General features: G+C 72.5%; 53 protein-coding genes (2 of these 53 only partly in view). 32 read left to right on the forward strand and 21 right to left on the reverse strand.

All coding sequences use genetic code 11. From position 1 onward, the window contains the following. Positions 1-55: the 3' portion of a DUF4193 domain-containing protein gene (locus QWJ41_RS05130; RefSeq protein ID WP_179616771.1), read on the forward strand. Its footprint begins 236 nt before the window's first position; only the last 55 of its 291 coding nucleotides appear in the window; its start codon lies beyond the left edge, outside the window; it ends in the stop codon at positions 53-55. A gap of 71 nt (positions 56-126) precedes the next feature. Here the strand turns inward: QWJ41_RS05130 and QWJ41_RS05135 are convergent, their stop codons facing one another. Together QWJ41_RS05135 and QWJ41_RS05140 are read right to left on the reverse strand one after the other, a co-directional pair. Next, positions 127-420: a DUF4235 domain-containing protein gene (locus QWJ41_RS05135; protein WP_302706166.1), complete on the reverse strand. Its 294-nt coding sequence runs from the start codon at positions 418-420 to the stop codon at positions 127-129. Between the two features lie 10 nt (positions 421-430). After that, positions 431-916 carry a DUF3093 domain-containing protein gene (locus QWJ41_RS05140; RefSeq protein WP_302706167.1) on the reverse strand — a complete coding sequence of 162 codons (486 nt, stop codon included), beginning with the start codon at positions 914-916 and terminating at the stop codon, positions 431-433. Positions 917-1,024: 108 nt separating this feature from the next. Between QWJ41_RS05140 and dut the strand changes: the two genes are divergently transcribed. The 4 genes from dut to QWJ41_RS05160 are packed head-to-tail and all read left to right on the forward strand — an operon-like array spanning position 1,025 to position 3,303. Next, a complete protein-coding gene (gene dut, locus QWJ41_RS05145; protein WP_302706356.1) occupies positions 1,025-1,468 on the forward strand; it encodes a dUTP diphosphatase in 444 nt (147 codons plus the stop codon). 48 nt (positions 1,469-1,516) lie between these two features. Then, a complete protein-coding gene (locus QWJ41_RS05150) occupies positions 1,517-2,221 on the forward strand; it encodes a DUF3710 domain-containing protein (RefSeq protein ID WP_302706169.1) in 705 nt (234 codons plus the stop codon). Between the two features lie 6 nt (positions 2,222-2,227). Beyond that, positions 2,228-2,590, forward strand: coding sequence for an OB-fold nucleic acid binding domain-containing protein (locus QWJ41_RS05155; RefSeq protein WP_302706170.1), 363 nt, complete (start codon positions 2,228-2,230; stop codon positions 2,588-2,590). Continuing rightward, a complete protein-coding gene (locus QWJ41_RS05160; RefSeq protein ID WP_302706172.1) occupies positions 2,587-3,303 on the forward strand; it encodes a DUF3159 domain-containing protein in 717 nt (238 codons plus the stop codon). The genes QWJ41_RS05155 and QWJ41_RS05160 overlap by 4 nt, the downstream gene beginning before the upstream one ends. A gap of 41 nt (positions 3,304-3,344) precedes the next feature. On the opposite strand, the gene QWJ41_RS05165 is transcribed toward QWJ41_RS05160, so the two are convergent. Next, positions 3,345-4,016: a potassium channel family protein gene (locus tag QWJ41_RS05165; RefSeq protein WP_302706174.1), complete on the reverse strand. Its 672-nt coding sequence runs from the start codon at positions 4,014-4,016 to the stop codon at positions 3,345-3,347. Beyond that, positions 4,016-4,663 (reverse strand): potassium channel family protein, encoded by a 648-nt coding sequence (locus QWJ41_RS05170; RefSeq protein WP_439117308.1) that lies wholly within the window; start codon positions 4,661-4,663, stop codon positions 4,016-4,018. Before QWJ41_RS05170 ends, QWJ41_RS05165 begins: the two co-directional genes overlap by 1 nt. A 73-nt stretch (positions 4,664-4,736) precedes the next feature. On the opposite strand from QWJ41_RS05170, the gene QWJ41_RS05175 reads away from it, so the two are divergent. The 18 genes from QWJ41_RS05175 (at position 4,737) to QWJ41_RS05260 (ending at position 25,396) form a co-directional block, all read left to right on the forward strand. Further along, positions 4,737-6,779 carry an APC family permease gene (locus QWJ41_RS05175; protein ID WP_302706177.1) on the forward strand — a complete coding sequence of 681 codons (2,043 nt, stop codon included), beginning with the start codon at positions 4,737-4,739 and terminating at the stop codon, positions 6,777-6,779. Continuing rightward, the gene (locus QWJ41_RS05180; RefSeq protein ID WP_302706179.1) at positions 6,776-7,951 is read left to right on the forward strand and encodes a class I SAM-dependent RNA methyltransferase; all 1,176 of its coding nucleotides are present in this window, start codon (positions 6,776-6,778) and stop codon (positions 7,949-7,951) included. Before QWJ41_RS05175 ends, QWJ41_RS05180 begins: the two co-directional genes overlap by 4 nt. Positions 7,952-8,196: 245 nt before the next feature. Then, a complete protein-coding gene (locus tag QWJ41_RS05185; protein ID WP_302706181.1) occupies positions 8,197-8,979 on the forward strand; it encodes an ankyrin repeat domain-containing protein in 783 nt (260 codons plus the stop codon). A gap of 129 nt (positions 8,980-9,108) precedes the next feature. Continuing rightward, the gene (locus QWJ41_RS05190; protein ID WP_302706358.1) at positions 9,109-11,982 is read left to right on the forward strand and encodes an aconitate hydratase; all 2,874 of its coding nucleotides are present in this window, start codon (positions 9,109-9,111) and stop codon (positions 11,980-11,982) included. 35 nt (positions 11,983-12,017) lie between these two features. Then, positions 12,018-12,710: a sulfite exporter TauE/SafE family protein gene (locus QWJ41_RS05195; RefSeq protein WP_302706183.1), complete on the forward strand. Its 693-nt coding sequence runs from the start codon at positions 12,018-12,020 to the stop codon at positions 12,708-12,710. Between the two features lie 65 nt (positions 12,711-12,775). After that, positions 12,776-14,098, forward strand: coding sequence for a hypothetical protein (locus QWJ41_RS05200; RefSeq protein ID WP_302706184.1), 1,323 nt, complete (start codon positions 12,776-12,778; stop codon positions 14,096-14,098). Further along, entirely contained in the window at positions 14,085-14,627 is a 543-nt protein-coding gene (locus QWJ41_RS05205; protein ID WP_302706185.1) for a SigE family RNA polymerase sigma factor, read from the forward strand. The genes QWJ41_RS05200 and QWJ41_RS05205 overlap by 14 nt, the downstream gene beginning before the upstream one ends. Positions 14,628-14,637: 10 nt before the next feature. Further along, positions 14,638-15,975, forward strand: a complete 1,338-nt coding sequence (locus QWJ41_RS05210) for a hypothetical protein (protein WP_302706187.1) — start codon at positions 14,638-14,640, stop codon at positions 15,973-15,975. Next, positions 15,962-16,480 carry a SigE family RNA polymerase sigma factor gene (locus QWJ41_RS05215; protein ID WP_302706189.1) on the forward strand — a complete coding sequence of 173 codons (519 nt, stop codon included), beginning with the start codon at positions 15,962-15,964 and terminating at the stop codon, positions 16,478-16,480. The genes QWJ41_RS05210 and QWJ41_RS05215 overlap by 14 nt, the downstream gene beginning before the upstream one ends. 17 nt (positions 16,481-16,497) lie before the next feature. Further along, a complete protein-coding gene (locus QWJ41_RS05220; protein WP_193670925.1) occupies positions 16,498-16,797 on the forward strand; it encodes an MTH1187 family thiamine-binding protein in 300 nt (99 codons plus the stop codon). Next, positions 16,794-17,393 (forward strand): thioredoxin-like domain-containing protein, encoded by a 600-nt coding sequence (locus tag QWJ41_RS05225; RefSeq protein ID WP_302706191.1) that lies wholly within the window; start codon positions 16,794-16,796, stop codon positions 17,391-17,393. Before QWJ41_RS05220 ends, QWJ41_RS05225 begins: the two co-directional genes overlap by 4 nt. Next, positions 17,390-19,315 (forward strand): M3 family metallopeptidase, encoded by a 1,926-nt coding sequence (locus QWJ41_RS05230; protein ID WP_302706193.1) that lies wholly within the window; start codon positions 17,390-17,392, stop codon positions 19,313-19,315. Before QWJ41_RS05225 ends, QWJ41_RS05230 begins: the two co-directional genes overlap by 4 nt. A 6-nt stretch (positions 19,316-19,321) precedes the next feature. Continuing rightward, positions 19,322-19,729, forward strand: coding sequence for a YjbQ family protein (locus QWJ41_RS05235; protein ID WP_302706195.1), 408 nt, complete (start codon positions 19,322-19,324; stop codon positions 19,727-19,729). A 634-nt stretch (positions 19,730-20,363) separates the two neighbouring features. Beyond that, on the forward strand, positions 20,364-20,735 hold the full coding sequence (locus tag QWJ41_RS05240; RefSeq protein ID WP_302706197.1) for a hypothetical protein: 372 nt from the start codon (positions 20,364-20,366) through the stop codon (positions 20,733-20,735). Positions 20,736-20,759: 24 nt separating this feature from the next. Continuing rightward, entirely contained in the window at positions 20,760-21,185 is a 426-nt protein-coding gene (locus QWJ41_RS05245; RefSeq protein ID WP_302706199.1) for an NUDIX domain-containing protein, read from the forward strand. Beyond that, positions 21,182-22,126 carry an SMP-30/gluconolactonase/LRE family protein gene (locus QWJ41_RS05250; RefSeq protein WP_302706200.1) on the forward strand — a complete coding sequence of 315 codons (945 nt, stop codon included), beginning with the start codon at positions 21,182-21,184 and terminating at the stop codon, positions 22,124-22,126. Before QWJ41_RS05245 ends, QWJ41_RS05250 begins: the two co-directional genes overlap by 4 nt. A gap of 53 nt (positions 22,127-22,179) precedes the next feature. Next, on the forward strand, positions 22,180-24,084 hold the full coding sequence (dxs, locus tag QWJ41_RS05255; protein WP_302706202.1) for a 1-deoxy-D-xylulose-5-phosphate synthase: 1,905 nt from the start codon (positions 22,180-22,182) through the stop codon (positions 24,082-24,084). After that, the gene (locus QWJ41_RS05260) at positions 24,068-25,396 is read left to right on the forward strand and encodes a hypothetical protein (protein WP_302706204.1); all 1,329 of its coding nucleotides are present in this window, start codon (positions 24,068-24,070) and stop codon (positions 25,394-25,396) included. Before dxs ends, QWJ41_RS05260 begins: the two co-directional genes overlap by 17 nt. On the opposite strand, the gene QWJ41_RS05265 is transcribed toward QWJ41_RS05260, so the two are convergent. Further along, on the reverse strand, positions 25,393-27,462 hold the full coding sequence (locus QWJ41_RS05265; protein WP_302706205.1) for a 3-hydroxyacyl-CoA dehydrogenase NAD-binding domain-containing protein: 2,070 nt from the start codon (positions 27,460-27,462) through the stop codon (positions 25,393-25,395). The genes QWJ41_RS05260 and QWJ41_RS05265 overlap by 4 nt on opposite strands. Further along, the gene (locus QWJ41_RS05270; protein ID WP_302706206.1) at positions 27,462-28,661 is read right to left on the reverse strand and encodes a thiolase family protein; all 1,200 of its coding nucleotides are present in this window, start codon (positions 28,659-28,661) and stop codon (positions 27,462-27,464) included. The genes QWJ41_RS05265 and QWJ41_RS05270 overlap by 1 nt, the downstream gene beginning before the upstream one ends. Before the next feature lie 174 nt (positions 28,662-28,835). Here QWJ41_RS05270 and QWJ41_RS05275 point away from each other — a divergent pair, with 174 nt between their 5' ends. The 4 genes from QWJ41_RS05275 (at position 28,836) to QWJ41_RS05290 (ending at position 32,840) form a co-directional block, all read left to right on the forward strand. Continuing rightward, positions 28,836-29,795, forward strand: coding sequence for a proteasome assembly chaperone family protein (locus QWJ41_RS05275; protein ID WP_302706208.1), 960 nt, complete (start codon positions 28,836-28,838; stop codon positions 29,793-29,795). 1 nt (position 29,796) lies between these two features. Next, on the forward strand, positions 29,797-30,654 hold the full coding sequence (locus QWJ41_RS05280; protein WP_302706210.1) for an acyl-CoA thioesterase: 858 nt from the start codon (positions 29,797-29,799) through the stop codon (positions 30,652-30,654). A gap of 26 nt (positions 30,655-30,680) precedes the next feature. Beyond that, a complete protein-coding gene (locus QWJ41_RS05285; protein WP_302706360.1) occupies positions 30,681-31,508 on the forward strand; it encodes an acyl-CoA thioesterase in 828 nt (275 codons plus the stop codon). 87 nt (positions 31,509-31,595) lie between these two features. Then, positions 31,596-32,840, forward strand: coding sequence for a peptidoglycan DD-metalloendopeptidase family protein (locus tag QWJ41_RS05290; protein WP_302706212.1), 1,245 nt, complete (start codon positions 31,596-31,598; stop codon positions 32,838-32,840). Here QWJ41_RS05290 and QWJ41_RS05295 read toward each other — a convergent pair whose 3' ends face one another. Both QWJ41_RS05295 and QWJ41_RS05300 read right to left on the reverse strand, forming a co-directional pair. Next, on the reverse strand, positions 32,841-33,746 hold the full coding sequence (locus QWJ41_RS05295; RefSeq protein ID WP_302706213.1) for a MaoC/PaaZ C-terminal domain-containing protein: 906 nt from the start codon (positions 33,744-33,746) through the stop codon (positions 32,841-32,843). 1 nt (position 33,747) lies between these two features. Further along, a complete protein-coding gene (locus QWJ41_RS05300; protein ID WP_302706215.1) occupies positions 33,748-35,082 on the reverse strand; it encodes a 3-oxoacyl-ACP reductase in 1,335 nt (444 codons plus the stop codon). Between the two features lie 152 nt (positions 35,083-35,234). Here QWJ41_RS05300 and QWJ41_RS05305 point away from each other — a divergent pair, with 152 nt between their 5' ends. Then, positions 35,235-36,518 (forward strand): acetyl-CoA C-acetyltransferase, encoded by a 1,284-nt coding sequence (locus QWJ41_RS05305; protein WP_302706217.1) that lies wholly within the window; start codon positions 35,235-35,237, stop codon positions 36,516-36,518. A 3-nt stretch (positions 36,519-36,521) separates the two neighbouring features. On the opposite strand, the gene QWJ41_RS05310 is transcribed toward QWJ41_RS05305, so the two are convergent. Next, positions 36,522-37,208 carry a TetR/AcrR family transcriptional regulator gene (locus QWJ41_RS05310; RefSeq protein ID WP_302706219.1) on the reverse strand — a complete coding sequence of 229 codons (687 nt, stop codon included), beginning with the start codon at positions 37,206-37,208 and terminating at the stop codon, positions 36,522-36,524. Positions 37,209-37,268: 60 nt separating this feature from the next. Then, positions 37,269-38,582 carry an HNH endonuclease signature motif containing protein gene (locus QWJ41_RS05315; RefSeq protein WP_302706221.1) on the reverse strand — a complete coding sequence of 438 codons (1,314 nt, stop codon included), beginning with the start codon at positions 38,580-38,582 and terminating at the stop codon, positions 37,269-37,271. A 1,197-nt stretch (positions 38,583-39,779) separates the two neighbouring features. On the opposite strand from QWJ41_RS05315, the gene QWJ41_RS05320 reads away from it, so the two are divergent. Next, positions 39,780-41,063 carry an NRAMP family divalent metal transporter gene (locus QWJ41_RS05320; protein ID WP_302706223.1) on the forward strand — a complete coding sequence of 428 codons (1,284 nt, stop codon included), beginning with the start codon at positions 39,780-39,782 and terminating at the stop codon, positions 41,061-41,063. Positions 41,064-41,066: 3 nt separating this feature from the next. Here QWJ41_RS05320 and QWJ41_RS05325 read toward each other — a convergent pair whose 3' ends face one another. Further along, complete coding sequence (locus QWJ41_RS05325; protein ID WP_302706225.1) at positions 41,067-42,584, reverse strand: ATP-dependent DNA ligase; 1,518 nt, start codon at positions 42,582-42,584, stop codon at positions 41,067-41,069. A 35-nt stretch (positions 42,585-42,619) separates the two neighbouring features. Then, positions 42,620-43,399 (reverse strand): enoyl-CoA hydratase/isomerase family protein, encoded by a 780-nt coding sequence (locus QWJ41_RS05330; protein WP_302706227.1) that lies wholly within the window; start codon positions 43,397-43,399, stop codon positions 42,620-42,622. A gap of 52 nt (positions 43,400-43,451) precedes the next feature. On the opposite strand from QWJ41_RS05330, the gene QWJ41_RS05335 reads away from it, so the two are divergent. Beyond that, on the forward strand, positions 43,452-44,390 hold the full coding sequence (locus QWJ41_RS05335; RefSeq protein ID WP_302706229.1) for a DNA-3-methyladenine glycosylase family protein: 939 nt from the start codon (positions 43,452-43,454) through the stop codon (positions 44,388-44,390). Positions 44,391-44,457: 67 nt separating this feature from the next. Continuing rightward, the gene (locus QWJ41_RS05340; RefSeq protein WP_302706231.1) at positions 44,458-45,294 is read left to right on the forward strand and encodes an SCP2 sterol-binding domain-containing protein; all 837 of its coding nucleotides are present in this window, start codon (positions 44,458-44,460) and stop codon (positions 45,292-45,294) included. Positions 45,295-45,299: 5 nt separating this feature from the next. On the opposite strand, the gene QWJ41_RS05345 is transcribed toward QWJ41_RS05340, so the two are convergent. The 8 genes from QWJ41_RS05345 to QWJ41_RS05380 all read right to left on the reverse strand — a co-directional run bounded on the left by QWJ41_RS05345 (position 45,300) and on the right by QWJ41_RS05380 (position 54,300). Beyond that, positions 45,300-46,562 carry a phospholipase D-like domain-containing protein gene (locus tag QWJ41_RS05345; RefSeq protein ID WP_336623277.1) on the reverse strand — a complete coding sequence of 421 codons (1,263 nt, stop codon included), beginning with the start codon at positions 46,560-46,562 and terminating at the stop codon, positions 45,300-45,302. A 44-nt stretch (positions 46,563-46,606) separates the two neighbouring features. After that, positions 46,607-47,137, reverse strand: a complete 531-nt coding sequence (locus QWJ41_RS05350; protein ID WP_302706233.1) for a hypothetical protein — start codon at positions 47,135-47,137, stop codon at positions 46,607-46,609. Next, complete coding sequence (locus tag QWJ41_RS05355; protein WP_302706235.1) at positions 47,134-48,894, reverse strand: right-handed parallel beta-helix repeat-containing protein; 1,761 nt, start codon at positions 48,892-48,894, stop codon at positions 47,134-47,136. The genes QWJ41_RS05350 and QWJ41_RS05355 overlap by 4 nt, the downstream gene beginning before the upstream one ends. An 86-nt stretch (positions 48,895-48,980) precedes the next feature. Beyond that, positions 48,981-50,351: a glycoside hydrolase family 26 protein gene (locus QWJ41_RS05360; RefSeq protein WP_302706237.1), complete on the reverse strand. Its 1,371-nt coding sequence runs from the start codon at positions 50,349-50,351 to the stop codon at positions 48,981-48,983. Continuing rightward, positions 50,339-50,788, reverse strand: coding sequence for an ATP-binding protein (locus tag QWJ41_RS05365; RefSeq protein WP_302706238.1), 450 nt, complete (start codon positions 50,786-50,788; stop codon positions 50,339-50,341). Before QWJ41_RS05365 ends, QWJ41_RS05360 begins: the two co-directional genes overlap by 13 nt. After that, entirely contained in the window at positions 50,781-51,116 is a 336-nt protein-coding gene (locus tag QWJ41_RS05370) for an STAS domain-containing protein (protein ID WP_302706240.1), read from the reverse strand. Before QWJ41_RS05370 ends, QWJ41_RS05365 begins: the two co-directional genes overlap by 8 nt. Continuing rightward, positions 51,113-53,110, reverse strand: coding sequence for a glycosyltransferase family 2 protein (locus tag QWJ41_RS05375; protein WP_302706242.1), 1,998 nt, complete (start codon positions 53,108-53,110; stop codon positions 51,113-51,115). The genes QWJ41_RS05370 and QWJ41_RS05375 overlap by 4 nt, the downstream gene beginning before the upstream one ends. Further along, on the reverse strand, positions 53,107-54,300 hold the full coding sequence (locus tag QWJ41_RS05380; protein ID WP_302706244.1) for a PP2C family protein-serine/threonine phosphatase: 1,194 nt from the start codon (positions 54,298-54,300) through the stop codon (positions 53,107-53,109). Before QWJ41_RS05380 ends, QWJ41_RS05375 begins: the two co-directional genes overlap by 4 nt. Positions 54,301-54,497: 197 nt before the next feature. Between QWJ41_RS05380 and uvrB the strand changes: the two genes are divergently transcribed. Next, positions 54,498-56,636, forward strand: coding sequence for an excinuclease ABC subunit UvrB (gene uvrB / locus QWJ41_RS05385; RefSeq protein WP_302706245.1), 2,139 nt, complete (start codon positions 54,498-54,500; stop codon positions 56,634-56,636). A 30-nt stretch (positions 56,637-56,666) separates the two neighbouring features. On the opposite strand, the gene QWJ41_RS05390 is transcribed toward uvrB, so the two are convergent. After that, positions 56,667-57,274 carry the 3' portion of an ion channel gene (locus QWJ41_RS05390; protein WP_302706246.1) on the reverse strand. It continues 94 nt past the right edge of the window, so 608 of the gene's 702 nt are visible here — the last part of the coding sequence; its start codon lies beyond the right edge, outside the window — the gene reads right to left on this strand; its stop codon occupies positions 56,667-56,669.

Consider the following 57,274-nt stretch of genomic DNA (forward strand, 5'->3'; position numbering starts at 1 on the left):
CCACCGCTCGCAGCTCGCCGACGAGAAGAAGATGATCTGCCGCGACTGCGTCTGAGCAGCCGCACCACGCCACGAAGGCCCGGCCCCCCTGCGGGGACCGGGCCTTCGGCGTTCTACTGGTGTCCGCTACTGGCCGTCCTTCTGCAGCGGCGGCGGCAGGTGGCCGGTCGAGCGCGTGTAGTACTCCGCGGCCCGGCGCTGGGCCAGCATCCGCGCCAGCGAGGCGACGGCGCCCGTGGCCAGCGCCCAGGTCACCGCCTCCCAGACGTCGACGTCGGGGTCGGCCGGGTTGGCGGGGGGCTTGCGCCGCGCCGCCGTCTTCCAGGACGCCTCGAGCGCCTTGCGGGCCGCGACCGCTGCGCCCACCGAGGAGCCGAGCGACATGAGGGACCAGATCTTGGAGCCACCACCGGATGCCATGGGCGCGACCCTACCCAGTGCTGCCGGAGGGCGGGGCCACCCGGGGGGAGACCGTGCGCAGCACCTCGGCGAGGTCGTCGGGGCGGCGGCTGCTCAGCAGCCAGTAGGGCGTGGGGTCGGCGGGGTCAGTGACCTCGACGCGCACCGCGCGCTTGCGGTAGGGACGCAGCAGCAGGTAGGCGCGGGCGTCGGCCTCGACCCCCGCGGCACGGCGTGCGCCCTCGGCGTCGAGCGCCTGCACCGCGCCCAGGTGCCGCACCTCGATGCGGGCCCGGCCGGCGCGCAGCACGCCGTCGGCCACGCTGATCACGGGGGAGCCGTAGCCCAGCATCAGCGCGGCCAGCAGCGCCACGGCCACACCGGTGATCGCCCAGGCCAGCGCCTCGGGCACGGCCACGATGACCGCCAGCCACAGGCTGGCGACCAGCATCGTGCCCTGCACCCACCAGCGCAGCGGCACCGAGAGTCGCTCGCGGTAGGTCGGGGTCGCGTCCACGGCCCGATTCTCCCACCCGGGCGCCGAGGGCGATGACCTAGGGTCCCGTGCGTGAGCGACCCCGCACCCGTACCCGCACCCGCCGGCCAGGCCCCCGACCCGCACGAGCTGCCCGTCCAGGTGGTCCGCCTCGACGCCGACCTGCCGCTGCCGGCGTACGCGCACCCCGGCGACGCCGGCGCCGACCTGCTCACCACCGTCGACGTGCGCCTGGAGCCGGGGGAGCGGGCCCTGGTGCCGACCGGCATCGCGCTGGCGCTCCCGAGCGGGTACGTCGCGCTGGTGCACCCCCGCTCGGGCCTGGCCGCGCGCCACGGCGTCTCGATCGTCAACACCCCCGGCACCGTCGACGCGGGCTACCGCGGCGAGGTCAAGGTGCTGCTGGTCAACCTCGACCCCCGCGAGCCGGTCGAGCTGCGCCGCGGCGACCGGGTCGCCCAGCTGGTGCTGCAGCGGGTCGAACGGGCGCGCTTCGTGGAGGTCGAGGCGCTGCCTTCGTCGCCCCGGGGCGACGGGGGCTACGGTTCTACAGGTGGGTTCGCCTCGACCTGAGGCGCCCCCACCCGCCACACCACCGACCATCCTCGAGGAGCCCCGCACGTGAAGTTCCGCCGCAAGTCCGACGCCACCGAGTCCGCCGGGGCAGCCGAGGCTGCGCAGGAGACGCCGGCGGCGCCCCCGGAGGGCCCCTTCGACGCGGCCGAGCTCCCCGAGCTGCCCGAGGGCCAGCAGCGCATCGACCTGGGCTCCCTGCTCGTGGTGGTACCCGAGGGCCTCGAGCTGCGGCTGCAGGTCGACGAGGCCACCGAGGAGATCCAGGCCGTGCTGCTCGCCGGCCCCGACGGCGCCATCGAGCTGCGCGCCTTCGCCGCCCCCCGTGGCGGCGACCTGTGGGGCGACGTGCGCCCGCAGATCGCGGCCGACATGGTCCAGCGCGGCGGCACGGCCACCGAGCAGGAGGGCCGCTACGGCACCGAGCTGCTCTGCGAGCTGACCCGCACCATGCCCGACGGGCGCACCGGCAAGCAGCTCTCGCGCATCCTGGGCGTCAACGGCAACCGCTGGATGCTGCGCGCCACCCTGATCGGCGCGCCCGCCCGCGGCAGCGACGTGGCCGAGCCGTGGCTCAGCGCCCTGACCCAGGTCGGGGTCGAGCGCGGCGAGGGCGCGATGCCCGTCGGCGAGGCGCTCGACCTGGTGCTGCCCGAGGGCGCGCGCCGCGTCGGCCCCGCGGTGCCCCCGGGCACCAAGGACGACCGCGGCCGCGCCACCGACCACCCGCACTTCGGCCACGACCACGACTGAGGACCGATGCCCGACAAGAGCCGCCTGCGGCGCAGCATCAGCCGGTGGGCCAACAGCTCCGACCAGGAGGCGCGCGACCTGCGCCGCACCTACACCGAGCCGGGCAACGACTGCATCGCCGACGTGACCGACCGCTCGCGGGTGCGCCTGCGCGGCACCCTGCGCACCGTCACGCTGCGCCCGCGCGGCGGCGTGCCGGCGCTGGAGGCCGAGCTCTTCGACGGCACCGGCTCGATCACGGTCGTGTGGCTGGGCCGGCGCCGCATCGCCGGCATCAACCCCGGCGTCGCGATCTCCGTGGAGGGCCGCATCGGCACCCAGGACGGCGTCCGTGTCATCTACAACCCCCGATACGAGCTGATCCCGTGAGCAACGCCGCCACCCCCGACGTCGAGACCGTCGAGTCGGTCGTGCGCAGCCAGCTGGCCAAGGCGCTCGGCGGGCGCCGCGGCATGGTCGAGGCGGCCGTGCCGACCCTGCTCTTCACCGTGGTCTGGCTCAGCACCAAGCAGCTGCAGGTCGCCCTGGTCGTCAGCGTCGCCGCCGCCGTGCTGGCGCTGGGCGTGCGGCTGGTGCAGCGCTCGACGGTCCAGTTCGCCCTCAACGCGCTGTTCGGCATCGGGATCGGCTGGTTCTTCGTCACCATGGCCGCCCGGCGCGGCGGCAGCGAGGACGAGCAGGCGCTGGCCTACTTCCTGCCCGGCATCCTCTACAACGGCGGGTACGCCGTCGTTCTGTCGCTGACCGTGCTGGTCGGCTGGCCGCTGGTCGGCTTCATGGTCGGCAGCGTCACCGGCGACGCCACCGCCTGGCACTCCGACAAGCAGGTGGTGCGCCTGACCAGCACCCTGACCTGGCTGCTGGCCGCGCCCTGCGTGCTGCGCGTGGTCGTGCAGGGCCCGATCTGGCTGGGCGCGTGGTCCGACGCGATCGCCGCGGAGACCGCGATCGCGATCCTCGGCGTGCTCAAGATCGTGCTGGGCTGGCCCCTGCAGCTCGCCGCGTTGGCGGCGATGATGTGGGTGCTGGGGCGCAACCACACCCCCGTCGAGCGCGAGCGGACGGCCGACCAGCAGGCCTAGCCGACCTGGCCGACCTGGCCGACCTGGCCGACCTGATGGGGCTAGCCGCCGTGGGTGGAGGGCGCGAGCAGCCGCTCGAGCTCGTCCTCCTTCTCGGCCGGCACCACCAGCAGCAGCTCGTCGCCCGACTCCACCGGCTGCTCGGCGCTGGGCACGTAGACCTGCCCGTCGCGCAGGATGGTGACCAGCGCGCAGTTGTCGGGCAGCGGGATCAGGCCGCTGGGCTTGCCGACGTACGGCGAGTCGGCCGGCAGCGTCATCTCGACGAGGTTGGCCTTGCCCTGGCGGAACGTGAAGAGCCGCACCAGGTCACCGACCGTGACGGCCTCCTCGACCAGCGCCGACATGATGCGCGGGGTCGAGACGTTGACGTCGACGCCCCAGGCCTCGCTGAAGAGCCACTCGTTGTTGGGGTGGTTGACGCGACCGACGGTGCGCGGCACCCCGAACTCGGTCTTGGCCAGCAGCGAGGCGACCAGGTTGGCCTTGTCGTCACCGGTGGCCGAGATCAGCACGTCGCAGCGCTCGAGGCGCGCCTCCTGCAGCGAGGACATCTCGCAGCAGTCGGCCAGCAGCCACTCGGCGCCGGGGACGCGCTCGGGCTTGATCGAGCCGGCGTTCTTGTCGATCAGCAGGACCTCGTGGCCGTTGGTGATCAGCTCACGGGCGATGGAGCGGCCCACGGCGCCGGCTCCGGCGATGGCGACGCGCATCAGTTCTCCTCCGGGCCGTTGTCGAGCCGCTCGTAGGTGTGGGCGGCGTTCTCCTCGCGGATCACCAGGTGCAGCATGTCGCCCTCCTGGAGCACGGTCTCGCGCACCGGCAGCATGCCCTCGCCGAGCCGGTCGATCCACGCGATGCGGCTGCGGGTCTGGATCTGCAGGTCGATGGTGCGGCTGCCGATCCAGATCTCCGGCACCGTGATGTGGTCGACGCGGATGGTGCCGCTGGGGTCGCGGAAGTCGGGCTCCGCCCCGGCGGGCAGGATCCGGCGCAGCACCTGGTCGGCGGTCCACTTCACGGTGGCCACCGTGGTGATGCCCAGGCGCTGGTAGACCTCGGCACGGCCCGGGTCGTAGATGCGGGCCACGACCTGCTGGATGCCGAAGGTCTCGCGCGCCACGCGGGCGGCGATGATGTTGGAGTTGTCGCCGCTCGAGACGGCCGCGAACGCGTCGGCACGCCGGATGCCGGCCTTCTCCAGGACCTCCTGGTCGAACCCGATCCCGGCGATCTTGTCGCCGTTGAAGGCGGGCCCCAGGCGTCGGAACGCATCGGGCTCGCTGTCGATGATCGACACCGTGTGGTTCCGGTCCTCGAGGCTGTTGGCCAGGGTCGAACCCACCCGGCCACAACCCATGATCACAACGTGCACGGGGCCACGGTAGCCGCAACGCCGGTCCGGCGGCGCCGGTGCCGTAGCCTTCCGGCTCGTGAGTGTCGGAGACGTCTCCAAACGCATCCTGCTGGGGCGCAAGCTGCGCAGCTCCCAGCTGGGCGAGACGCTGCTCCCCAAGCGCATCGCGCTGCCGGTATTCGCCTCCGACGCGCTCTCCTCGGTGGCCTACGCCCCCGACGAGGTCTTCATCATGCTCTCGCTGGCCGGCGCGTCGGCCTACGTGTGGTCGTGGAAGGTCGCCCTGGCCATCGCCATCGTGATGGCCGCGGTGATCGCCTCCTACCGCCAGACCGTGCACGCCTACCCCTCCGGCGGTGGCGACTACGAGGTGGCCAAGGTCAACCTCGGCATGACCGCCGGCACCACCGTGGCCAGCGCCCTGCTCGTCGACTACGTGCTCACCGTGGCCGTCTCCATCTCCGCGGGAGCCCAGTACGCCGCCTCCGCCGTGCCGGCGCTCAGCGGCCACGAGGCCAGCTTCGCCGCCGGGCTGGTGGTGCTGCTGATGGCGATGAACCTGCGCGGCATCCGCGAGTCGGGCTCGTTCTTCGCGCTGCCGACGTACGCCTTCATGGTGGCGATGGCGGCGATGGTGGGCTGGGGCCTGTGGCAGTGGTGGAACGGCGACCTGCGGCCGGCGGAGAGCGCCGACATCACGATCACCCCGGCCGAGGGCTTCGAGGGGCCGTTGACGACGCTCGGGCTGATGATCCTGCTGGCGCGGGCGTTCTCCTCCGGTGCCGCGGCGCTGACCGGTGTCGAGGCGGTCGCCAACGGGGTGCCGGCCTTCCGGCGGCCCAAGAGCCGCAACGCGGCCACCACCCTGGCGCTGCTCGGGGCGATCGCGATCGCGATGATGGTCAGCGTCATCGTGCTGGCGCGTGAGATCGGGGTGCGCCTGGTCGACCCCGACGAGTTCGACCGGCTCTCGCGCGGTGGCCAGCCGCTGCCGGCCGACTACGACCAGCACACCGTGATCTCGCAGATCGCCGAGTCGGTCTTCACCGGCTTCCCGCCCGGCTTCTACCTCACCGTCACGGTCACCGGCGTGATCCTGGTGCTGGCCGCCAACACCGCCTTCAACGGCTTCCCGGTGCTGGGCTCGATCCTGGCCCAGGACGGGCTGGCGCCGCGGGCGCTGGGCTCGCGCGGCGACCGGCTGGCCTACTCCAACGGCATCGTGTTCCTCGCCGGCATGGCGATCGCCCTGATCTGGGTCTTCGACGCCGAGCCGACCCGGCTGATCCAGCTCTACATCGTCGGCGTCTTCGTCTCCTTCAACCTCTCCCAGCTGGGCATGATCAGGCACTGGACCCGCGAGCTGCAGGGCGAGCACGACCCGGCGGTGCGCCGTCGGATGCAGCGCTCGCGGGTCATCAACGCCACCGGCCTGTCCTTCACCGCGGTCGTGCTGGTCATCGTGCTGATCACCAAGTTCTTCGCCGGCGCCTGGATCACCATCCTGGCGATGGGCACCTTCTACGTGCTGATGCGCGCCATCCACCAGCACTACGCCCAGGTCGCCGACGAGCTGGCCGCCGACGAGGAGGACCGCGTGCTGCCCACCCGGGTGCACGCCATCGTGCTGGTCTCCAAGCTGCACAAGCCCACGCTGCGTGCCCTCGCCTTCGCCCAGGCGACCCGGCCCAACACCCTCGAGGGCGTCTACGTCGCCACCGACGCGCAGGCCACCGCGCGCCTGATGGAGGAGTGGGACGAGCGCCGCATGGACGTGCCGCTCAAGGTCCTGCACTCGCCCTACCGCGAGCTGGTGCGCCCGGTCGTCGAGTACGCCACCGCCATCCGCCGGGCCAACCCGCGCGGCGTCGTGGCCGTCTACATCCCCGAGTACGTCGTGGGCCGGTGGTGGGAGCAGCTGCTGCACAACCAGACCGCGCTGCGGCTCAAGGGCCGGCTGCTGTTCACCCCCGGTGTCATGGTCACCTCGGTGCCTTTCCAGCTGCGCTCCTCCCAGATCGCCCGCGAGCGCGACGAGCGGGACGACTTCCGGGTCCGGCCCGGTGACTTGCGCAGCGGGCGCGTCGACCCGCGTGGCAAGCGGGGGCGGGACCGGTGAGCCGGCACCCCCGGGCGCGGCGCCAGCGCGGTCGCTCCCGCGTCGGCGAGCGCTTCGAGGTCGAGGTCGGACCGGTCGCCCACGGCGGGCACTGCGTGGCCCGCGTGCCCACCAGCAGCGCCCCCGACGCGCCCCTGCGCGTGGTGTTCGTGCGCCACGCCGTGCCGGGCGAGCGGGTGGTCCTGCAGGTCACCGAGGGCACCGACGGCGACAAGTTCTGGCGCGCCGACGCCGTCGAGGTGCTCGAGGCCTCGCCGGAGCGGGTCACCCCGCCGTGCCCCTTCGCGGGGCCGGGGCTGTGCGGCGGCTGCGACTTCCAGCACGTCTCGCTGCCGCACCAGCGCGCGCTCAAGACCGCCGTGGTGCGGGAGCAGCTCTCGCGCCTGGCCAAGATCGACAGCGACGTCGAGGTCGAGGCGGTCGCCGGCGACCTGCCCGAGCAGCTCGCCGGTCTGCGGTGGCGCACCCGTGTCAACTACGTCGACCTGGGCGACGGGCGGCGCGGGATGCGCAAGCACCGCTCGCGGGCGACCGTCGAGGTCGACGACTGCCGCATCGCCCACCCCGACGCCCGCGAGCCCGCTCCCGGATCGGTCGAGGAGCAGGTCGCCATCGGCGCGGGGGAGCACCGGTTCGCCGTGGCTGCCGACGGCTTCTGGCAGGTGCACCCCGGGGCGCCGGCAACCCTGGTGACGACGGTCCTGGAGATGCTCGAGCCGCAGGCGGGGGAGCGGGTCCTCGACCTGTACGCCGGCGTGGGACTCTTCGCGCGCTTCCTCGCCGACGCGGTCGGGCCAGAGGGGCAGGTCGTGGCGGTCGAGGGCGACCGCACCGCCAGCCTGCACGCGCGCACCAACCTGGCCGGCGCGACCGCCCGCGTCGAGACCGCCTGCGGCGACGTGGCCGAGGTGCTGGCATCGGCGTACGACGAGCCCTTCGACCTGGTCGTGCTCGACCCGCCCCGCGAGGGCGCCAAGCGGGCCGTCGTCGACGCCGTGGTCGCGCGCGACCCGCGCCGGATCGCCTACGTGGCCTGCGACCCCGCGGCCCTCGCCCGCGACCTGGCCCTGCTGGCCGAGCGGGGCTACGAGCTGCGAGCGCTGCGCGCCTTCGACCTGTTCCCCATGACGCACCACGTCGAGTGCGTGGCGCTGCTGGAGAAGCAAGCCTGACCCGATGGGTCTTCTCGCCGGCCCGACAGAGAGGCAGACTCGACCTCGTGCGGCACGTCAGTCGGAGGCTCCTGGCCCCCGCCGCCCTTTTGCTGGTCGTCCTGGTCGGCTGCGGGGGTGGCGACCTCCCGGACGGGCGCGCTCCGCTCCCGGGGCCGGGTCCCGAGCCGACGACCGCGGAACGGTCGCCCGAGCCCGAGCCCGAGCCTGAACCCGAGCCCGAACCGGGACCGAAGGAGCAGCGGATGCTCGACCACGAGCTCCGCGAAGCGGCCTGGGCCGACGACGTGGCGCGGGCCCGCCGACTGGTGGGGCGTGGGGCGGACGTGAACGCCAAGGACGAGACCCAGCAGTCGGCGTACCTGATCTCGACCAGTGAGGGACACCTCGAGCTCCTGCGCCTCATGCTGCGGTCGGGCGCCAGGGTCGACGACAAGGACAGCTGGAACGGGACCGGGTTGATCCGCGCCGCCGAGCGCGGCCACTGGCTCGTCGTCGGCGAGCTGCTGCAGGCCGGGATCGACCGCGACCACATCAACCGCATCGGCTACCAGGCCGTCCACGAGGCCGTGTGGCTCGGCGCGGACACACCGGCGTACGCCGCCACGCTCCGGGTGCTCGCCGCAGGAGGTGTGCGGTTGTCCGACATCTCGCCGTCGGCGGGCCTGACCCCGCTCGAGATGGCCCGCGAGCGTGGCTTCGGCCGCCTGGAGGCGGTGCTGGAGACCGTGGCCGGAGCCGCGCCCCCGACGAGGCCGGACCGGGCGCTGCTGCGCGCCGCGGAGCGTGGCGACGCCGAGGCGGTGGCCGTGGCGCTGCGGTCCGGAGCCGACATCGAGGCCCGGGACGAGCGGGGTCGCACCGCCCTGCTGGTCACGGCCGCGCGTGACGCCGTCGAGGCTGCGCAGGTCCTGGTCGCGTCGGGCGCCGACCCCGTGGTCGCCGACCGCGACGGGGTCACCCCGCTCGAGCACGCGCGCGAGCGCGGGTCCCGCGCCTTCGTGGGTCTGCTCCGTGACGCGGACTGACCCTTGAGGATCGAGCGCGTGGCGCTGCTGGAGAAGACCCCTTGATGTCGTGTATCTTGACGTCAAGAGATGTGGCCGACGGGTAAGGGTGGCCTTCCTTTGCTGGCTCCCCGGCCCGGCGGCAAGATGATGCGCAAGCAGCGCCCGTCATCGCAGACGCGACAGAGGAGATGTTGGTCAGTGGCAAGCAAGGACAGCTTCGGTGCCAAGGGCACCCTCGACGTGGACGGCACGTCGTACGAGATCTTCCGCCTCGACGCGGTCAAGGGTGACGGCCTCGACGTCGACAGCCTCCCCTTCAGCCTGAAGGTGCTCCTCGAGAACCTCCTGCGCACCGAGGACGGCTCCGACATCACCGCCGAGGACATCAAGGCGATCGCCGGCTGGGACGCCGACGCCGACCCCTCGCAGGAGATCCAGTTCACGCCGGCGCGCGTGATCATGCAGGACTTCACCGGCGTGCCCTGCGTCGTCGACCTCGCCACCATGCGTGAGGCGATGGCCGACCTGGGTGGCGACCCGACCAAGATCAACCCGCTCGCGCCCGCCGAGATGGTCATCGACCACTCGGTGATCGCCGACGTCTTCGGCACCCCCGAGGCCTTCGAGCGCAACGTCGAGATCGAGTACGAGCGCAACCGCGAGCGCTACCAGTTCCTGCGGTGGGGCCAGGGCGCCTTCGACGACTTCAAGGTCGTCCCGCCGGGCACCGGCATCGTGCACCAGGTCAACATCGAGCACCTGGCCCGCACGGTCTTCACCCGCGAGGTCGACGGCGAGCTGCTGGCCTACCCCGACACCTGCGTCGGCACCGACTCCCACACCACCATGGTCAACGGCATCGGCGTCGTCGGCTGGGGCGTGGGCGGCATCGAGGCCGAGGCCGCGATGCTCGGCCAGCCGGTCTCCATGCTGATCCCGCGCGTGGTCGGCTTCAAGCTCAACGGCGACCTGCCCGAGGGCGCGACCGCCACCGACCTGGTGCTCACCATCACCGAGATGCTGCGCGAGCACGGTGTGGTCGGCAAGTTCGTGGAGTTCTACGGCCCCGGCGTCTCCGCGCTGCCGCTGGCCAACCGCGCCACCATCGGCAACATGAGCCCCGAGTTCGGCTCGACCATCGCGGTCTTCCCGATCGACGAGGAGACCACCAAGTACCTCGAGCTCACCGGCCGCAGCCCCGAGCAGCTCGCGCTGGTCGAGGCCTACGCCAAGGAGCAGGGCCTCTGGCACGACCCCGAGGCCGAGCCGCGCTACTCCGAGAAGCTCGAGCTCGACCTGGCCACCGTCGTCCCGTCGCTGGCCGGGCCCAAGCGCCCCCAGGACCGGGTCTCCCTGTCGGAGGCCAAGCAGGGCTTCCGCGGCGCGCTGGCCGACTACGTCGACCACGAGCACCAGGACACCAACGGCTACGACGAGTCGCTCGAGGAGACCTTCCCGGCCTCCGACCCGGCCACCTCCAACGGTGGCGGCGAGTCCGCGAAGCCCAAGAACTACCTCTCGGCGGCCCCCGCCGACGGCGGTCGTCCGAGCAACCCGGTCCACGTCACCCTCGAGGACGGCACCGAGTTCGAGCTCGACCACGGCGCCGTCGCGATCGCGGCGATCACCTCGTGCACCAACACCTCCAACCCGTCGGTGATGATCGGTGCGGCCCTGCTGGCCAAGAAGGCCGTCGAGAAGGGCCTGCAGCGCAAGCCCTGGGTCAAGACCACGCTGGCCCCCGGCTCGAAGGTCGTCTCGGACTACTACGAGAAGGCCGGCCTCACGCCGTACCTCGACAAGCTCGGCTTCAACCTCGTCGGCTACGGCTGCACCACCTGCATCGGCAACTCGGGCCCGCTCATCCCCGAGGTCTCCGCCGCGGTCAACGAGAAGGACCTCGCGGTCGTCTCGGTGCTCTCGGGCAACCGCAACTTCGAGGGCCGGATCAACCCCGACGTGAAGATGAACTACCTGGCCTCGCCGCCGCTGGTGGTCGCCTACGCGCTGGCCGGCTCGATGGACCTCGACCTGTTCAACGACCCGCTGGGCCAGGACACCGAGGGCAACGACGTCTTCATGAAGGACATCTGGCCCACCGCCGCCGAGATCGAAGAGGTCGTCGGCTCGGCCATCACCTCCGAGATGTTCGACGACGGCTACTCCGACGTCTTCGCCGGCGACGAGCAGTGGCGCTCGCTGCCCACCCCCGAGGGCAAGACCTTCGAGTGGGACCCCGAGTCCACCTACGTCCGCAAGCCTCCCTACTTCGACGGGATGCCCGACGAGCCGGAGGCGGTCACCGACATCGAGGGCGCGCGCGTGCTCCTCAAGCTCGGCGACTCGGTCACCACCGACCACATCTCGCCGGCCGGTGCGATCAAGAAGGACAGCCCGGCGGGCAAGTACCTCGCCGAGCACGGCGTCGAGCAGCGCGACTTCAACTCCTACGGCTCGCGCCGCGGCAACCACGAGGTGATGATCCGCGGGACCTTCGCGAACATCCGCCTGCGCAACCAGCTGGCACCGGGCACCGAGGGTGGCTTCACCAAGGACTTCTCCGGCGACGCCGATGGTGAGCAGAGCGTGACCTCGGTCTTCGAGGCCTCCGAGAAGTACATCGCGGCCGGCACCCCGCTGGTCGTGCTCGCGGGCAAGGAGTACGGCTCCGGCTCCTCGCGCGACTGGGCCGCCAAGGGCACCGCGCTGCTGGGTGTCAAGGCCGTCATCGCCGAGTCCTACGAGCGCATCCACCGCTCGAACCTCATCGGCATGGGCGTGCTGCCCCTGCAGTTCCCCGAGGGCGAGTCGGCCGAGTCGCTGGGCCTGACCGGTGAGGAGACCTTCTCCATCACCGGCGTCACCGAGCTCAACGACGGCACCACGCCCCGCACGGTCAAGGTGAAGGCAGGCGACGTCGAGTTCGACGGCGTCGTGCGCATCGACACCCCGGGCGAGGCGAACTACTACCGCAACGGCGGCATCATGCAGTACGTCCTGCGCAACCTGCGCCGGGGCTGATCCTGCTCGGACTGACCGCACCTGCGCTGCTCACGGTGGCCCTGGCCCTCCTGGCCGGGGCCACCGTGCAGTCGTTGGTGGGCCTGGGGCTCGGGCTCGTCAGCGCGCCGGTGATCACCCTCGTCGAGCCGCGGCTGATGCCCGAGCTGATGCTCTGGCTGGCCTTCGCGCTGCCCTTCGTCACCCTGGCCTCCGAGCGCGAGGACATCGACTGGCACGGGCTGGGCTGGTCGCTGCCCTCGCGGGTGCTCGGCACCGCGGTCGGGGTGGTCGCGGTGACCCTTCTCGAGCCCCGGCTGCTCGGGGTCGCGGTCGGTGCGATGGTGCTGGTCGCCGTCGCCCTGACCTGGCGCACCGTCGTCGTCCCGCTGACCCGCACCTCGCTGGTGGTGGCCGGGGCCGTCTCCGGGGTGACCGGCACCGCCACCTCCATCGGCGGACCGCCGCTGGCGCTGCTCTACCAGCACCAGCCGCCCCGCACGATCCGTACGACGCTGGCGGTCTACTTCCTGGTCGGCGCGGCCCTCTCGCTGGCCGGGCTCGGCCTGGCCGGCCAGCTCGACGTCCGATCGTTCCTGCTCGCCGTGACTCTGGCCCCGGTGCTCGCGGTGGGTGCCGTGCTGGGCCGTGTCCTGCGGCCCCGCCTGCCGGAGGCCCGTGTGCGCGCCGTCGTGCTCGTCGTCTGCGCCTCCTCCGCCCTGGTCCTGCTGGTCCGCAGCCTCGCCTGACCCGGCGACCCCTCCAGGTGGGTCGCTCGTTGCGTAGGTGAGGGTGAGGACCCCGAGGAGGACCGATGAGCACGTTGCACGACCGGCTGGCAGACCTGGCCCAGGACGCCCCGCCCGCCCTGCCCGACCCCGGGCTGTGGGACGTCGCCCGGCGCTACCACCGGCGCCGGCGCGTCGGCACCGGAGTCGCGGTGGCGGCCACGGTCCTGGCGCTCGGGCTGGTCGGCGGCCTGGGCTGGGTGAAGGCCGATGACGGCATCCAGCCCGCCGGCCCCGGCGCGGCGCCTGCGCTCGCCGACCGGATCTGGGAGCCGAGCCCCTGGCTGCCGGGCACCGACGACGAGGGTCCGCTGGGTCAGCTGGCAGTGCTGCTGCCGGCCGACCGAGGCGGCTGGACCGGCGCGGAGGACGGCGTGGTCGGGATCTCTGCGGACACGGGCGAGTACCGGTTCCTCGACCTGCCCGAGGACGCGCTCCGGGACCACGCACTGGCTCCGGACGGTGCGCACGTGGCGTACTGGACCACGGGCGCGCCGGAGGGGACGCCGCAGACGGCCGGCGGTCAGCAGCTGCCCGTCACCGGGGTCGCGGTCCACGACACCGTCACGGGTCGTACGGTGCAGCACGATGTCGAGACCGAGCACGGGATCGTCCCCGATGCACTCGTCTGGGCGGACGACGAGACGCTGGTGCTGTCCTACGGCCAGGAGTACGTCGGCGACGACGCCCCGGCGAAGAAGCAGGGCGGTTCCAGCTTCCCCGAGGGGCTGATGAGCTGGCGGCCCGGCGTCGAGGAGGAGCCCGTGCTGACGGAGGTCAAGGCCGGCGGCGTCGAGACGAGCAACGGCCGCGGGGCCCTGCTGGTCGAGCGGAGCGACGGCATGGTGCGCTGGGACGTCGAGACGGGGTCCGTGGCCCGGCTGCCCCTGCCGGGGCGCTCGATGGCCGAGGTGACCGCTCTGGACCAGGCGGGGCGGGCAGCGGCGTACCCGCGAGGGAACCGACACCCCAACGGCATCAGCGTCGTCCGTCTGGGCGGGCCGCAGGACTCGGTGCAGAGCACCCCCGTTCCAGGAGCCGACACCTTCGCCGTGCTGGCCTGGTTCGACGACGAGCACGTGCTCGCCGAGCGGTACGCCCCGGACGAGCGGCACACCGAGCTGCAGCGCGTCGACGTGACGACGGGGGAGTCGGAGACGGTGGTCGACCTCCCGGGACCCGGGAACTTCGCCGGTCAGCTGGCCCTCGGTCTGCTCGACGAGCCCTTCGCGTCTCGCCCGGCGCCTCCGGAGCCGCTCGACCCACGACTGCTCGTCGGGCTCTCGGCGGGCGTCGTGCTCGTCGGGGGTGCCGCGCTGGTGCGTTGGAGGCGTCGTGCCCGACCGTGACACCGAGCTGCGTGCCCAGTTCGAGGAGTACGTCGCCGCTCGTCGGCAGGCGCTGCTGCGCACGGCGTACCTGCTGACGGGCCAGCACGCCGACGCCGAGGACCTCGTGCAGCTCGCGCTGGTCAAGGCGATGCCGCACTGGGCCAAGATCGCCCACGACCCCGAGCCCTACGTGCGCAAGGTCCTGGCCCGGGAGTCGGTGAGTCGCTGGCGGGGTCGGCGCTGGCGGGAGGTGACGAGCGACCGGCTGCCGGAGCGGGAGCAGGTCGGCGCCGACCAGACGGACCGAGCCGCGGTCCGCACCGCCCTCCTGGCGCTGGCCCCGCGGCAGCGCGCAGTGGTGGTGCTGCGCTACTTCGACGACCTCACCGAGGTGCAGACCGCGCAGGCGCTGGGGATCGCGGTAGGCACCGTGAAGTCGCAGTCACGCGACGCGATGACCCGGCTGCGTGGGCTGCTCGAGGTCGATCCGGTGAAGGTGCCAACCTCCGGGGCCGCTCACGGCGTAGGAGAGGGTGAGACCCCCTGAGGAGGACCCCGTGAGCGAGACCACCGACCTGCACCGTCGCCTCGACGAGCTGGCCGAGCTGGGGCTGCGCGACGCTGCGCCGGCCCTCGCCGACCAGGCGTGGACCCGGGGGCGCGCCTGGCAGCGCCGTCGTCGGCAGATGACCGCCCTGGTGGCCGGTGCCGCTGCCCTCGTGGTGCTGGTGGTGGGCGTCGGCGCCCAGCAGCTCGCCTCGCTCGACACCGCTCCGGCACCGGCCACTCCCGGCGAGGCCGGCCCGCGCCTGCCCGACCGCCTGTACGACGCGTCCGGGTGGTTGCCGGGCACGGAGGGGGAGCCCCCCGGCGTCCTGTCGGCGGTCGTGGACGGCTACCGCGACGCGGTCTGGGGCGCCGGCGAGCCGGCGCTGCTCGGCATCTCGTCGCAGACCGGCGCGTACCGCTTCCTCGACCTGCCTGGCCGGGCCCGGACGGAGGAGCCGCAGACCGAGTCGGTGGCGCTGTCACCGGACGGGCGCCGGCTGGCCTACTGGCTGGAGGGCGAGCCCGACGGCGAGCCCAACCGGGCCGTCGGGTCGGTCGTGGTCGGGGTGGCCGTCCAGGACCTCGTCAGCGGTGAGGTGGTGCGCCACCGCCTGCCCACCGAGCACGGCCTCTCGACGGAGGATCTCTCCTGGGCCGACGGCACGCTGTGGTTCTCGTGGTTCCAGCTCGCCGGTGTCCGGGGCTTCGCCGGTGTCGACGGCACCACCGCGAGCTGGCAGGTCGGGGTCGCGGAGCCGAGGACGTGGGAGGGGCTGCCGGTGCAGCACCTCTACGCCACGACCAGCACCGGCCAGACGCTGGTGTCGGGCCTGGGGGACCGCGTGCAGCTGCTGACACCCGAGGCGCGTCGGATGGTCGACCTCGACACCCGCTCCGAGGGGCCGGCGTCCCTGAGCCCGTCGGGGGAGCGGCTGGCGGTGACCCTCGACCCCGACGGTGCCAACGTCAGCGACACCGGACCCCGCCAGGTCGCGGTCGGCGAGGTCGGAGCCGACGGCCAGGTCGAGCTGCGTGCGGTCAGCACCGCCGAGGCGCTGGAGGTGGTGGGGTGGCGCGACGAGGACCACGTGGTGGTCCGCTCCCGGCGCGACGGTGTCCCCTCGGTGGTCTACCAGTCGATCGACGTCGACACCGGTGAGGTGGAGCCGATCGTGCAGGGCGACCAGGTCGTCGCCGTCGCCCAGCAGGCGTGGTCTGGCGACATCTTCGCCGCGCCGGAGCCGCCGTCCCCGATGGACCCGCGCCTGCAGTGGTCGTTGCTGGTCGGTGTGCCGCTCGCCGCCCTCCTGGGCCTGCTCGTCTGGAGGCGTCGTGACCGGCCTTGACCAGGCTCCCGCATCCTTCACCGAGTACGTCGTGGCGCGCCGGGCGGCGCTGCTGCGCACGGCGTACCTGCTCACCGGCGACGTGCACGACGCCGAGGACCTGGTGCAGGTGGCGCTGGCGAAGGTGGTGCCCCGCTGGTCGCGCATCGCCGGCGACCCCGAGCCCTACGTGCGCAAGGTGCTGGTGCACGAGAACGTCAGCCGGTGGCGCCGGCGCCGCTGGCGCGAGACGTCGGTGGAGGTCGATCCCGAGGTAGCGGCAGCAGCGGGCGGGCCGGAGCGCGAGGACGTGTGGGTGCTGCGCGACGCCCTGTCGACGCTGACGCCCAAGCAGCGCGCCGTCGTCGTGCTGCGCTACCTCGACGACCTGAGCGAGCAGCAGACGGCCGACGCGCTCGGCGTCTCCAGGGGCACCGTGAAGTCGCAGACCCACGCGGCGCTGGCGCGGCTGCGCGAGCGGCTGCCCGACCTGCACCCGGAGTGGTCGGAGGCCGTGCGGCGCTGACGGCTACCGTTCGCCCCATGATCGTGGCCTTCAGCATCTCGCCCACCGCCGCCGACGAGACCGGCAGCGTCTCGGAGGCGGTCGCCGCCGCCGTACGCGTCGTCAAGGAGTCCGGCCTGCCCTACGAGCTGAACTCGATGTTCACCAACGTCGAGGGTGAGTGGGACGAGGTGATGGCGGTCGTCAAGCGCGCCGTCGACGTCGTCGCCGAGGTCTCCCCGCGGGTCGGGCTGGTGCTCAAGGCCGACATCCGCCCCGGCTGGGACGGCCAGCTCAGCGCCAAGGTCGAGCGGGTCGAGCGGCTCCTCGACCAGTGAGCGAGGTCGCGCCGCAGCCGCGTGACCGTGCCCCGCTGGTGGCGCTCCTGGTCACGCTGCTGCTCGCCGCGCTGATCGTCACGGCCGCGGCGGTCGTGCCGCGCCTGCTCGCGGAGCCCGTCGACCGCACGCTCGACCAGGTGCGGGTCTACGACGACCTGCCCACCACCCACGTCGACGGCGACGTCGACTACGAGCAGGACCCGCCGGTCGGCGGCCAGCACGCCGACCGGTGGCTCGACTGCGGCGTCTACGAGACCCAGGTGCGCGCCGAGAACGTGGTGCACGACCTCGAGCACGGCACCGTCCTGGTGACCTACCGCCCGGGCACCTCGCCCGCCGACGTCGAGCGGCTCGAGGCGCTGCTGCCCGACAACGGCATCCTCTCGCCCTGGGACGGTCTGGACGCCCCCGTGGTGGTCACGGTGTGGGGCCGCCAGCTCGCGCTCACCGGCGCCGACGACCCGCGGCTGCCACTCTTCATCGACACCTTCGGGGCCGGGGAGACCGCCCCCGAGCCGTTCGCCAGCTGCGCCGGCGGGGTGCCCGACGCCGACGGTTCGCAGGGGGAGGGGATGGGTAGCCTGCCGACGTGACCCCCACCCCGCTCGTCCTGCCGCCCGCCGACGACACCGCCGGCTGGTCGTCGTTCCTGACCGAGCGGACCGCCGTGCCGCTCGCCGAGGCGGCTCGCACCGCCGACGCGCTGCGGGCCATGGAGCCCGGCACGGCGCAGGCCCTGGCCCTGTGGAACGACCTGCACGTCTCGCTGGCCAACGCCTTCGCAGCCTCCTCGCTGCTCAGCCAGGTGCACCCCGACGGGGACCTGCGTGACGCGGCCGAGGCCGCCGAGCAGGAGGCGAACCGCTTCCGCACCGCGCTGATGCTCGACCCCGAGGTCTTCGCGCGGCTCGAGGCGGTGCCCCGCGACGGTCTCGACGACGCAGCCTGGCGGGTGCTCGACGACGCGCTGCGCTCCTTCCGCCGTGCCGGCGTCGACCGCGACGACGAGACCCGCGAGCGGCTGCGGGTGCTGGGCGAGCGCGAGGACGACCTGGCGCAGGCCTTCGGCCGCCACATCCGCGACGGCGCCCGCACCACCCGGGTGCCCGCCAGCGCCCTGGAGGGCCTGCCCGCCGACTACGTCGAGGCGCACCCGGTCGACGACGACGGCACCGTCGCCATCACCACCGACTACCCCGACACGCACCCGTTCCTGACCTTCTCCACCGACGCCGAGGCCCGCCGCACCGTGATGGGCGCCTTCCTCGACCTGGCCTGGCCCGAGAACGACGAGGTGCTGCAGGAGCTGCTCGCGGTGCGTGACGAGCGCGCCCGCCTGCTCGGGTACGACGGCTGGCCGGCCTTCGACGCCGAGGTCAAGATGATCGGCACCGGCGCGGCCATCGCCGACTTCATCGACCAGATCACCCACGACGCCACCGTCGCGGCCGAGCGCGACGCCGCGGTGCTGCTCGACCGGGCCCGCCTCGACGATCCCGGGCTGGAGCGCCTCGACGTCTCCGGCGCGCGGTTCTACACCGAGGCCGTGCGCCGCGAGCGCTACGAGGTCGACGCCCAGGAGGTCCGTCGCTACTTCGACTTCACCCGCGTGCGCCAGGGCCTCCTCGACGTCACCGGCCGGCTCTTCGGGCTCACCTGGACCCCCGTCGACGACGCGCCGACCTGGCACGCCGAGGTGGCGGCGTACGACGTCGCGCTGGAGGGGGCCGGCGAGCCGCTCGGGCGGATCTACCTCGACCTGCACCCCCGCCCGGGCAAGTACAACCACGCCGCCCAGTTCGACCTCGTCAGCGGCGTGGCCGGGCGCCAGCTGCCCGAGGGCGTGCTGGTCTGCAACTTCGGGCGCGGCCTGATGGAGCACTCCGAGGTGGTGACGCTCTTCCACGAGTTCGGCCACCTGCTCCACCACGTGCTCGCCGGCCGCCACGAGTGGGTGCGCTTCTCCGGCGTGGCCACCGAGTGGGACTTCGTCGAGGCGCCCAGCCAGATGCTGGAGGAGTGGGCGTGGGACGCCGGTGTGCTCGCCGGCTTCGCCACCGACGAGGAGGGGCACGCGATCCCGGCCGCGCTGGTCGAGCGGATGCGCGCCGCCGAGGAGTTCGGCAAGGGCGTCCACGCCCGCACCCAGATGTACTACGCCTCGGTCTCCTACCGCTTCCACGCCGAGCTGCCCGCCGACCTGACCGCCCGCTCGCTCGAGCTCTCCGAGCAGTACGCCGTGTGGGCGGCGCTGCCCGGCTCGCACTTCCACTGCGGCTTCGGCCACCTGGGCGGCTACACCTCGGCGTACTACACCTACATGTGGAGCCTGGTGATCGCGAAGGACCTCTTCTCGGCCTTCGACCCCGGCGACCTGTTCGCACCCGAGGTGGCGCTGCGCTACCGCGACCGGGTGCTGGCGGCCGGCGGCAGCAAGGACGCCGCCGACCTGGTCGAGGACTTCCTCGGCCGTCCCTACGAGCCGAAGGCCTTCACGGCCTGGTTGGAGAGGTGAGACGAGATGGACTCCGAGACCCGCAGCATCCACACCGGCGGCCGCGACGTGGTCGTCGACCTGACGCGTGAGGCCGAGCAGTGGTGCGCCGGCCGCGGCGACGGGCTGCTGCACGTCTTCGTGCCGCACGCCACCGCCGGCATCGCCATCCTCGAGATCGGCGCCGGCAGCGACGACGACCTGATCGCCGCCCTCGGCGACCTGCTGCCCGCCGACGACCGCTGGCAGCACCAGCACGGCACCCCCGGCCACGGCCGCTCCCACGTGATGCCGGCCCTGGTACCGCCGTACGCCACGGTGCCGGTGCTCGACGGCCAGCTCGCGCTCGGCACCTGGCAGAGCATCTGCCTGGTCGACCTCAACGTCGACAACCCCGACCGCAAGGTCCGATTCAGCTTCCTCACCTCCGCCTGATCCCACCCACCGTTGGTCGAGCAGGGACGAGCGCCAGCGAGGAGCGTCGTCGAGACCCGGGTGAGTGACGGGCTTGCCGTACGCCATGGGGTCACGGGGTCTCGGCGTCGCTCGAGCCTTCGGCCCTCGCTGCTCGACCAACGGCGCGGCCCCGTCGTTGGTCGAGCAGTGACGAGCGCCAGCGAGGAACGTCGTCGAGACCGGGTGACTTGCGTGGTCGCCGTACGCCATGGAGTCACGGGGTCTCGGCGTCGCTCGAGCCTTCGGCCCTTGCTGCTCGACCTACGGCGCGGCCCTTCGTTGGTCGAGCAGTGACGAGCGCCAGCGAGGAGCGTCGTCGAGACCCGGTGAGGTGCCCACGCGCCGTACGCCATGGAGTCACGGGGTCTCGGCGTCGCTCGAGCCTTCGGCCCTCGCTGCTCGACCTACGGCGCGGCCCCGTCGTTGGTCGAGCAGTGACGAGCGCCAGCGAGGAACGTCGCCGAGACCCGGTGAGGTGCCCACTCGCCGTACGCCGGGTGGTTGCGGGGTCTCGGCGTCGCTCGAGCCTTCGGCCCTCGCTGCTCGACCAACGGCGGTGGCCTCGCTGCTCGGTTCACTGGTGGTCGAACGTGCGTTCGAGTAGGGTGGGGGCATGCCCACCCACGTCGCCCCGCCAGGCTGGCCGGTCGAGGTGCGTCCTCCGGACGCGCCCGACTGGGAGGCCACGGCGGCCAGCTGGTTGCTCGACCTGTGCCCGCCCGACTTCCGCGGCTACCCGGGGCTGCGCAAGCACGTCGTGGTGCTGGCCCGCTTCGCGGTGCTGCACGTCGAGGCCGGCCAGGCCGCGGCGCGCCGCGGCCTGAGCGAGGCCCGCTCCGAGCTGCGCGACGTGGCCACCCCCGACGTGGTCGAGGCCGCGGTGCAGACCTGGATGATCGAGGACGCCCGGCTCGCCGGCGTACGCCGCGCGGTCGGGCTGGTCGAGGAGGCCCTGCGAGGTCGGCGCTTCATCGCGCGCCTGTGAGCGCTCGCCCCTAGGGTGGTGCGCGTGCACCGGTTCTCGAGCGTGGCCCTGGTCGACCGCCGGGGCTGGCTGCTGATGCAGGAGCGCGACGAGCACCCGGTCATCGACCCTGAGAAGTGGGGTCTGCCGGGTGGGTCGATCGAGCCGGGGGAGACCCCGGAGCAGGCGGCCCACCGCGAGCTGGCCGAGGAGACCGGGGTCGAGCTGACCTCGGGCCTCGAGGCCGCGGGGGAGTGGACCTTCCACAGCCCCGCCTGCGGCGGCGACGACACGGTGCACCTCTTCGCGGCGGCCGTCGACCTGGTCGACGCCGACATCGTCTGCGGCGAGGGCCGCCAGATGGTCTTCGTCGCCCCACGGGAGGTCCTGGAGAAGGACCTGACCGTCTCGGGGCGGCTGCTGCTGCCGCTCTTCCTGACCTCGCCCCTCTACGACAGGCTGTGCCAGTGACGACCTCCTCGACCTCCGCCCGACCCGAGATCCACCCGCTGCCCGGCCACGGTGCCGAGGACGTGCTGGTGCTGACCGACGGACCGCACGAGGGCTCGGTGCTCTCCGGCACCGAGGACGGCGCGATCTTCCGGCTCTCCCACGACGGGCGCCGCATCGACCGGGTCGCCCACACCGGCGGGCGGCCGCTGGGCCTCGAGCTGCACCCCGACGGCCGGCTGCTGGTCTGCGACGCCCGCCGCGGGCTGCTGCGCGTCGACCTGGCCACCGGCGACGTCGAGCAGGTGGTCCACGAGGTCGGCGGGCGCGAGATGGTCTTCTGCAACAACGCCGCGATCGCCTCCGACGGCACCGTGTGGTTCAGCGACTCCTCGACGCGCTTCTCGATCGAGCAGTGGAAGGACGACTTCGTCCAGGACACCCGCACCGGCCGTCTGCTGCGCCTCGACCCCAGCGGCGAGGTCAGCGTGGTGCTCGACGGGCTGGCCTTCGCCAACGGCGTCGCGCTGGCCGCCGACGAGTCCTTCGTGGTGGTCGCCGAGACCGGCGGGCGCACCCTGGTGCGGCACTGGATCACCGGCGAGCGGGCCGGCACCCGTGACCTGCTGGTCGACGACCTGCCCGGCTACCCCGACAACATCGCCCGCGGCAGCGACGGGCTGATCTGGGTCGCCATCGCCAGCCCCCGCGACCCCGTCGTCGAGCGGCTGCAGCAGGGCCCGCCCTGGCTGCGCCGCCAGGTGACGCGGATCCCGCAGCCGCTGCAGCCCAAGCCCGCCCGCACCTGCCGGGTCCAGGCCTACGACGACACCGGCCGCCTGGTGCACGACCACGACCTGCCGGCCGAGGGCTTCCACATGGCCACCGGGGTCCGCGAGCACGACGGCGCCGTGTGGATCGGCAGCCTCCTCGAGCCCGCCGTCGCGGTTCTGCGTCGCTGAGGGACGCCCCCTAGACTTGCCACCCCACCCCCGCCGCCACAGCAAGGAGCCCCATGTCGATCCTCGAGTCCATCTCGGGACCGCGTGACCTCCGCAGCCTCGACGACGCCGAGCTCGAGACGCTGGCCAGCGAGATCCGTGACCTGCTGGTCCGCTCGACCTCGAAGGTCGGCGGCCACCTGGGCCCCAACCTCGGGGTGGTCGAGCTGACCATGGCGATCCATCGGGTCTTCGACTCCCCGCGCGACCGGATCGTCCTCGACACCGGCCACCAGGGCTACGTGCACAAGATGCTCACCGGCCGGGCCGGCGACTTCGACACCCTGCGCCAGGAGGGTGGCCTCTCCGGCTACCCCAGCCAGGCCGAGTCCGAGCACGACATCGTCGAGAACTCCCACGCCTCCACCGCGCTGAGCTACGCCGACGGCCTGGCCAAGGCCTACGCGATCCGCGGCGAGGACCGCCACGTCGTCGGCGTGATCGGCGACGGCGCGCTGACCGGCGGGATGGCCTGGGAGGCCCTCAACAACATCGCGGTCGCCCAGAGCAGCCGCCTGGTCATCGTCGTCAACGACAACGGCCGCTCCTACACCCCGACCGTGGGTGGCCTGGCCACCGCGCTCACCTCGCTGCGCACCGACCCGCGCTACGAGACCCTCCTCGACATGGTCAAGCGCCGCCTCAACGCGGTGCCCGGCGTCGGCACGGCCGCCTACGACGCCCTGCACGCCATGAAGAAGGGGCTCAAGGACGCGCTGGCCCCCCAGGGCCTCTTCGAGGACCTCGGGCTCAAGTACATCGGCCCCGTCGACGGCCACGACCGGGCGGCGATGGAGACGGCGCTGAGCCAGGCCAAGAAGTACGGCGCCCCGGTGATCGTGCACGCCCTGACCCGCAAGGGCTTCGGGTACGACGCCGCGGAGCGCCACGAGGCCGACCAGTTCCACTCCCCGCAGCCCTTCGACATCGAGTCGGGCGAGGAGAAGGCCCGCGGCCGGATCTGGACCGACCACTTCGCCGACGACATGGTCGAGATCGGCCACCGCCGCAAGGACGTCGTGGCGATCACGGCGGCGATGATGCACCCGGTGGGCCTCGACAAGTTCCAGGCGCACTTCCCCGACCGCACCTTCGACGTCGGCATCGCCGAGCAGCACGCCGCGACCTCGGCGGCCGGCCTGGCGATGGGTGGGCTGCACCCGGTCGTCGCGGTCTACGCCACCTTCCTCAACCGGGCCTTCGACCAGGTGCTGATGGACGTCGCGCTGCACCGCTGCGGCGTCACGTTCGTGCTCGACCGCTCGGGGGTCACCGGCGACGACGGCGCCAGCCACAACGGCATGTGGGACATGTCGGTGCTGCAGGTGGTCCCGCGCCTGCGCCTGGCCGCCCCGCGCGACGCCACCCGCCTGCGCGAGCTGCTCGACGAGGCCGTCGCGGTCGACGACGCACCCACCGTGGTGCGCTTCCCCAAGGGCCCGCCGCCGGCCGACATCGAGCCCGTCGACCGCGCCGGCGGCTGCGACGTGCTGGTGCGCACCGGCGCGCGCGACGTGCTGGTCGTGGCGGTCGGCTCGATGGCCACCACCGCCGTCGAGGTCGCCGACCGGCTGGTTGCCCAGGGCATCGGCGTGACCGTCGTCGACCCGCGCTGGGTCAAGCCGGTCGACCCGGCCCTGATCGACCTGGCGCGCGACCACCGCTTGGTCGTCAGCATCGAGGACAACGGCGTGCAGGGCGGCTGTGGCGCGAGCCTGCTGCAGGCGCTCAACGCCGCCGGCGTGACCACCCCGGTGCGCCTGCACGGGGTGCCGCAGGAGTTCCTCGACCACGCCAAGCGCGCGGTCATCCTCGAGCGCATCGGGCTCAGCCCGCAGTCGCTGGCCCGCGGCATCGTCGAGGCGATGTCGACCGGGTCCCCGCTGGAGCACGAGCACAGCGTTGAGCGGCCCGGCTGAGCGCACCGGGGAGGGAGACGCGCTCGAACCCCTGGGGAGGGGACTGCTGGTCCTGCTGACGGCGCTCGCGCTGTCGCTGGTCCTCAGCTCGTGCGCGCTGCTGGCCGGTGACGACGAGCCCGGTGCGCAGCCGACCAGCTCGGCGCAGCCCGCGCCGCGCGAGGTGGTCACGGCCGTGCAGCGCACGCTCGACCTGCGCGCCGCCGGCGTACGCCGCCAGGACCGGGGCCGCTTCGAGCGTGCCCTCACCCCCGGGCCGGCCGAGTTCCGCACCCAGCAGGCGCAGTACTTCCACAACCTGCTGCAGCTGCCGCTGGAGCAGGTCGAGTACCGCTTCGACCCCGCCGACGTGCTGCGCGTCGACGACTCCTACTGGGTGGTGGTCGAGGTGCGCCTGCAGCTGCGCGGGTACGACGACGTGCCGGTCGTGGCTCGCGACCGCTACCTCTTCGAGCCCGGCAACGGGGCCCGGGGGCGCCTGCGCCTCGCGTCGGTGACCGACGCGGCCTGGGAGGAGCGCAACCGGGTGGTGCCGCAGCCCTGGGACCGGGGCCCGGTGCAGGTGCGTGAGGTCGCCGGCGTGCTGGGGGTCTTCGACGACGCCAGCGTCGCCGCGGCCCCGGGGCTGCTCGACGCCACCCGGCGCGCGGTCGCCGAGGTGGGCGCCGTCGTGCCCTTCGAGTGGAGCGGCCGGGTGGTGCTCTACGCCCTGTCGACCACCGCCGCTTTGGCCGCGGTCGCCGACCTGCCGGGCGGTGACGCCGAGTCCCTCGACGCGGTCGCGGTGCCGGTGGCCGCCGACCCGCGCGACCCCGGCTCGCCGCTGGCCTCGACCAGGATCGTGCTGAACCCCCGGGTGCTCGCCGCCGCGGGCGCGGAGGGCACCTCCGCGCAGGGACGCACCCGCGACCGGCTGCTGCGCCACGAGGTCACCCACGTCGCCGTGGGCGCCCGCGACGACGAGGCGCCGGTGTGGCTGGCCGAGGGGATCGCCGAGTGGGTCTCGGTGCGTCCGCTGGCGCCCGAGGACCGGGCGCTGCCCGAGCTCGCCCTGCAGGCCGCGCGGGCCGACCTGGCGGCCGGGCGGGTGCGGATGCCCGACGGTGCGACGTTCAACGCCGACGGGTCCACCGCGCACTACGGCCTGTCGTGGTGGGCCGCGGAGCACCTGGCCGACAGCTTCGGGTCGCAGGTGCTCTGGCAGCTGCTGGAGGCGGGAGGCGACGAGCCGGCCCTCGAACGGCTGGTGGGCCTGGACGAGGACCGGCTCGCTGTGCGTGCCGCGCGCCTGATGGTGGCGACCTACGGCTAGTGGAAGGAGCCGAGGCCCTCGCGCTCGAGGAGCATCGTGAGCCCGCCGTTCCAGAAGGAGAACCCGGCGCCGGTGATCATCGCCAGGTCGAGGTCCTCGGGCCCGGCCACGACACCCTCGTCGAGCATCAGGCGCACCTCCTCGGCCAGACCGGTGAGCACCTGGGTGCGCACCTGCTCCTGGGTGAGCACGACCGGGTCGGTCGGGGTCGCCAGCAGCGCCTCGACCTCGGGGTCCAGGGTGCCGTCGGGCGTGAAGTAGGCGCCCTTGCGTGCCTCGACGACCCGCTCCAGCGCCGGCGAGACGTAGAAGCGGTCGGGGAAGGCCGCCGCCAGCGTCTCGGTGTTGTGCAGCGCGATCGCCGGGCCGACCAGGGCGATCAGCGTGAACGGCGGCATCGGCGCGACGCCGGCGAAGGAGCCGTCGACGGTCTGGATCGGGGTGCCCTGGTCGACGACCCGGCTGACCTCGCTCATGAAGCGGCCCAGCAGCCGGTTGACGATGAAGGACGGGCTGTCCTGCACCAGGATCGTGGTCTTCTTCAGCGCCTTGCCGGTGGCGAAGGCCGTGGCCAGCGTGGCGTCGTCGGTGGCGGTGCCCTGCACGATCTCGAGCAGCGGCATCACCGCGACGGGGTTGAAGAAGTGGAAGCCGACGACCCGCTCGGGGTGCTCGAGGTCGGCGGCCATCTCGGAGATCGACAGCGACGAGGTGTTGGTGGCCAGCACGCAGGTGGGCGAGACGACCTTCTCGACGTCGGCGAAGACGGACTTCTTGACCGACATCTCCTCGAAGACGGCCTCGATGACGAAGTCGGCGTCGCTGAAGACCTCGGCCTTGTCGACGGCACCGGTGACCAGGGCCTTGTGGCGGTTGGCCTTGTCCTGGCCGATCCGGCCCTTGGCCAGCAGCTTGTCGATCTCGGCGTGCACGTAGGCCACGCCCTTGTCGACGCGCTCCTGGTCGAGGTCGGTCAGCACGACCGGGACCTCGAGGCGGCGCACGAAGAGCATCGCCATCTGGCTGGCCATCAGGCCGGCACCGACGATGCCGACCTTGGTGACCGGGCGCGCCAGCGACCGGTCGGGCGCGCCAGCGGGACGCTTGGCGCGCTTCTGCACCAGGTCGAAGGCGTAGAGGCTGGCCAGCAGCTCGGGCGTCTGCGAGAGGTCCTCGAGGGCCTGGTCCTCGGCGGCGAAGCCCTCGTCGCGGCTGGCGCTGCGGGCGGCGGCGATCAGCTCGACCGCGCGCTCGGCGGCCGGGCTGGCGCCACCGGTGCGGGCGCGCACGACGGTCGCGGCGCGCAAGACGGCGGCGTCCCACGCCTCGCCGCGGTCGACCTCGGCACGCTCGACGAGCACCTCGCCGTTGAGCACGTCGGCGGCCCAGAGCAGCGACTGCTCGAGGAAGTCGGCGCCCGAGAAGACCGCGTCGGCCAGGCCCAGCTCGAAGCCCTGCTGCCCGGTGACGGTCCTGCCGTTGTTGAGCGGGTTCTCGAGCACCAGCGTCACCGCCGTGTCGGCACCGACCAGGTTGGGCACCAGGTAGGCGCCGCCCCAGCCGGGCACCAGGCCGAGCATGACCTCGGGCAGGCCGAGGGCCGGCGCGGAGTCCATCACGGTGCGGTAGTCGCAGTGCAGCGCCACCTCGAGGCCGCCGCCCAGGGCGAGGCCGTTGACGAGACCGAAGGAGGTCTTGCCGCCGTCCTGCAGCTTGCGGAAGACGGCGTGGCCCAGCTCGGCCACGACCCGGACGCCGGCGGCGCCGCTGGAGGCGATGCTGGTCAGGTCGGCGCCGGCGGCCAGGATGAACGGCTTGCCGGTCACGCCGATGGCGGTGACCTCGTCGTCGGCCAGCGCCGAGTCGATGGCGGCGTTGAGGGCGATCAGGCCGCGCGGCCCGAAGGTGTTGGGCTTGGTGTGGTCCTCGCCGTTGTCGAGGGTGATCAGGCCCATCACGCCGGCCCCGCGGGGCAGCGTGACCTTGCGCAGGTGAGCCTGGGTGACGCGCTCGGCGTCGGAGCTGATCTCCTCGGCGCGGGCGAGCAGGGTGGTCAGGTCGCTCATCAGGCTGCCTCTCCGGTGTAGTGCGGGTTCTCCCAGATCACGGTGCCGCCCATGCCGATGCCGATGCACATGGTGGTCAGGCCGTAGCGGACCTCGGGGCGCTCCTCGAACTGGCGCGCCAGCTGGGTCATCAGCCGCACGCCGGAGGAGGCCAGCGGGTGGCCCATGGCGATGGCGCCGCCGTAGGGGTTGACCCGGGTGTCGTCGTCGGCGATGCCGAAGTGCTCGAGGAAGGCCAGCACCTGCACGGCGAAGGCCTCGTTGACCTCGAAGGCCTCGATGTCGTCGATCTTCAAGCCGGCCTGCTTGAGCGCCTTCTCGGTCGCCGGGATCGGCCCGGCGCCCATCACCTCGGGCTCGACGCCCATGAAGGAGTAGGCCACCAGGCGCATCCGCACCGGCAGCCCCAGCTCGCGGGCGGTCTCCTCGTCGGCGAGCAGCGCCGCGGTGGCGCCGTCGTTGATGCCCGCGGCGTTGCCGGCGGTCACCTTGCCGTGCGCACGGAAGGGCGTCTTGAGCGAGCCCAGCGACTCCAGCGTGGTGCCCGGTCGCATCGGCTCGTCGCTCAGCGCCAGGCCCCAGCCCTCGTCGGCCGAGCGGGTCGCCACCGGCACGAGGTCCTGCTGGATCGTGCCGGCGTCGTACGCCGCCGCGGTCTTCTGCTGCGAGCGCACGGCGTAGGCGTCCACGCGCTCCTTGGTGATCGAGGGGTAGCGGTCGTGCAGGTTCTCGGCGGTCTTGCCCATCACCAGCGCGTCGGGGTCGACCACGCGCTCGGAGATGATCCGCGGGTTGGGGTCGACGCCCTCGCCCATCGGGTGGCGGCCCATGTGCTCGACGCCGCCGGCGATGGCCACGTCGTAGGAGCCGAAGGCGATGCCGGAGGCGGTGGTGGTCACCGCGGTCATCGCGCCGGCGCACATGCGGTCGATGGCGAAGCCGGGCACGCTCTGCGGCAGGCCCGAGAGCAGCGCGGCGGTGCGGCCGATGGTCAGGCCCTGGTCGCCGATCTGGGTCGTGGCCGCGACCGCGACCTCGTCGACGCGCTCGGGAGGCAGCGAGGGGTTGCGGCGCATCAGCTCGCGGATGCACTTGATGACGAGGTCGTCGGCCCGCGTCTCGGCGTACTGTCCCTTGGCCTTGCCGAAGGGGGTGCGCACGCCGTCGACGAAGACGACCTCTCGTAGCTGTCGGGGCACCGGTTCTCCTGGGTGTCGCTGTGATGTGACGTGTGGGGTGGCGAGTTGCCGACGCTAGGTTACCCCTGGGTAACCAGTCGGGCCCGGACGCCCCGTCCCGCGTGGACCGGCAGGGAATATCGTGGTCACGGACCCGGTCCGCCCCGCGCCCGCCCCCACCACCCGAGGAGACCCGTGAGCGACACCCGCCTGGTGCACATCGTCGACGAGGTGGCCGAGGTCGACGCCTCCGAGGAGTCCGCGCTGACGATGGTCGTGGTGCTCGACGGCTTCCTCGACGCCGGCAACGTCGCCGCCCGCGCCGCCCAGCACCTCGTCGACGTCGCCGGCACCGACGACGGCACCGGCCGCGTGGTGGCGACCTTCGACGTCGACCGGCTGCACGACTACCGGGCCCGCCGGCCCCCGATCTCGTTCGTGGTCGACCGCTACGACTCCTACGACGCCCCGCGCCTGGTGGTGCGGCTGCTGCGCGACAGCGGCGGCACGCCCTACCTGCTGCTCAACGGAGCCGAGCCCGACAACCGCTGGGAGGGGTTCTGCCGCGCGGTGCGCGAGGTCGTCGAGCGCTTCGGCGTGACCCGCGTGATCAGCATGGGATCGGTGCCGATGGCGGTGCCGCACACGCGCCCCACCGCGGTGACCCACCACGCCAACAGCCCCGAGCTGCTGCTGGGCGCCAGCCCGTGGCGCGGCGAGCTGCGCGTGCCCAGCAGCGCGCAGGCGCTGCTCGAGGTGCGCCTGGGGGAGTGGGGCCACGCCGCACAGGGCTTCGTCGCCCACGTCCCGCACTACCTGGCCCAGCTCGAGTACCCGCAGGCCGCCGCGGTGCTGCTCGAGCAGGTCGAGCTCGCCGGGCGCCTGACCGTCGACCTCTCGGGGCTGCGCGCCGAGGCCGAGGACCGCGAGGCCGAGATCACCAGCTACCTCGAGGCCAACGAGGAGGTCGGCGACGTGGTCGCCGCCCTCGAGCGCCAGTACGACGCCTTCGAGCGCGCCGAGGAGTCGGGCGACAACCTGCTCGCCCGCGACCAGCCGCTGCCCACCGGGGAGCAGCTGGGCCAGGAGTTCGAGCAGTTCCTGGCGCAGCTGGAGGACCGCGACCCGCGCCCCGACGACGAGGATCCCGCCTGAGATGCCCCGCACCACCGCCGAGCTGCTCGCGCTGCTCGACCTCGAGACCATCGACGACAACCTCTTCCGCGGCGCCCAGCAGGAGTCGGTGCTGCCGCGCGTCTTCGGCGGCCAGGTGGCCGCGCAGGCGCTGGTCGCCGCCGACCGCACCGTCGACGACTCCTACGTCGTGCACTCGCTGCACTCCTACTTCCTGCAGCCCGGCGACACCACCGCCCCGATCGTGTACGACGTCGAGCGGCTTCGCGACGGCCGCTCCTTCGCGACCAGGCGGGTGCTGGCGCGCCAGCACGGCCGGCCGATCTACGTGATGACCGTCGACCTGCAGCGACCCGAGGAGGGTTACGAGCACCAGGACCGGGTGCCCCAGGTGCCCGGGCCGGAGGAGTCGCTCGACATCAACGCCCAGATCCGCGGCGCGGACGGGTCGTTCACCGAGTGGGACGTGCTCGACTTCCGCTACGTCGGGTCCTCCCACGACCTGCTGGCCCCCGACGAGGACCGGCCGGGGCGCCAGCAGACGTGGCTGCGGGTCAACGAGCCGCTGCCCGCCGACCCGCTGCTGCACGCCGCGGCCTTCACCTACGCCTCCGACGCCACGATCATGGGCGCGGCGCTCTCGCCGCAGGGCATCTCGATCGGCACCCGTGAGGTGATGGTGGCCTCGCTCGACCACTCGATCTGGTTCCACCGGCCCTTCCGCGCCGACGACTGGTGGCTCTTCGACCAGCAGTCGCCGGTCGCCACTGGTGGTCGCGGGCTCGTCAACGCCCGGATCTTCGACCGCGACGGCCTGCTGGTGGCCTCGGTGAGCCAGGAGGCCCTGATCCGCAGGATGCGCCAGGAGGGTGGGCAGTGAGCGAGCAGTCCGCCCTCGAGGAGCTGATGGGGCTCTTCGACCTCGAGACCATCGACGCCGACCTCTACCGCGGCCGGCCGGTGCGCACCACCCGCACCCGGGTCTTCGGCGGCCAGGTCGCGGCGCAGGCGCTGTGCGCGGGCATCCGCACCGTCGACCCGGCGTACACCGTGCACTCGATGCACTCCTACTTCCTGCTGCCCGGCGACCCGCAGGTGCCGATCGTCTACGACGTGGAGCGGATCCGCGACGGGCGCTCCTTCCTGACCCGCCGGGTCGCGGCGCGCCAGCACGGTCGGCCGATCTACTATCTCACCGCCAACTTCCAGGTGCCCGAGGACGGGCTCGAGCACCAGGACGCGATGCCGGAGGTCGTGGCGCCCGAGGACGCGGTCGACATGGTGGAGATGATGCGTCGCGGCGGCACGCCCGAGGCCGACGCCCTGGCCAAGGAGTGGGCCGCGCTGGGCGCGCGCTGGATCGGCGACTCGCGGCGCGGCCTGACCGAGGACCCGGCGCACCCCTCGCGCTCGCGGCTGTGGCTGCGGGTCGAGGGCGACCTGGGCGACGACCCGACCGCGCACCTGGCGGCCTTCACCTACGCCAGCGACATCAGCCTGCTGGGGGCCACTCTGGCGGCGCACCCCGTCGGCTCGGAGCAGACCCAGATGGCCTCGCTCGACCACACGATCTGGTTCCACCAGCCCTTCCGCGCCGACGAGTGGTGGCTCTACGACCAGGTCTCGCCGGCGGCGCGCGGTGGGCGGGGGCTGGCCATCGGCCGGGTCTTCACCCAGGACGGCTCGCTGGTCGCCACGGTCGCGCAGGAGGGCCTGATCCGGCCCCGGCGTTAGCATTACAACGTTGTGATTCGTGACAGACACGCCGACACCTGGTTACTTTTGTGACCAATGTGGCGGTTGATCGCTCCTGAGGAGCGTGTGACCGGACCGCCCCCCGCCCCCGAGGGACCCCCGATCATGCGCCTGCCCCTGCTGTCGACCCTGCTCGCGCCCTGTCTCGGCGCCGCCGTGGTGGCCCTCGCGCTCCCCGCGCACGCCGCCCCCAGCACCGACTACGAGATGCCCTTCCCCTGCGGACAGGACTGGACCGGCACCACCCGCGGCAACCACAGCCCGAGCACCAAGGCGATCGACTGGAACCGTGCCGACGACGCCGGCGACCCGGTGGCGGCCTCGGCGCCCGGCACCGTCACCACGGCCAACGCCACGAGCTCCAGCGGCTACGGCCACTACGTGGTGATCGACCACGGAGCGGGGGAGTCGACGCTCTACGCCCACCTCGACGCCGTGACGGTCGTCGTGGGCCAGCGGGTCGACCAGGCGGCCCAGATCGGCACGGTCGGCTCGACCGGCAACTCCACCGGCGCGCACGTGCACTACGAGCAGCGGCTCTCGGGCTCGGTGCAGAGCGCCTGGTTCGCCGGCGCGCCGTTCGCCTACGGCTCGACCCAGCGCTCCACCAACTGCGTCGACGTGCCCCTGGCGGCCAACATGATCGGCAAGGCACCCGCCGAGCTCGTCGTCTACCGGCGCGAGTCCCGCTCGCAGTTCCAGGTGCTGCGCCCGGGCCGGACCCCCAAGGTGCGCCGCTTCGGCACCGCCACCGACGAGCCGGTGCTGGGCGACTGGGACGGCAACGGCGTCGCCAACATCGGTGTCTTCAGCCCCGGCAGCGCCACCTTCGCGCTCAAGGTCGGCAGCGGGCGCACCCGCGTCGCGTTCGGGGCGAGCGGCGACCAGCCGGTGGCCGGCGACTGGGACGGCGACGGCCTCTGGGAGGTCGGCGTACGCCGCCCGGCCGAGGCGACCTTCCACCTGCGCGCCGCCGACGGGTCGGTGAGCAGCGTGCTGCTCGGTGACGCCTCCGACCTGCCGGTCGCCGGCGACTGGGACGGCGACGGCCGCACCGACGTCGGCGTCTTCGACCAGTCGACCGCGACCTTCACGCTGCGCCGCGTCGACGCCGAGGGGCTGGTGTGGACCGCCGAGGTGCAGTTCGGGGAGCCGGGCGACCTGCCGGTCACCGGCGACTGGGACGGCAACCTGGTCACCGACGTCGGGGTCTGGGACCCCGCGACGGCGACCTTCTCCGAGCGCCAGGCGCTGCGGCCGACCGCCGCGCGCTCGACCACGCAGAGCACCGTCTTCGGCCGGCCCCGCTGATCAGCCCCCGGTGGCCGGCCGGCTGAGGCCGGCCAGGTGCGGGGCGCCGGAGCGGGGGTCGCTGAGCGAGAACGCGTAGCCGTCGTCGGTGGGACGCGAGCCGAAGGCCACCCGCCCGGGCAGCAGGATCGGCTTCTTGAAGGCGACCTCGACGGTGACCGCCTCGGGCAGCCGGTTCTCCAGGGCGGCCACGCAGCGCGCCAGGCTCCACATGCCGTGCGCGATCTGGCGCGGGAAGCCCAGCGCCTTCGCGGTCAGCGGGTAGAGGTGGATCGGGTTGTGGTCGCCCGACACCGCCGCGTAGCGGCGGCCCAGGTCGCCGGGCAGCGACCAGGTGGCGCCGGTGGCGGGCGCGTCGGGGAAGACGGTGCCCTCCGGGGCCGCGGCGTCGCCACGGCCGCGGCGCAGGTAGGCCGAGGAGCTCTCCCAGACCAGCTCGCCGTCGCCGTCGCGGACCTCGGTGACGAAGTCGAAGACGGTGCCCTTGGCGTGCGGGCGCGAGGGGCCGACGTGTGCCGAGACGCCGACTTGCTCACCGATCACCACGTGGCGGTGCCGGGTCACGGTGTTGGCCACGTGCACGGTGCCGATGGCCGGGGCCGGGAAGGCGGAGTCGGTCATCATCGCCATGTGCAGGCCGAAGGCCAGCATGTGCGGGTAGGTCAGCGGGGCGACGTCCTTGCGCGGGAAGCCGCACAGGTCGCCGTACGCCTCGACGTGGGCGCGCTCGACGGTCACCGGGGGCCGGGTGACCGCGAGGCCCTCGAAGCCCTCGGGGCGCGCCTTGCGCACGCCGGGCAGGCTGCCGACGACGGGCAGGCTCGGCAGGGCGGCGCGCAGCAGGGTGCCGACGCCGGTGCTGCCGTCGTGGGTGCGGGCGGCGCGCTCGACGATGGGGCCGGCCACGTCAGGCGCCCAGCATCATCTGGCCGCAGACCCGCACGACGTTGCCGTTGACGGCCGTCGAGCCGGGGGAGGCGTACCAGGCGATCGTCTCGGCGACGTCGACCGGCAGGCCGCCCTGGGCCATCGCGTTGAGCCGCTGGCCGACCTCGCGGGTCGCGAACGGCACGGCGGCGGTCATCTGGGTGACGATGAAGCCGGGGGCCACGGCGTTGACGGTGATCCCGTCGCGCAGCTCGTCCTTGAGGGAGTCGACCAGGCCGATGACGCCGGCCTTGGAGGTGGCGTAGTTGGTCTGGCCCACGTTGCCGGCGATGCCGGCGATGGAGGCGACGCCGATGATCGAGCCGCCGGCGTTGACGACGCCCTGGTCGAGCAGCTCGCGGCTGATCCGTTCCGGGGCGGTGAGGTTGACCGCGACCACCGAGTCCCAGCGGTCCTCGCCCATGTTGGCCAGCTTCTTGTCGCGGGTGATGCCAGCGTTGTGCACCACGACGTCGACGCCGCCGTGCTTCTCGGCCAGGTGGTGGGCGATGCGCTGCGGGGCGTCCTTGCCGGTGATGTCGAGGGTCAGCCAGTCGCCGTCGAGCTCCTTCATCAGCGACTGCAGCTCGCTGGCGGCCTGCGGCACGTCGACGCCGACGACGGTGGCGCCGTCGCGGTGCAGCACACGGGCGATCTGCTCGCCGATGCCGCGGCTGGCGCCGGTGACCAGGGCGACCTTGCCGTCGAGGGGGCGCAGCTGGTCGGCGACCGGGGTGGCCTCGGTGGTGCCGGTGGCGCCGATGCGCACGACCTGGCCCGAGACGTACGCGGACTTGGGGGAGAGCAGGAAGCCCAGGGTGCTGGTGGTCGCGGCCTCGGCGCCCTCGGCGACGTAGACGAGCTGCACGGTGCCGCCGCGGCCGATCTCCTTGCCCAGGCTGCGGGTGAAGCCCTCCAGGGCGCGCTGGGCGACCCGCTCGGCGCCGGAGACCTGCTCCGGCGGGGTGCCGAGCACCACGACGCGCGGGCAGGTGGCCAGGCGGCGCATCAGGGGGGTGAAGAAGTCGCGCAGGGCGACGAGCTGGTCGGCCGAGGTCAGGCCGGTGGCGTCGAAGACCAGGCCCTTGTACGACGTGGCGTCGTCGGGCGTCTCCGTGCTGGCGATGCCGAGGGTGTCGAGCAGGCCGGCCAGCGACTCGGCCAGGCGGCCGGTGCCGCCGGTGACGATCGTGCCGTCGACCAGCGGGGCGCCGGGGGTGTAGCGCTCGAGCGGCATCGGGGCGGGCAGGCCGAGGTTCTTGACCAGCAGCTTGCCGATCGGCGACTGGCTGAAGCTCTGGTACTTGTCGCTCATGCGGGTCCGTCCTCCGTGAAGTCCTTGGGGCCTGGGCTAGCACCAGGTGGCACTACCGGGCATGTAACTAGATGTGTAACTCCGAGTCCACTTTTCGTGACGTGCCCCTCACACCCTTCTCTGTGGGGGCACGCGCGCGCAAGGATGTGCCCATGGCTACCTCTCCTCGTCGCGTCGCCGTCATCGGCGGCAACCGCACCCCCTTCGCCCGGTCCAACTCCGCCTACGCGGACGTGTCGAACCAGGACCTGCTCACCGCCGCGATCGACGGCCTCGTCTCCCGCTACGGCCTTGAGGGCGAGCGGCTCGGCGAGGTCGTGGCCGGTGCGGTGCTCAAGCACTCGCGTGACTTCAACCTGGCCCGCGAGGCGGTGCTGGGCTCGACGCTGGCGCCCGAGACCCCCGCCACCGACATCCAGGAGGCCTGCGGCACCGGCCTGCAGGCCGCCATCCAGGTCGCCAACAAGATCGCCCTGGGCCAGATCGAGGCCGGCATCGCCGGCGGCACCGACACCACCTCCGACGCCCCCGTCGCGATCAGCGACAAGCTGCGCAAGAAGCTGATGAAGGTCAACGCCGCGCGCGACACCAAGTCGCGCCTGGCCGCCCTGGGCTCGATCCGTCCCGGCGACATCGGGCTCGACCTGCCCAAGAACGGCGAGCCGCGCACCGGCCTGTCGATGGGCGACCACGCCGCGCTGACCGCGCTGGAGTGGCAGATCACCCGCGAGGCGCAGGACGAGCTGGCGGCCGCGTCGCACCAGCACCTGGCGGCGGCGTACGACAGCGGCTTCCAGGACGACCTGGTGACCCCGTTCCGCGGGCTCGAGCGCGACAACAACCTGCGCGCCGACTCCTCGAGCGAGAAGCTCGCCAAGCTCAAGCCGGTCTTCGGCAAGGGCGAGGCGGCCACGATGACCGCCGGCAACTCCACGCCGCTGACCGACGGCGCCTCGGTGGTGCTGCTGGCCACCCAGGAGTGGGCCGAGGAGCACGGGCTCGAGGTGCGGGCGTTCTTCGTCGACTCCGAGACCGCTGCGGTCGACTACGTGCACGGTGGCGAGGGCCTGCTGATGGCGCCGGCGTACGCCGTGCCGCGGATGCTGGAGCGCAACGACCTGAGCCTGCAGGACTTCGACTTCTACGAGATCCACGAGGCGTTCGCCTCGCAGGTGCTCTCGACGCTCAAGGCGTGGGAGGACCCGGTGTTCTGCAAGGAGCGCCTGGGTCTCGACGCCCCGCTGGGCTCGATCGACCGCGACAAGCTCAACGTCAACGGCTCGTCGCTGGCCGCCGGTCACCCGTTCGCGGCCACCGGTGGGCGGATCATCGCCAACCTGGCCAAGCTGCTGCACCAGAAGGGCTCGGGCCGCGGCCTGATCAGCGTCTGCGCCGCCGGCGGCCAGGGCGTCACCGCGATCCTCGAGGCGCCCTGACCCTCACCTGAGCGTGGCGAGCGCGAGCGCCGAGGCGACGAGGTACTCGCGCACCTGCTGCGGCGAGATCTCTCCGACCGTGGGCACGCCCGGGGCGGCCTCCTTGACCAGGATGCCGACCCGGGCGAGCTGCAGCGCCCCGAGGCCGCTGGCGTAGAGCGTGTTGGCCAGCAGCGTGGGGTCGGGGACGGTGAAGTCGCCGGCCTCGACGCCGTCCTCGAGCGCGGCCGACAGGATCGACAGCGCGCCGGAGATGGCGCGGCCGAGGCGGAAGAGGGCGCTCTCGGAGATCTCGTCGAGCAGCTCGGGCCCGGAACGGCGCATCAGCGCCTGGGCGCAGTCGACGAACGCCGGGTGGGCCAGGGAGTAGTCGACGAAGGCGCCCACGATGTCGGCCAGCCGGTCCCTCGGGGCGCCCGAGGAGGTCGAGGCCTGCTCGAGGTCGACCCGCAGCTCGTCGAGGTAGCCGACGAGCGTGAGTGCGAAGAGCTCCTCCTTGCCGGTGAAGTGCCGGTAGACGATGGCCCGGTTGATGCCCACGGCCCGGGCGATGTCCTCGATCTGGGCGTCGCGCACCCCGCGCTCGTCGAAGAGCGCGCGGGTCGCGGCCAGGATCTCCGCCTCACGGGCGCGGCGACGGGCGGCCGCCGCCGACCTGCGGCCGTCGGGCTCGGGCGTGCGGGTGCTCATGAGGGGAGTGTACGACTCGTGCAACTCGGAGTTGCACGAGTGTGACGGGCTCCGCAGGGGTCAGCCAGGTGAGTAGGTGCCGATGCCGGGGACGACGACGAGTCGTTGGTCCTGGGGTCCGGTCCAGGTGTAGTGGCCGTGGTCCATCCGTCGGTAGCGCCACTGCTTGGTGGGGTCGGTGGTGGTCTTGGCCCGGTGATGTCGTCTGCAGAGTGGGGCGAGGTTGCCGGGATGTGTCTGCCCGGGTGGTCCGCCGTGGGCGGGGTCGATCCAGGTGCTGATGTGGTCGAGGTCGCAGCGCCTGGCGGGGCGGCGGCAGTCGGGGAAGACGCAGTGCTGGTCACGCGCGATGACCAGCTCGCGCATCCACTCCGGCGGGTCGTGGGCATCGATCGGGTCGCCGCGGTCGGGGTCGAGGACCGGCGTCACCGTGACGCGGGAGCCGGTGAGCCAGTCACGGATCAGGGCACTGGTCGCGGGGCCGAGGTCCTCCACCCGCCCCAACGGGGCGATGTCGCCCTCGGGGGTCGCGGTCAGGTGAACGTAGGCCTTGTAGGGCCGGCTCGGTGCGGGTGTGTCGCCGTGGGCGCGGGCCCGGTCGACGATGACCTGCAAGGCCAGCACCCGGCGCCGGGCCAGGGACAGGTCGGGGTGGGTGGCCAGCAGGTCGTGAGCGATACGCCCCACCAGGTCCTGCAGGTCGGCCAGGGTGGCGGTGTCGCCGGTGATCTGCATCCACGAGGTCCCCAACCAGCGCCCGTCGCGCGCCCCGGCATGGGTCAGCGTCACGTCCCACGACTCCCGCGCGGCCTCTTCGGCCTCTTGATGGGCGTCGGTGTCGTAGCGGGCCCGGGCGGTCTCGACGAGCCGGGCCAGCACCACCGCCCCGACCCGGTGCGCCCGGCCGGCGATCTCAGCATCGACATAGGCGGCCGCGTCGGGTGAGAGGCCGCTGGTGGCTTGGGCGATGCTGCGGGCGCGCCACACCGGCACCTCGAGGGCCTCCACGCGGGCCATCACCCGCGGCAGCCGGTGCGCCAGCTCCAGTGCATCGGCCATCAGCGTCAGGGCGGCGGTGGTGGAGATCTCCATCGCCGCGGCCAACGGTTCGGCCGAGAACGCCGCGACCATCGGACGCCCGTCACCACCGATCTTCTCCGGGCAGTCCAGGTCGCCACCGACCTCCCCGAACCCCGCCGCCCACTTGGGATCGTCGACGGTGTTGGTCTCGCACCAGCGAATCGTCGCGTGCAGCACCGCCAACGCCGCCGCGGCCTCACGGGCCTTGGCCTGCTCGGCGAACCACAGCACCGAGTCCCGGTCCAGGTCATCGACCCGCACCGGACCACCCGCGAGGTCCGTCTCGATCAGCATTCCTCTACTCAAGCACCAGCCACCGACAGTGCCGTCGCACCCAGGCTGACCTGCGGCGATGCGCTTCAAGGTGCTGCTTGCCGGTATGCCTGCAGCTGACGTGCTCATGGCGGTGGGAGCACCATCCGGCCGCGTTCAGTCGTCGGCCGACGCGCGGGCCGCTGTCACGAGGCGCGCGATGGTCCTGTCTGCGTCTTGAGGCGGGCCGCCAGAGCCCACAGCGTGGCCGCGCCAGCAAGCATGGGCCAGAACAAGTAGGTGGCTGTGCCGAGCTCGGGTGACCCTTCCCAGCTCTCGATGAACCTCAGGGCTCCGACGGTTGCCGCCGCCACGAGAACGGAAATGGCCAGGGACTGGAGCAGCGAGGCCACGAGGTCGAGCTGTGCCTGCTCCCGATCACTCGCAGAGGGCATTTCGGTCGTCGTGTCGACAGTATGGGTTGTGTTGGAACAGGTGGACGCACATCGAGTGGGACGCACTACGTGCCGCCGTCCGCTCGAGCGAGTGGGTCGCTACGTTTGCGCAGTGTCGGCCCAGGAGCGTGTCCTCGTCAGCCATCAGGATGCTGAGTGGCTACCCGCTCACGGTCGTGCCGACGTCGTGCTGGCTGGAGAGCCGGACGTCGCTCCCGTCCCGGTATGCCTGGTCCGTGTCCTGGTGACCCGTGGAGACAACGTCTTGGTGGAGGCTCGGCCGGACGGTCGAGGGCTCGACATCCCCACGGGTGCGGTCCGGGATGGAACATGGGAGGAAGCGCTGGAAGATCTGCTGCGCCGGACAGTGCCCGACGGCTGCCGCCAGGCTCGGTTGCTCGGGTATGTGCGCAACGCTGTGCCCGGAGCGCCCGAGGGCTATCCATGGCCCACACCGCACGCCCACTTCGTGGTCTGGCACTGCCGGTTGCCTGCAGACCGAGATGCACCTGGGGCATGGCTCGACGCGGTCCAGGCCGAGGCGGAGCTGCGTGAACGCCACTGGTGGCCGCTGGCTGCGCATGCAGAACGGGCGCAGCCGTAGAGCGCGCATGCTCCCTTGCCAGGTGAAGCGACCGACGGGCCTGCCGCGCGGAAGTGTGGAGCCCCGGATGAACCAGGTTCATCCATGCCTCCACACTTCCGGCCTCGCCCCCTGCGCCCCCTGCACCGCACACCTCGCACGGCTCGACCGGCCGAAGAAGCCCGGTGCTAACTTCGGCCAATGGCAAAGACGGCAGAGGGTCCTGCGGCCGAGACGCGTCGGGTGGAGCCGGGGGCCTGGGCCTCGCGGATGGCGGCGCTGGGCCCGGGGATCCTGATGGCCTCGGCGGCCATCGGCGGCTCCCACCTGATTTCCTCGACGCAGGCCGGCGCGCGGTTCGGCTGGCAGCTGGCCTTCGTCATTGTCCTGGCGAACCTGCTGAAGTACCCGTTCTTCCGGTTCGGCCCGCAGTACACCGTGGAGAGCGGGCGGTCGCTGGTCGAGGGCTACGCCCGCAAGGGCCGTGGCTACCTGTGGGTCTTCTTCGTGCTGGCCACCGTGAGCTCGGTGATCTCGACCGCCGGGGTCGGGCTGCTGGGCGCGGTGATCCTCGGGTTCATGCTCCCGGACAGCTGGGCCCCCGGCATCCCCGCGCTGGCCACGGCGATGATGGCCTCGGCCTGGGTGCTGCTGGTCGCCGGTCACTACCGCGCCCTCGACGCGGTCACCAAGGTCATCATCGTGACGCTGACCCTGGCCACGATCACCGCGACGTTCATGGCGGCCTCGGCCGGCTCCGAGCAGGTCGCCGGGTTCGTCGAGCCGACCCCGTGGACGTGGGCGACGCTGCCGTTCCTGGTGGCGCTGATGGGCTGGATGCCCGCACCGATCGAGATCAGCGCGCTGAACTCGCTGTGGATCCAGGCCAAGCAGAAGCTGCACCCCAGCCGCGCCAAGGACGTCCTCTTCGACTTCAACGTCGGCTACGCCACCTCGGCCGTGCTCGCCCTGTTCTTCCTCTCCCTCGGCGCCCTGGTGCAGTACGGCTCCGGGGTGCAGGTCGCCACCGCGGGCGGCGCCTACGTCGACCAGCTGCTGCAGATGTACGGCACGGCCATCGGCCAGTGGGCGGTGCCGCTGATGGCGGTGATCGCGTTCGCCTGCATGTACGGCACGGTCATCACCGTCATCGACGGCTACGCCCGCGCCTGCGCCGAGTCGCTGCGCCTGTTGCGCCGCGAGCCCGAGTTCAGCCGCCGCTCGCTCAACCTGTGGCTCAGCGGCATCACCGGCGTGGGGCTGGTCATCATCGTCGCGATGAGCGCCTCGCTGGCCACCATGCTCACCTTCGCCATGATCAGCGCCTTCCTCACCGCCCCGGTCTTCGCGTGGCTCAACTTCAGCCTGGTCCGCGGCGAGGGCTCGCTCAGCCCCGGGCTGCGCTACCTCTCGTACGCCGGCCTGGTCTACCTCGCGGGCTTCGCCGGGCTGTTCCTCCTCGACTTCGGCGGCCTTCTCGGCTGAGCCTCACCCCAGCGCGCGCACGGTCTCGAGGGTGTCGGCCTCGGCAGCGGTCTTGTCGTCGCGGTAGCGCACCACCCGGGCGAAGCGCAGCGCCACCCCGCCCGGGTAGCGCGTCGAGCGCTGGAGCCCGTCGATCGCGATCTCGACGACCTGCTCGGGCCGCACGAGCACGACATGGCCCTCGCGGTGCGTCTCCAGCGCCAGGAACCTCTCGGTCTGCCAGTCGAGCATCTCGTCGGTGAGCCCCTTGAAGGTCTTGCCCAGCATCACGAAGCCGCCGTCGGGGTCGCGGGCGCCCAGGTGGAGGTTGGAGAGCTTGCCGCGGCGCCGCCCCGAGCCCCACTCGACACCCAGCACGACCAGGTCGAGGGTGTGCACCGGCTTGACCTTGACCCAGCCCGACCCGCGGCGTCCGGCGGCGTACGGCGCGTCGAGGCTCTTGACCACGACGCCCTCGTGGCCGGTCTCGAGGGCGCGGGCCAGGAACGCCTGGGCCTCGTCGGGGTCGCCGGTGCGCAGGCCGCTGACCCGGTGCTGCTCGGGCACCAGTGCGTGCAGGGCGTCGAGGCGCTCGTGGCCGGGCCGGTCGAGGAGGTCGGTGCCGTCGACGTGCAGCACGTCGAAGAAGAACGGGGTGACGTGCACGCCCGCCGACTGCGCCGTGCGCGACGACGTCTCCTGGAAGGGGCGCGGCCGCCCGTCGTCGTCGAGCGCCAGCGCCTCGCCGTCGAGCACGAACCGCTGCGCCGGCAGCGCCCGCGCGACCTCGACGACCTCGGGCAGCCGGGCGGTGATGTCCTCGAGGCTGCGGGTGGCCACGCGCACCTCGTCGCCGTCGCGGTGCACCTGCACGCGGATGCCGTCGAGCTTGGTGTCGACCACGACCTCGGCTCCCGGCTGAGCCGCCTTGCCGAGCGCCTTGGTCATCGCCGCCGCCACGTCGGTGGCCGAGCCGGCCAGCATCGGGAGCACCGGCCGCATCACCTCGAGCCCGATCGCGTGCAGCGCCTCCTCGCCCTCGGTCAGCGCCGCCACCACGACCGCCACCGTCGAGCCCGACAGCATCGCCGCGCGGCGTACGACGGCGAGCGGCACGTCGGCGGCCCGCGCGACCCCCTCCTGCACCAGCGCGTCGAGCGCGCCCTGGCGCAGCTCGCCGGTGACCACGCCGCGCAGCCAGACCTGCTCGTCGGCGGTGGCACGACCGAAGAGCTCCTCGACCGCGCGGGACCGGGCGCTGACCGAGCCCGGCCCCGCCAAGGCGGCGACCTCCTCGAAGCGCTCGTGCACCTCGAGCACCTCGAGCGTGGGGGAGTCCGCGGGCTCGGGCAGGTCGCGCAACGACCGCCACCCCAACCCCGTACGCCGCTGCCGCAGCGTGCCGCCCAGGTAGGCCGCGACCGTCTCGGCCTCGGCGGGGCCGGTGCGGCCCAGGAGGTCGGCCAGCGCGGCCACCTTGTCCTTGCGCGAGCGGGTGGCGGCGACCGCCTGGGAGGTGGTCACGACGTCGGCGAGCAGCACCGTCTCATTCAACCCTCACCGGGCAACCGTGGCTCTCACCCCGGCAGCGCGGTGAAGTCCGGCTCGCGGCCCTCGGCGAAGGCGGCCAGCGCCTCGAGGTTGGCCGGGCCGCCCATCAGCTCGGCGAAGGCGGCGTTCTCGCGCTCGCGGGCCGCGTCGATGCCGGCGCGCAGGGGAGCGGTCATCGCCTGCTTGACCGCCACCAGCGAGGTGACCGGGCGCCGGGCCAGGACCTCCGCGTGGCGGCGGGCCTCGGTGAGCAGGTCGTCGGGCTCGCAGACCCGCCACACCAGGCCGGCGGCCAGCGCCTCGTCGGCGCTGACCCACTCCGACGACAGCAGCATCCACGCGGCGGCCTGGTGGCCGACGAGCCGGGGGAACAGGTAGGACGACGCCGCCTCGGGTGCGACGCCGAGCGAGGTGAAGGGGCACTTCAGCCGTGCGGTGCTGGACATGAAGGCCAGGTCGGCGAAGCCGAGGACGGTCGCGCCGATGCCCAGCCCGACCCCGTTGACGGCGACCACGAGCGGCTTGGGGAACGCGACCAGCGCGTCGAGCAGCCCGGGGAACCCGTGCCGGCCGCGCTGGAAGTCGGGGTCGGTGGACATCCGGTGCATCTCGACGAGGTCGGTGCCGGCGCTGAAGGCCCGGCCGGCGCCGGTGAGCAGCACGACCGCCACGTCCGGGTCGTCGGCCGCCGCCAGCAGCGCGTCGGCCGTGGCGTCGTAGAGCTCCTCGTCGAAGGCGTTGAGCGCGTCGGGGCGGTCGAGGGTCAGCGTGCGCACGCGCTGCTCGTCGTGGATCTGCAGGGGCATGGCCGCAGACTACGCGAAACTAGAACACGTTCCATCACGTACGGTCGGTGCCGTGACCGCCGAGCCCCGCCGCCGCACCTGGCGCCCGGACTGGCCCTGCCAGGTCGCCTCCGTGGCCGGCCAGCAGCGTCGCGGGCGCGGCGACCCGACGTACCGCGCCGACGACGCCGGACGGATCTGGCGCGGCGTGCGCACCCCGCTCGGCCCGGCGACGCTGTCGCTGGAGTCGCGCCCGGCCGACGGCGAGGTGCACGCCCGGGCGTGGGGCGACGGAGCGGAGTGGATGCTCGACGCGGTGCCCGCCCTGCTCGGTGCCGACGACGACTGGAGCGCCTTCGAGCCGCGCCACCCCGTGCTCGTCGAGGCCCGGCGACGCCACCCGCACGCGCGCCTGGGGCGCACCGGGCTGGTGATGGAGTCGCTGGTGCCCTCGATCATTGAGCAGAAGGTGACCGGCCAGGAGGCCTTCGCCGGCTTCCGGATGCTGGTGCACCGCTACGGCGAGCGCGCTCCCGGGCCCGGCCCCGACCTGCGGCTGTGGGTGCAGCCCACGCCCGAGCAGCTGCGCACCGTGCCCTCGTGGGAATGGCTGAAGATGCACGTCGACCACGCCCGCTCCCGCGCGATCGTCACCGCCGCCCGGGTGGCGGAGTCGCTGGAGCGCACCTCGACCCTGCCGGGCGAGGAGGCCGAGAAGCGCATCAGCAGCCTGCCCGGCATCGGGGTGTGGACCTGCGCCGAGGTGCGCCAGCGCGCCTTCGGCGACCCCGACGCGGTCTCCTTCGGCGACTACCACGTCGCCAAGGACGTGGGCTGGGCGCTGACCGGCACGCCCTTCACCGACGAGGAGATGGCCGACTACCTCGAGCCGTGGCGCCCGCAGCGGGGCCGGGTGCCGACCCTGCTGGGCCTGGCCGGTCTGCACCGCCCGCGGCACGGCGCGCGGATGGCCCCCCGCACCCACATCCCCGCCCGCGTCACGCGCCACTGACGCTGACCCGGCGCCAATCTCGCGCCGACCCGGCGCAAACCGGCCGCACCATGGTTACTGTGACACTGTGACGCAGACAACCTCGATGGTGCCGCTCGACCCTGCGCAGGCGGTCGCGCTCCTGGAGCGCCTGCCCGACCACGCACTGCCCGACAGGCTCGCCGCCCTGCGGGGCGTCGTCCGCTTCGACCTCACCCACGGCGGCAACGACGTCACCCGCATCGTCGCGGTCCTCGCGGACGGTGCGGCCGAGGTGAGGGCCGACACCGGTGAGTCGGTCGACGTGGTGCTGCGGATGCCCGCGGACCACCTGCCCGAGCTGGTGGGCGGCGGGGCCAACGCCGGCCTCGACCTGTTGGCGGGGCGTCTGGTGGTCGAGGGCGACGCCGGGCTGGCGCTGGCCCTCGGCGGCGTGTTCGTCGTCCCGGGCACGGAGGCCGACCCCGTCGCCGTCGACCCGCGGGCGCTCGACCCGGTGGCCGTGGCCCGCACCCTCGTCGGCGTCCCGACCGCCCACCTGCGCTCGGTGATGGCGGGCGGCTTCCGCCACATCGTCCTCGAGGAGGTGTTCACCCGCCTCCCGGCCTTCCTCGACGCCGGCAGGGCCGCGCGCTGCGACCTGACGGTCGGCTTCCGGCTCACCGGTCGCGACGACGGCGAGTGCGAGCGGTACGTCGTGCGCGTCGTCGACGGCCGGTGCCGCACGGCCGGTCCGGGCCTGGGCGACACCGAGGTGCCCGAGCGTCGCGACGCGACCATCACGTGCACGGGCCACGACTTCCTGCGCCTGGCGACCGGTCACCTCGCGCCGGTCACCGGGGTCCTCAAGGGCCAGCTCAAGGTCAAGGGCGACAAGGCCAAGGCACTGCAGCTGCTCGCGGTGCTCGACATCCCCAGCGCCTGAGGCCGCTAGAGCAGGGGACGCAGGGGAGCGAGCACGAACTCGGTGAACTTGCGGTGCAGGTCGCGCGCCTCCCACTCACCGATCGTCAGCTCGAGGCAGTTGGACTCGTCGACGGCGAAGATCTCCTCCATCACCTCGGCGAGCCCCTGGTCGATGGCCTCGACGTTGATCTCGTAGTTGCCGCTGAGGCTGAGCCGGTCGATGTTGGCGGTGCCCACGGTGGTCCAGGTGCCGTCGACGGTCGCGGTCTTGGCGTGCACCATCGCGTCGCGGTAGCGGAAGATCCGCACGCCCGCCTCGAGCAGGTGCGAGAAGTAGCCGCGCGAGATCCAGTCGGCCACGATGTGGTTCGACTTCAGCGGCACGAGCAGGCGTACGTCGACACCGCGGCGCGCGGCGTCCTTGAGGGCGTCGACGAAGTCGGGGTCGGGCAGGAAGTAGGCGGTGGTCAGCCAGATGTTGCGGCTGGCGCGGTTGATCGCCTCGAGGTACATGGAGCGGATCGGGAACATCCACAGCCGCGGCACGTTGCGCTGGAACCGGATCCGCGACTCCCACACCGAGGAGGTCTCGAGCAGCAGCGGACGCGCGCTGTGGCCCAGCCGGCGACGCCGGTTGAGGTTCCAGAAGTCGGCGAAGGCGCGCTGCAGGTCCCACACGCCCGGCCCGGTGATCCGCACGTGGGTGTCGCGCCACTCGGTCTCGTAGGCGTCACCGATGTTGAAGCCGCCCACGAAGCCGACCTCACCGTCGACGACCAGGATCTTGCGGTGGTCGCGGCCGTAGCGGCGCACGTCGAAGAAGCGCAGGCCGGCGGCGTACACGGGGTAGCGCAGCACCTTCATCGAGCGCGGGAAGTGCTTGAAGACGGGGGAGACGACCAGGTTGGCGAAGCCGTCGTAGATGCAGTAGACGTCGACCCCGCGTGCGGCCGCGTCGGCCAGCGCCTGCTTGAACCGCTCGCCGGTCGCGTCGCCCTTCCAGATGTAGGTCTCGAAGAAGACCTGGCGCTGCGCCGACTCGATGGCCGCGATCATGTCGGCGTAGAGGTCGCTGCCGTAGGTGTAGGTCGTCATCGTGCCCTCGCCGATCTCCACCGTGCGCGGCGCCGTGGTGGGGAAGGGCTTGGGCTTCTTGCCGCGCCGGCGGTAGGAGTCGACCAGGGACATCCCGATCGCCAGGGCCAGCTGCACGCCCACGATCGTGAGCAGCGTGCGCCGCACGACCCGCAGCACCCGTCCGGCCATGGGTTCGCTGCGGTGGGTCACGCGGACACGGTAGTACCAGGGTGCAGGTGTGCGGTGCGGGCCCGTCAGCGCCGTACGTCGTCGCCGCGGACCAGGGTGCGCTCGGGGCAGTCGAGGATCACCTGGCTGTGCACGACCAGCGGCACCTCGAGGTCGACCAGCACCGAGGTCTCCCGGCCCAGGACGGTGCCGCTGACCCGCACCTGGTCGTAGGAGTTGTTGGCGCGCTCGTGGTAGTAGCGGCAGTTGGCGTACTCGAAGACCAGGCCCGCCTCGCCGTCGCCGTACGGCGTGAGCGTCACCGGCTCAGCGAGCTCGTCCACCGGCTCCAGCAGCGGGAAGTCGGGCTCGACGAGCTCGACGTCGGTGACCCGCCAGGGGACGGCCGAGGCGTTGCTGAGCGGCACCGTGAGCTCGACGCGCTCGCCGTAGCGGTAGTGCAGCGCGTAGGTGCCGGCGTCGCCGTACCCGTCCACGAACAGTCCGGCGTCGGGCGCCAGCGCCACCGCCGGGGCGTGCAGGGTGACCAGGTGCGGGGCGAGCGCCCAGGCGGCACCCAGCGTCGCCGTGACGCCGAGCGCGGTCTGCAGGCTCACTGGTCGGCCCTGGCGCGCTGGCGACGAGCGCCCGCGACCCGGATGCCCAGCGCGCCCACGAGGGTCACGGCCAGCAGGGTCGCCGGGGTCCCGGGGCCGTCCCCGGGCCGCTCGGCGGCCCGTGCGCCCTCGGAGCCGGGCTTCTCGGGGGTGTCCAGCCAGTCGCAGCCCGCCGGGTCGGGCTCGGAGCGACGGTCGTAGGTCGCGCAGGGGATCAGCTGGGTCGTCTTGACCAGGTTGCCGATCGGCCACTCCGAGGGGTTGCCGCAGTCGGGCAGGTCGATGGCGTAGTTGTGGGTGACCTCCTTGCCCGGCGCGGTCAGGTTGTCCTGCCAGCAGTTCCCGTCGCCGGCCTCGTCCCAGTAGAAGTCGATGCCGTTGGGCAGGACCTCGCCCTTCGGCGAGTAGCCGAGCTCGTTCTTGGTGAAGGCGTTGAAGTTCGAGTTGTCCTGCTGGTGCAGCGGGTTGTAGTCGCCGCGCAGCAGCGCCGGCGGCACCCAGAAGAGCATGAAGCCCTGCCGCCAGTTGTCCCAGACCTGGTTGGAGTCGATGAAGTTGTGGTTGCCGATGATCATCCCGCCGGTGCCGACGGGGAAGCCGAAGGCGGGGCAGACCACGCCGCGCTGGTGGCCGACGGCCTTCGCGACCGTCTCCTGGCAGGGGGCGTCGTCGCCCTGGACGTACTTCTCGTAGTAGTTCTCGTTGTTGCTGTAGATCTTGTTGTCCTCGAACCAGCCGTGGTCCTGCGGCATCCCCGGGTGGCCGCCGAGGATCGACTCGACGATGAAGCCGAGGCCGTTGTGGTGGATGCGGTTGTCGTGGATGTAGAGCGAGTTGCCGGCGGTGCCGGACATGCCGAGCGCGTTGTGGTGCAGGTTGCAGTTCTTGACCTCGGTGGCCCAGCGGGTCAGCGCGCCGGTGGTGGTGCTGGTGGAGTTCACGTCGGCGGACGAGCCCGGGTAGACGCCGGAGTCGCCGTTGTGGTGGGCGTTGCAGTTGGAGATGACGCCGTGGTCGGAGGTGAAGGTCAGCACCCCGTAGAGGTCGTTGTGCGAGCCCTCGAAGCGGTCGAGCACGTAGCCGTCGGTCTCGTGGACGTAGAAGGCGTTCTCACGGAAGAGCATGGCGCGCATGTTGGCGAGGTAGAAGCCGTCGGCGCGGTCGGCCTTGATGCCGTTGTGCTTGACCCAGTCGCCGTCCTCGCGGAAGCCGCCGCGCAGCGTGACGTCGCGCGGGCCCGCGCCGGTGCCCAGCATCTGCAGGTCGCACAGCTGGTTGTCGCACTTGATGTCCGGGTCGTCGGGGTCGTCGCCGGCGATGGTGACGAGGTTGACCACCTCGCCGCAGGAGACGATCTTGTCGTACTCGACGACGCCACCGTCGTAGTCGTCCATGCAGGGCCGGTCCCAGCTGGGCTGCTCGCGGTAGACGCCGGGCAGCACGTAGATGTTGGTGCGCTGCTTCTCGACCGCGTCGACGGCCGCCTGCATGTGCCGGTGCTCGCACTGGCGCAGCAGCCGCATGTTGAAGGCGCGCAGCTTCTTGCCGGGCAGCTTCTTGATCCGCTTCCGCGAGTCCGCCTTGCAGACCACGATCACGTCGGCCGCCTGCTTCAGGGACCGCTTCTTCGGGACCACGCCGTCACCGGCTGGGAACTGCGACTCCCGTTCCTCGTGCGCGGCCACGGGGGACGACGTCGAGAACGCGAGCGTGAGGGCGATGACGGCAAGGCAGAGCAGCCGGACGGCGATGCGCACGAGGAACTCCTCGGGGGGAGGGGAGGGAGCGTGCGCCCGAATATATGAGCATTGTTCAGGTTTGGGGAAGGGAAGCGCGAATCGGCTCACAGCCAGGGCGGGCGCATCCGGCGCCGGCGCGCCCGCAGGGCCAGGCCCACGCCGAGCAGCAGCGCGACGGCGCCGAGCACCGAGGCCGCGCCCTCGACCGGCACACCGGTGGTCTCCTCGGCCCGGTCGAGGAACGAGGCCGGCTCGTCGTCGCGCTCCTCGACCTCCTGGCTCTCCTCCGGCTCCGGGGCCGCCTCGTCCTGGGCGACCGGGGTCAGGACGGGGCCCAGGTCGAAGGGGCCGCGCTCGAGGATGCGGCTGGCGGTCGTGGCCAGGGCACGCGACCGGGTCAGGCCCCAGCGCACGACCCGGCCGACCTCGGGCTCGAAGCGGGCGTCCTCGAGCCACACCACCGCGCGCAGCCGCGCTCGGGACCGCACGGCGCCGGCGACCTGCCGGAGCCAGGTGCGCTTGACCTCGTCCTCGCTCACGCCCTTGCCCGCCGGGTTGTAGAGCGCGCCGGTCACCAGCAGCATCGGCTGGTCACGCGAGTCCGCGAAGCGGTCGTAGAAGCTGGTGCGCGAGCCGGGCGCGCCGTAGCCGAAGTCCTCGTCGAGCCGCGCCTGCAGCGCGTCGGAGCCGGGCCGCACGTTGGCGCCGAAGCGCTGGCTGACCCCGTAGCGCAGCATCGTCAGGCCGACCCAGTCGACCGCCTCGTCGCCGGGGTAGTAGGGCCCGTAGGGGTCGTCCCCGGGAGCCAGGTCGCCGCTGCCGTCGGTGTCGAGCCGCTTGCCGTCGCGCGCGTCGGACGCGCTGGTGACGCTGCCCAGGCGCACCCCGTCGATCGAGCCTCCGTAGGGGTAGCCGGCGCCGTACGCCGGGGCCCAGACCGTCCAGGCGGCCTCGGCCTCGGCGTGCACCACCTCGGCAAGCTCGCGGAACGCGGCGACGTACGCCGTCGGCTGCTGGCCCCACGCGGTCCAGGAGCCGTTCATCTCGGGCGCGAAGCGCAGCAGGAACCTGCTGCCGTGCGCCTCGCCCAGCTCGTCGAGCTCCTCGACCAGCGTCTCGGCGTCGTCGGCGTCGAGGCCGTCCAGCGTCGTCGCGGGCTGGAGGTCGACCACGCTCATCGCGCCCTGCTCGGCGGAGGTGCGGGCCAGGCGGCGCAGCGCCCGGCGGGAGCCGTCGGTGAGCGGGTAGGCCACGGGGCGGGCCAGCAGCGAGGCGTCGGTGCCCAGGCGGTCGAGGTAGCGGCGCGGGGAGTCGCGGTCCCAGTCGAGCTCGGCCCCGAACCAGGCGGTGCCCTGCGGGGGCAGGTCGGGCTCCGCCTCGGCGGCGTACGCCGTCGGCACGAGCGCCATGGTGGCGCCCAGGGTCGTGCCCAGGGTGGTGCCCAGCAGGCCGGCGAGCCGCCTCAGAGGGCGCACGTCATGCTCCACAGGTTGCGCCCGTTGTCGTGCTCGTAGCGCAGGTCGTCGAGGACCTGGAGGGCCATCGCCAGGCCGCGGCCCGACTCGGCGTCGTCGCCGGGCATGGCGACGTCGCTCAGGTCGATGGCCGCGGGCTGGCCGTTGTCGCGGCAGGCGACGGTGACGACGGTGTCGTCGCGGCCCACGGCGATCGTCAGGCGGCGGCGCTCGCCGTCGGCGCCACTGGTCTCGTCGGCGGCGAAGGCGTGCTCGACCACGTTGGCCACGATCTCGACCGTGGCGGTCTCCACGCGCATCCGGCACAGGTCGGGGACGTCGGGCTGCTGCTCCCAGAACGCGGCGAGCAGGTCGTGCACCGCGTCGACGCCCTCCAACGTGGTCGGCACCTCGGCCTGCAGGCGGGCCGGCAGGTCGGGCAGGAGGACCTCAGTCATCGAAGGCCGTGTCGACCGCGTCGCGCGGGCGCAGGACCCGGGCGAGGTTGGTGAGCTCGAGGACGCCCATCACGCTCTCGGTGGGTCGCGCGATGCGCAGGTCGCCGCCCTGCTGGCGGGTCTGCTTGACCCCGCCGATGAGGGCGCCCAGGCCCGAGGAGTCGATGAAGTCGGTCTCGGCCAGGTCGACCACGATCCGGTGGGTGCCCTCGGTGACGAGGTCGCCCAGGATCGTCTTGAACTGGCGCGCGGCGACCATGTTCAGGCGGCCGCGGGGAGTCACGACCCCCACCCCGGTGTCCAGCGTGCGGACGTCGAACTCGATCATGAGGCTTCCTCTCGGTTGCGCAGCGCGGCCTGGGCCGTCGCGGGCAGGGACGTGGCGCTGCCGGGCTCGAAGCCCCGGTAGCGCGCGGCTTGGACGATCACGGAGATCAGCGCCAGGTCGAGGCCGACCCAGACGAAGTTGAAGAGCGTGGGCAGCACCTCGGCGTCGCCCACGATCATGCGCACCGTCCCGACGACGACCGCCACCAGCAGGGCGGCGATGGCGAAGAGCTGGGGCTTGATCAGGTGGTACGCCGGCCCCGTCGGCTCCTGCTTCTCCTTCGGCGTCACCGCGAAGTCGAGGCTGCGCCCCATGAACACGTTGCCGAAGGCGGAGGTGAAGGCCCGGATCCAGGTCGGGAACAGCGCCAGCGAGTACTGCATCCCGCGCCAGGTGGGGCGCCCGTCGGAGACGACGATGAAGAGCAGCTGGTTGATGACCAGGAAGGGGATCAGGCGCACGAAGAAGTCGCTGCTCAGGGCCTGGACCGGCAGCACCCCGAAGACCAGGAACAGCACCGGCGCCGCCAGGAAGGCCAGGGCGGCGAAGCCGGAGAGGTAGCTCCACATCGTCGAGAAGTACATGAGCCGCTGCGGCCACGACAGGCGCTTCTGCGACAGCGGGTTCTCGCGGAACATCACCTGCATCGTGCCCTGGGCCCAGCGCAGTCGCTGGGTAAGCATCGTCTTGAGGTCCTCGGGCGCCAGGCCGAAGGCCAGCGGGGTGTCGTGGTAGGCCGACTTCCACCCCAGGCCGTGCATGCGCATGCAGGTGGCCATGTCCTCGGTGACCGAGATGGTCGCCATCGGCATGATGGCCTGCGCCTCGCCGCCACGGTCGACGTCGACGGCGTCGACCAGGGCGGTGACCGAGTCGATGGCGCCCATGGGCGACCACTCGCGCGCGGCCAGGCGGGCGAGCGCCTCCTGGTTGTCGTCGAGCGAGAAGTCCTGGTCGCCTTCGGCGGCCCCGAGCGCGGCGATCTCGGCGAGGTCGGCCTGGAGGCTGCTGAGGTCGGCGTCCACCATCCGGCGGCGCACCGCGTCGACGCTGCGCTGGAAGCGGTAGGTCACGTCGAAGAGCGCCTCGCCGTCGGTGAGCTCCTGACGGGCCCGCTCCACGAGGGCCTCGACCTCGAGCAGGGCCTCGCGGGTGCCGGTCTCCTCGGCAGGCACCTGCTTGCGTGCCTTCTTCAGCACGCCGGTGGCGTAGTACAGGGTCTGCCAGACGCGCAACGAGATCTCGCCGGCGTAGCGGGACACCCCGATCTGCACCAGCGCCTCACGCCGGATGACGGCGTTGGAGCCGCAGAAGAACGCCGAGTTCCATCCGTCCTTGCTCTGCTGGATCGGCCCGTAGAAGAGCGGTGCCTGGCTGCCCAGCGGGTCGTTCTCGGGCACGTTGACGAAGAACTGCGGGGTCTGGACCAGCCCCATCTCCGGGTCGTCGAAGTAGCCGAGCGTGGCATCGAGCATCTCGGGAGTCGGGACCTGGTCGGCGTCGAGGATGAGGATGAACTCACCGTCGGTCTGCACGAGCGCGTTGTTGAGGTTGCCGGCCTTGGCGTGCCGAGGCATCCCGGCCCACTCCTCGGACCGGGAGATCCAGCCGATGCCGTGCTCCTCGGCCGCCGCGCGCATCTCCGGCCGGTTGCCGTCGTCGAGGATCCAGGTCTGGTGCGGGTACCGGATGGCCTTGGCGGCGAGCGCGGTGTTCATCACCAGGTCGACGGGTTCGTTGTACGTCGTGATGAGCACGTCGACGCTCAGCCCGTCGGGCGGCGGGGGAGGCGCCGGACGCTCCTTGAGCCGCCAGATGCCGAAGCCGAAGAGCAGCGAGTCGATCAGCGAGTAGGTCTCGGCGAGGATCAGCGGGAAGGCGATGTACCAGGCGTCGAAGTTGATCGAGAAGAGCCAGCGCCACGTGATGTAGTTGAGCCCGGTCAGCGCCGTCACGACGACGATGACCCGGATCAGCAGCAGTCGGCGACTCATCGGGCACCCTCCGACGCGGGCCGGGTGGCCACGACGACGGTGACGTCGTCGACCGCCGAGGTGGTCTCGCAGCCGCGCACGATCTCCTCTAGCCGCGAGACCGCGTCGCGCCCCAGGACGAGCTCGGCGATGCGGTCGGCGTGGCCCGGTCCCTCGCCGACGAGGTCCAGCACCCCGTCGCTGACCACGACCAGGCGCTCGCCCGGCTCCAACCTGGTCCGGTGCTCGGTCCAGTGGTCCTCGGCCCACAGCCCGATCGGCCCGTCGTTGCTGCGCAGCGGCTCCACGCTGCCGTCGTTGCGGGCCACCAGGGCCAGGCCGCAACCCGCGTCGACGTAGCGCACCTCGCCGTCGTCGAGGTCGATGACCGCCTCGAAGAGCGTCACGAACGACTCGGTGCGCTCCATGTCGTCGGCGAGCGTCCGGGCGGTGCGGGTGACCGTCACCCCGAGGTCGACCCCGGCGGCGGCGGCCTCGGTGCCGCGCAGGGCCGCACGGACCCCGGCGGCGACCAGGGCGGCGGGCGTGCCCTTGCCCATCACGTCGGCCAGCCGCAGCACGGCGCTGCGACCGGTGGCCCGGTAGTCGTAGAAGTCGCCGCCCACGGCCGCGGCCGGCACGCAGGCGCCCTCGATGCGCCAGCCGTCGACCTCCAGGCCGGCCTGCGGCAGCAGCGAGGCCTGGGCCTCCTGGGCCAGACGCATCTCGGTCGAGGAGACCATCTCGGTCTCGGCCAGCCCGGCGAGCTCGGCGAGCAGCTCCTTCTCGTCGTCGCCCAGGCGCCGCGGGGTGCTGTCGAGCAGGCACAGGGTGGCCACGACGGTGCCCATGTGGTCGCGCAGGGGGTGACCTGCGTAGAACCGGATGCCGGCGTCGGTCACGATCGGCCAGCTCGCGAAGCGGGGGTCGAGCGAGGCGTCCTCGACGTACATCGGCTCGCCCTGGCGCTGGGTGAGGTCGCAGAAGACCTCGCTGCGCGGCATCGTGGTGCCGGGGTCGAGGCCGTGGCTGAGGGGGAAGGTCGCGCGGTCGCCGTCGAGCACGGTCACGGTGGTCATCTCGACCCCGAAGACCCGGGCCGCCAGAGCGGTGATGCGGTCCACCCGTGCGTTGCGCTCGGCCTCGAGCAGCCCCAGGCTCGCGGCGGTGCGCGCCCTGCGGGTGCGCGACTGGTCCACCGTCTGTGTCATCGACCCTGCTTCCCATGTTTCGTCGGGCGTGCGACAGCGCACCGGACCCCGGGACGAAATAGTAGGGGCGGGGCCGCGTGACGTGTGAGTGCGCGAGGGAATCCTGGGTCAAGAGTGACCGATCGGTCAGACTTCGCGGCGGTGCGGGCCACCGCCGGGACCGTGCGGGTGTCGGTGGGCCTGTCTAGGCTCGACGCATGCGTCCCGTCACCGACCTCGAGCGCCGCGTCGCCCCCTTCAAGGTGGTCTCCGACTACCAGCCCGGCGGCGACCAGCCCGCAGCGATCGCCGAGATCTCCAAGCGGATCAACGGCGGCGAGCAGGACGTCGTGCTCCTGGGCGCCACCGGCACCGGCAAGACCGCCACCGTCGCGTGGGTCGCCGAGCAGGTGCAGCGCCCGCTGCTGGTGCTGCAGCCCAACAAGACGCTGGCTGCGCAGTTCGCCAACGAGCTGCGCCAGCTCTTCCCCGACAACGCGGTGGAGTACTTCGTCTCCTACTACGACTACTACCAGCCCGAGGCCTACGTCCCCCAGACCGACACCTACATCGAGAAGGACTCCTCGATCAACGAGGAGGTCGAGCGACTGCGGCACTCGGCGACCAACTCGCTGCTGACCCGCCGCGACGTGATCGTGGTCAGCACCGTCTCCTGCATCTACGGCCTGGGCACCCCGCAGGAGTACGTCGACCGGATGTTGCGGCTGCGGGTGGGCGAGGAGCGCGACCGCGACTCGATCCTGCGCCAGCTGGTGGAGATCCAGTACACGCGCAACGACATGTCCTTCACCCGCGGCACCTTCCGGGTGCGCGGCGACACCCTCGAGATCTTCCCGGTCTACGAGGAGCACGCGGTGCGCATCGAGTTCTTCGGTGACGAGATCGAGCGGCTGATGACCCTGCACGCCGTGACCGGCGAGGTGATCACCGAGGACACCGAGCTCTACGTCTTCCCCGCCACCCACTACGTCGCCGGCCCCGAGCGGATGGAGCGCGCCATCCGCGGGATCGAGGCCGAGCTCGAGGAGCAGCTGGCCAGCTTCGAGAAGCAGGGCAAGCTGCTCGAGGCGCAGCGCCTGCGGATGCGCACGACGTACGACATCGAGATGATGCGCCAGGTCGGCTCCTGCTCGGGCATCGAGAACTACTCGATGCACATGGACGGGCGCAGCCGCGGCTCGGCGCCCAACTGCCTGCTCGACTACTTCCCCGAGGACTACATGCTCGTCGTCGACGAGTCCCACGTCGCGGTCCCGCAGATCGGCGGCATGTACGAGGGCGACATGTCGCGCAAGCGCAACCTGGTCGACCACGGCTTCCGGCTGCCCAGCGCCATGGACAACCGGCCGCTGAAGTGGGAGGAGTTCCTCGAGCGGATCGGGCAGACCATCTACCTCTCCGCCACCCCCGGCGACTACGAGCTCGACAAGGTCGGCGGATCGACCCCGCCGCACGTGGTCGAGCAGATCATCCGCCCCACCGGCCTGATCGACCCCGAGGTCGTGGTCAAGCCGACCAAGGGCCAGATCGACGACCTCATCCACGAGATCCGGGAGCGGGCGCAGAAGCAGGAGCGGGTGCTGGTCACCACGTTGACCAAGAAGATGTCGGAGGACCTCACCGACTACCTCCTCGACGCCGGCATCCGCACCCGCTACCTGCACAGCGAGGTCGACACCCTCAAGCGCATCGAGCTGCTGCGCGACCTGCGGCTGGGCCAGTACGACGTGCTGGTCGGCATCAACCTGCTGCGCGAGGGCCTCGACCTGCCGGAGGTCTCCCTGGTCTCGATCCTCGACGCCGACAAGGAGGGGTTCCTGCGCTCCGACAAGTCGCTGATCCAGACGATCGGGCGCGCGGCGCGCAACGTGTCGGGCCAGGTGCACATGTACGCCGACAAGATCACGCCCTCGATGGAGGCCGCGATCGAGGAGACCAACCGGCGCCGCGAGAAGCAGGTGGCCTACAACACCGCCCACGGCGTCGACCCGATGCCGCTGCGCAAGAAGATCGCCGACATCACCGAGATGCTCGCGCGCGAGGACGAGAACACCCAGGCGCTGCTCGAGACCTGGGCCGGCACGGCGGCCAAGGGCCGGGCCGGCGGGGTCAAGGCCAAGCAGCCGGTGCCGGCGCTGGCGGGCAAGGACGCCGGGAAGCACGCCAAGGAGCTGGCGGGCATGCCCAGCGCCGACCTGGCCCAGCTCATCCAGGACCTCACCGACCAGATGCGCGAGGCGGCCGCCGAGCTGCAGTTCGAGCTGGCCGCGCGGCTGCGCGACGAGGTGGAGGAGCTGAAGAAGGAGCTGCGCCAGATGATGGAGGCCACCAAGTAGCCGCAGGTGGCCGGTCTCCGCAGGGCCTGCTCAGTCCTTGTCGGCGGCCTTCATCGCCTGGCGGCTCACGGTCAGCCCGACCAGGCGCGAGATCACCAGGGCGACGTAGAGGACCCCCACCACCATCTCGACCGCGACGAAGGACCTCGCGTGCGAGCCCATCGGCACGACGTCGGAGAGACCCACGCTGGTGAGCACCGAGAACGACAGGTAGAGCAGCTCGAACCACGTCTGGCCGTCGGTGGCGGACCCGCCGGAGAACGAGTCGGGGGACAGGACGGCCACCGCCGCGTAGACGTAGGCGAAGCCCCAGGCCACGACGGTGAACGCGGCGCCGGTGGCGTAGAGCTCGTCCCTGGTGACCTTGTCGTCGTGGAAGAGGTAGCGGACCATCGAGTAGGAGACGTAGAAGTAGAACGGCGCGTGCAGCAACGCCGAGACCAGCACGATCCAGTCGACGCCGGTGGTCAGCGCCTCGAGCACGGTGAAGCACGCGGCGGGCACCCCGACGAGCAGCGCAACCCAGGTCAGGGCCGGAGTGCGTCGCACGGCCGCCAGGGCGGCGCCGACCACGGCGATCTGCGCGACCCCGAGCAGGGCACGTCCTGCGGTGCTGGTGTCGAGGAACGGGTAGGCGA

It is taken from the genome of Nocardioides cremeus (assembly GCF_030518195.1).
GTDB classification, from domain to species: Bacteria; Actinomycetota; Actinomycetes; order Propionibacteriales; family Nocardioidaceae; genus Nocardioides; species Nocardioides cremeus.

Coding starts and splice junctions, on each gene's coding strand:
- QWJ41_RS05135 (WP_302706166.1), bottom strand. CDS start 420: ATGGCATCCGGTGGTGGCTCCAAGATCTGGTCCCTCATGTCGCTCGGC.
- QWJ41_RS05155 (WP_302706170.1), top strand. CDS start 2,228: ATGCCCGACAAGAGCCGCCTGCGGCGCAGCATCAGCCGGTGGGCCAAC.
- QWJ41_RS05165 (WP_302706174.1), bottom strand. CDS start 4,016: ATGCGCGTCGCCATCGCCGGAGCCGGCGCCGTGGGCCGCTCCATCGCC.
- QWJ41_RS05170 (WP_439117308.1), bottom strand. CDS start 4,663: ATGGGTTGTGGCCGGGTGGGTTCGACCCTGGCCAACAGCCTCGAGGAC.
- QWJ41_RS05185 (WP_302706181.1), top strand. CDS start 8,197: ATGCTCGACCACGAGCTCCGCGAAGCGGCCTGGGCCGACGACGTGGCG.
- QWJ41_RS05190 (WP_302706358.1), top strand. CDS start 9,109: ATGCGCAAGCAGCGCCCGTCATCGCAGACGCGACAGAGGAGATGTTGG.
- QWJ41_RS05200 (WP_302706184.1), top strand. CDS start 12,776: ATGAGCACGTTGCACGACCGGCTGGCAGACCTGGCCCAGGACGCCCCG.
- QWJ41_RS05220 (WP_193670925.1), top strand. CDS start 16,498: ATGATCGTGGCCTTCAGCATCTCGCCCACCGCCGCCGACGAGACCGGC.
- QWJ41_RS05235 (WP_302706195.1), top strand. CDS start 19,322: ATGGACTCCGAGACCCGCAGCATCCACACCGGCGGCCGCGACGTGGTC.
- QWJ41_RS05240 (WP_302706197.1), top strand. CDS start 20,364: ATGCCCACCCACGTCGCCCCGCCAGGCTGGCCGGTCGAGGTGCGTCCT.
- dxs (WP_302706202.1), top strand. CDS start 22,180: ATGTCGATCCTCGAGTCCATCTCGGGACCGCGTGACCTCCGCAGCCTC.
- QWJ41_RS05265 (WP_302706205.1), bottom strand. CDS start 27,462: ATGAGCGACCTGACCACCCTGCTCGCCCGCGCCGAGGAGATCAGCTCC.
- QWJ41_RS05280 (WP_302706210.1), top strand. CDS start 29,797: ATGCCCCGCACCACCGCCGAGCTGCTCGCGCTGCTCGACCTCGAGACC.
- QWJ41_RS05285 (WP_302706360.1), top strand. CDS start 30,681: ATGGGGCTCTTCGACCTCGAGACCATCGACGCCGACCTCTACCGCGGC.
- QWJ41_RS05300 (WP_302706215.1), bottom strand. CDS start 35,082: ATGAGCGACAAGTACCAGAGCTTCAGCCAGTCGCCGATCGGCAAGCTG.
- QWJ41_RS05305 (WP_302706217.1), top strand. CDS start 35,235: ATGGCTACCTCTCCTCGTCGCGTCGCCGTCATCGGCGGCAACCGCACC.
- QWJ41_RS05310 (WP_302706219.1), bottom strand. CDS start 37,208: ATGAGCACCCGCACGCCCGAGCCCGACGGCCGCAGGTCGGCGGCGGCC.
- QWJ41_RS05315 (WP_302706221.1), bottom strand. CDS start 38,582: ATGCTGATCGAGACGGACCTCGCGGGTGGTCCGGTGCGGGTCGATGAC.
- QWJ41_RS05320 (WP_302706223.1), top strand. CDS start 39,780: ATGGCAAAGACGGCAGAGGGTCCTGCGGCCGAGACGCGTCGGGTGGAG.
- QWJ41_RS05330 (WP_302706227.1), bottom strand. CDS start 43,399: ATGCCCCTGCAGATCCACGACGAGCAGCGCGTGCGCACGCTGACCCTC.
- QWJ41_RS05365 (WP_302706238.1), bottom strand. CDS start 50,788: ATGACTGAGGTCCTCCTGCCCGACCTGCCGGCCCGCCTGCAGGCCGAG.
- QWJ41_RS05370 (WP_302706240.1), bottom strand. CDS start 51,116: ATGATCGAGTTCGACGTCCGCACGCTGGACACCGGGGTGGGGGTCGTG.
- QWJ41_RS05375 (WP_302706242.1), bottom strand. CDS start 53,110: ATGAGTCGCCGACTGCTGCTGATCCGGGTCATCGTCGTCGTGACGGCG.
- QWJ41_RS05380 (WP_302706244.1), bottom strand. CDS start 54,300: ATGACACAGACGGTGGACCAGTCGCGCACCCGCAGGGCGCGCACCGCC.
- uvrB (WP_302706245.1), top strand. CDS start 54,498: ATGCGTCCCGTCACCGACCTCGAGCGCCGCGTCGCCCCCTTCAAGGTG.